42 protein-coding genes (1 of these 42 cut by a window edge) are annotated in these 57,671 nt (G+C 46.8%); 27 read left to right on the forward strand and 15 right to left on the reverse strand.

Annotated elements, in window-relative coordinates:
- The 5 genes in view from WAE59_RS17640 to WAE59_RS17660 are tightly spaced (at most 19 nt apart) and all read left to right on the forward strand, a layout consistent with a single transcriptional unit that may run on beyond the window.
- A protein-coding gene (locus tag WAE59_RS17640) for a TonB-dependent receptor (protein ID WP_337857284.1) crosses the window boundary here: on the forward strand, positions 1-2,493 show its 3' portion. Its footprint begins 975 nt before the window's first position; only the last 2,493 of its 3,468 coding nucleotides appear in the window; its start codon lies beyond the left edge, outside the window; its stop codon occupies positions 2,491-2,493.
- A 19-nt stretch (positions 2,494-2,512) separates the two neighbouring features.
- Positions 2,513-4,288, forward strand: a complete 1,776-nt coding sequence (locus tag WAE59_RS17645) for a RagB/SusD family nutrient uptake outer membrane protein (protein WP_337857285.1) — start codon at positions 2,513-2,515, stop codon at positions 4,286-4,288.
- Positions 4,289-4,296: 8 nt separating this feature from the next.
- Positions 4,297-5,172, forward strand: a complete 876-nt coding sequence (locus tag WAE59_RS17650; RefSeq protein ID WP_337857286.1) for an endonuclease/exonuclease/phosphatase family protein — start codon at positions 4,297-4,299, stop codon at positions 5,170-5,172.
- Positions 5,173-5,186: 14 nt separating this feature from the next.
- Positions 5,187-6,053 (forward strand): endonuclease/exonuclease/phosphatase family protein, encoded by an 867-nt coding sequence (locus WAE59_RS17655; protein ID WP_337857287.1) that lies wholly within the window; start codon positions 5,187-5,189, stop codon positions 6,051-6,053.
- Positions 6,053-6,955 carry a glycerophosphodiester phosphodiesterase family protein gene (locus tag WAE59_RS17660; protein ID WP_337857288.1) on the forward strand — a complete coding sequence of 301 codons (903 nt, stop codon included), beginning with the start codon at positions 6,053-6,055 and terminating at the stop codon, positions 6,953-6,955. Before WAE59_RS17655 ends, WAE59_RS17660 begins: the two co-directional genes overlap by 1 nt.
- On the opposite strand, the gene WAE59_RS17665 is transcribed toward WAE59_RS17660, so the two are convergent.
- Complete coding sequence (locus WAE59_RS17665; protein ID WP_337857289.1) at positions 6,956-8,296, reverse strand: endonuclease/exonuclease/phosphatase family protein; 1,341 nt, start codon at positions 8,294-8,296, stop codon at positions 6,956-6,958.
- 561 nt (positions 8,297-8,857) lie between these two features.
- Between WAE59_RS17665 and WAE59_RS17670 the strand changes: the two genes are divergently transcribed.
- The 6 genes from WAE59_RS17670 to WAE59_RS17695 all read left to right on the forward strand — a co-directional run bounded on the left by WAE59_RS17670 (position 8,858) and on the right by WAE59_RS17695 (position 18,248).
- Positions 8,858-9,634, forward strand: a complete 777-nt coding sequence (locus WAE59_RS17670) for an RNA polymerase sigma factor (RefSeq protein ID WP_337857290.1) — start codon at positions 8,858-8,860, stop codon at positions 9,632-9,634.
- 65 nt (positions 9,635-9,699) lie between these two features.
- On the forward strand, positions 9,700-10,812 hold the full coding sequence (locus tag WAE59_RS17675) for a FecR family protein (RefSeq protein WP_337857291.1): 1,113 nt from the start codon (positions 9,700-9,702) through the stop codon (positions 10,810-10,812).
- 193 nt (positions 10,813-11,005) lie between these two features.
- Positions 11,006-14,359, forward strand: coding sequence for a SusC/RagA family TonB-linked outer membrane protein (locus WAE59_RS17680; RefSeq protein ID WP_337857292.1), 3,354 nt, complete (start codon positions 11,006-11,008; stop codon positions 14,357-14,359).
- 3 nt (positions 14,360-14,362) lie between these two features.
- The gene (locus WAE59_RS17685; protein ID WP_337857293.1) at positions 14,363-15,805 is read left to right on the forward strand and encodes a RagB/SusD family nutrient uptake outer membrane protein; all 1,443 of its coding nucleotides are present in this window, start codon (positions 14,363-14,365) and stop codon (positions 15,803-15,805) included.
- A gap of 10 nt (positions 15,806-15,815) precedes the next feature.
- Positions 15,816-16,679, forward strand: a complete 864-nt coding sequence (locus tag WAE59_RS17690) for a DUF4843 domain-containing protein (RefSeq protein WP_337857294.1) — start codon at positions 15,816-15,818, stop codon at positions 16,677-16,679.
- A gap of 33 nt (positions 16,680-16,712) precedes the next feature.
- Positions 16,713-18,248, forward strand: coding sequence for a PKD-like family lipoprotein (locus WAE59_RS17695; RefSeq protein ID WP_337857295.1), 1,536 nt, complete (start codon positions 16,713-16,715; stop codon positions 18,246-18,248).
- 172 nt (positions 18,249-18,420) lie between these two features.
- Here WAE59_RS17695 and WAE59_RS17700 read toward each other — a convergent pair whose 3' ends face one another.
- Positions 18,421-18,618, reverse strand: a complete 198-nt coding sequence (locus tag WAE59_RS17700) for a hypothetical protein (protein ID WP_337857296.1) — start codon at positions 18,616-18,618, stop codon at positions 18,421-18,423.
- Between the two features lie 302 nt (positions 18,619-18,920).
- Here WAE59_RS17700 and WAE59_RS17705 point away from each other — a divergent pair, with 302 nt between their 5' ends.
- From WAE59_RS17705 to WAE59_RS17725, 5 genes are all read left to right on the forward strand, one after another.
- The gene (locus WAE59_RS17705) at positions 18,921-19,487 is read left to right on the forward strand and encodes an RNA polymerase sigma factor (RefSeq protein ID WP_337857297.1); all 567 of its coding nucleotides are present in this window, start codon (positions 18,921-18,923) and stop codon (positions 19,485-19,487) included.
- Positions 19,488-19,558: 71 nt separating this feature from the next.
- Entirely contained in the window at positions 19,559-20,743 is a 1,185-nt protein-coding gene (locus WAE59_RS17710) for a FecR family protein (protein ID WP_337857298.1), read from the forward strand.
- A 300-nt stretch (positions 20,744-21,043) separates the two neighbouring features.
- Positions 21,044-22,015 carry an STN domain-containing protein gene (locus WAE59_RS17715; RefSeq protein ID WP_337857299.1) on the forward strand — a complete coding sequence of 324 codons (972 nt, stop codon included), beginning with the start codon at positions 21,044-21,046 and terminating at the stop codon, positions 22,013-22,015.
- A gap of 22 nt (positions 22,016-22,037) precedes the next feature.
- Positions 22,038-22,220 carry a hypothetical protein gene (locus WAE59_RS17720; protein WP_337857300.1) on the forward strand — a complete coding sequence of 61 codons (183 nt, stop codon included), beginning with the start codon at positions 22,038-22,040 and terminating at the stop codon, positions 22,218-22,220.
- A 182-nt stretch (positions 22,221-22,402) separates the two neighbouring features.
- Entirely contained in the window at positions 22,403-23,023 is a 621-nt protein-coding gene (locus WAE59_RS17725; protein ID WP_337857301.1) for a DUF6266 family protein, read from the forward strand.
- 54 nt (positions 23,024-23,077) lie between these two features.
- Here WAE59_RS17725 and WAE59_RS17730 read toward each other — a convergent pair whose 3' ends face one another.
- A complete protein-coding gene (locus WAE59_RS17730; RefSeq protein WP_337857302.1) occupies positions 23,078-26,044 on the reverse strand; it encodes a glycoside hydrolase family 2 protein in 2,967 nt (988 codons plus the stop codon).
- A 158-nt stretch (positions 26,045-26,202) separates the two neighbouring features.
- Here WAE59_RS17730 and WAE59_RS17735 point away from each other — a divergent pair, with 158 nt between their 5' ends.
- A complete protein-coding gene (locus tag WAE59_RS17735; RefSeq protein WP_337857303.1) occupies positions 26,203-27,480 on the forward strand; it encodes a rhamnogalacturonan acetylesterase in 1,278 nt (425 codons plus the stop codon).
- 1 nt (position 27,481) lies between these two features.
- On the opposite strand, the gene WAE59_RS17740 is transcribed toward WAE59_RS17735, so the two are convergent.
- Positions 27,482-28,408 carry a glycoside hydrolase family 43 protein gene (locus WAE59_RS17740; protein ID WP_337857304.1) on the reverse strand — a complete coding sequence of 309 codons (927 nt, stop codon included), beginning with the start codon at positions 28,406-28,408 and terminating at the stop codon, positions 27,482-27,484.
- Between the two features lie 193 nt (positions 28,409-28,601).
- Here WAE59_RS17740 and WAE59_RS17745 point away from each other — a divergent pair, with 193 nt between their 5' ends.
- Positions 28,602-29,633 carry a GntR family transcriptional regulator gene (locus WAE59_RS17745; protein WP_337857305.1) on the forward strand — a complete coding sequence of 344 codons (1,032 nt, stop codon included), beginning with the start codon at positions 28,602-28,604 and terminating at the stop codon, positions 29,631-29,633.
- Between the two features lie 72 nt (positions 29,634-29,705).
- Here the strand turns inward: WAE59_RS17745 and WAE59_RS17750 are convergent, their stop codons facing one another.
- Both WAE59_RS17750 and WAE59_RS17755 read right to left on the reverse strand, forming a co-directional pair.
- Positions 29,706-31,391: an amino acid permease gene (locus tag WAE59_RS17750; protein WP_337857306.1), complete on the reverse strand. Its 1,686-nt coding sequence runs from the start codon at positions 31,389-31,391 to the stop codon at positions 29,706-29,708.
- A 134-nt stretch (positions 31,392-31,525) separates the two neighbouring features.
- Entirely contained in the window at positions 31,526-33,889 is a 2,364-nt protein-coding gene (locus WAE59_RS17755) for a sodium-translocating pyrophosphatase (RefSeq protein ID WP_337857307.1), read from the reverse strand.
- Positions 33,890-34,038: 149 nt separating this feature from the next.
- On the opposite strand from WAE59_RS17755, the gene WAE59_RS17760 reads away from it, so the two are divergent.
- Positions 34,039-35,460 (forward strand): APC family permease, encoded by a 1,422-nt coding sequence (locus WAE59_RS17760; protein ID WP_337857308.1) that lies wholly within the window; start codon positions 34,039-34,041, stop codon positions 35,458-35,460.
- 178 nt (positions 35,461-35,638) lie between these two features.
- Entirely contained in the window at positions 35,639-36,346 is a 708-nt protein-coding gene (locus WAE59_RS17765) for a gamma-glutamyl-gamma-aminobutyrate hydrolase family protein (protein WP_337857309.1), read from the forward strand.
- Here WAE59_RS17765 and WAE59_RS17770 read toward each other — a convergent pair.
- The 7 genes from WAE59_RS17770 to WAE59_RS17800 all read right to left on the reverse strand — a co-directional run bounded on the left by WAE59_RS17770 (position 36,343) and on the right by WAE59_RS17800 (position 46,878).
- The gene (locus tag WAE59_RS17770; RefSeq protein ID WP_337857310.1) at positions 36,343-37,872 is read right to left on the reverse strand and encodes a serine/threonine protein kinase; all 1,530 of its coding nucleotides are present in this window, start codon (positions 37,870-37,872) and stop codon (positions 36,343-36,345) included. The two genes, WAE59_RS17765 and WAE59_RS17770, sit on opposite strands and share 4 nt — an antisense overlap.
- 18 nt (positions 37,873-37,890) lie before the next feature.
- Positions 37,891-39,123 carry a serine/threonine protein kinase gene (locus tag WAE59_RS17775; protein WP_337857311.1) on the reverse strand — a complete coding sequence of 411 codons (1,233 nt, stop codon included), beginning with the start codon at positions 39,121-39,123 and terminating at the stop codon, positions 37,891-37,893.
- Entirely contained in the window at positions 39,123-39,914 is a 792-nt protein-coding gene (locus WAE59_RS17780; RefSeq protein ID WP_337857312.1) for an FHA domain-containing protein, read from the reverse strand. The genes WAE59_RS17775 and WAE59_RS17780 overlap by 1 nt, the downstream gene beginning before the upstream one ends.
- Before the next feature lie 2 nt (positions 39,915-39,916).
- Positions 39,917-43,915 (reverse strand): FtsW/RodA/SpoVE family cell cycle protein, encoded by a 3,999-nt coding sequence (locus WAE59_RS17785; RefSeq protein ID WP_337857313.1) that lies wholly within the window; start codon positions 43,913-43,915, stop codon positions 39,917-39,919.
- Complete coding sequence (locus WAE59_RS17790; RefSeq protein ID WP_337857314.1) at positions 43,916-45,364, reverse strand: protein phosphatase 2C domain-containing protein; 1,449 nt, start codon at positions 45,362-45,364, stop codon at positions 43,916-43,918.
- Positions 45,365-45,453: 89 nt separating this feature from the next.
- The gene (locus tag WAE59_RS17795; protein ID WP_337857315.1) at positions 45,454-46,404 is read right to left on the reverse strand and encodes a hypothetical protein; all 951 of its coding nucleotides are present in this window, start codon (positions 46,402-46,404) and stop codon (positions 45,454-45,456) included.
- 51 nt (positions 46,405-46,455) lie between these two features.
- Positions 46,456-46,878 carry a secondary thiamine-phosphate synthase enzyme YjbQ gene (locus WAE59_RS17800; protein ID WP_337857429.1) on the reverse strand — a complete coding sequence of 141 codons (423 nt, stop codon included), beginning with the start codon at positions 46,876-46,878 and terminating at the stop codon, positions 46,456-46,458.
- Between the two features lie 53 nt (positions 46,879-46,931).
- Here WAE59_RS17800 and WAE59_RS17805 point away from each other — a divergent pair, with 53 nt between their 5' ends.
- Positions 46,932-47,708, forward strand: coding sequence for an SDR family NAD(P)-dependent oxidoreductase (locus tag WAE59_RS17805; RefSeq protein ID WP_337857316.1), 777 nt, complete (start codon positions 46,932-46,934; stop codon positions 47,706-47,708).
- A gap of 272 nt (positions 47,709-47,980) precedes the next feature.
- Positions 47,981-48,787: a phytanoyl-CoA dioxygenase family protein gene (locus tag WAE59_RS17810; protein WP_337857317.1), complete on the forward strand. Its 807-nt coding sequence runs from the start codon at positions 47,981-47,983 to the stop codon at positions 48,785-48,787.
- Between the two features lie 127 nt (positions 48,788-48,914).
- Here the strand turns inward: WAE59_RS17810 and WAE59_RS17815 are convergent, their stop codons facing one another.
- Positions 48,915-49,982, reverse strand: a complete 1,068-nt coding sequence (locus WAE59_RS17815; protein ID WP_337857318.1) for a carboxypeptidase-like regulatory domain-containing protein — start codon at positions 49,980-49,982, stop codon at positions 48,915-48,917.
- Positions 49,983-50,110: 128 nt separating this feature from the next.
- Between WAE59_RS17815 and WAE59_RS17820 the strand changes: the two genes are divergently transcribed.
- Positions 50,111-50,431: a hypothetical protein gene (locus WAE59_RS17820; RefSeq protein ID WP_337857319.1), complete on the forward strand. Its 321-nt coding sequence runs from the start codon at positions 50,111-50,113 to the stop codon at positions 50,429-50,431.
- Positions 50,432-50,471: 40 nt separating this feature from the next.
- Here the strand turns inward: WAE59_RS17820 and WAE59_RS17825 are convergent, their stop codons facing one another.
- The gene (locus WAE59_RS17825) at positions 50,472-51,068 is read right to left on the reverse strand and encodes an RNA polymerase sigma factor (protein WP_337857320.1); all 597 of its coding nucleotides are present in this window, start codon (positions 51,066-51,068) and stop codon (positions 50,472-50,474) included.
- Between the two features lie 153 nt (positions 51,069-51,221).
- On the opposite strand from WAE59_RS17825, the gene WAE59_RS17830 reads away from it, so the two are divergent.
- The 4 genes from WAE59_RS17830 (at position 51,222) to WAE59_RS17845 (ending at position 57,658) form a co-directional block, all read left to right on the forward strand.
- Positions 51,222-52,409 (forward strand): FecR family protein, encoded by a 1,188-nt coding sequence (locus tag WAE59_RS17830; protein WP_337857321.1) that lies wholly within the window; start codon positions 51,222-51,224, stop codon positions 52,407-52,409.
- A 127-nt stretch (positions 52,410-52,536) separates the two neighbouring features.
- Entirely contained in the window at positions 52,537-53,367 is an 831-nt protein-coding gene (locus WAE59_RS17835; protein WP_337857322.1) for an STN domain-containing protein, read from the forward strand.
- Positions 53,368-53,381: 14 nt separating this feature from the next.
- Positions 53,382-56,135 (forward strand): SusC/RagA family TonB-linked outer membrane protein, encoded by a 2,754-nt coding sequence (locus WAE59_RS17840; RefSeq protein WP_337857323.1) that lies wholly within the window; start codon positions 53,382-53,384, stop codon positions 56,133-56,135.
- A gap of 8 nt (positions 56,136-56,143) precedes the next feature.
- A complete protein-coding gene (locus WAE59_RS17845; RefSeq protein ID WP_337857324.1) occupies positions 56,144-57,658 on the forward strand; it encodes a RagB/SusD family nutrient uptake outer membrane protein in 1,515 nt (504 codons plus the stop codon).
- Positions 57,659-57,671: the final 13 nt, after the last annotated feature.

The following is a 57,671-nucleotide window of genomic DNA, read 5'->3' on the forward strand; positions in this document are numbered from 1 at the left end:
AGCAGTTACGCGCTCAATCAGCAAACCGTAGAACCCAAAATGGTATGGGATGGTTATACCTGGACTAAAATGTTTAATGAATCTTTCCAGGCATATAACGATTATACCTCTACGCCTACAGGCATCAATAATGCCTTCCCCTTCTCACTGAGTTACCTGGATTCGCTCCGCTACCGGGCCGAAAATCCCGGCCTGGGGCTGCCGGATATAGGTATCAACCCCAGCAATGGCAGGTATGTGTATTACGGAAATACCGACTGGTTAAAAGAGTTGTACAAAAATGTCACACCAGGCTTTGAACAGAATATCAGCATTTCCAATGGAAATGAGAAAATGAGCTATTTCATTTCCGGGCGCTACTACAAGCAAAATGGCATTTATCGCTATAATCCTGACGATTTCAATAAATACAACTTCCGGGCTAAAGGCGACATCAAACTAAACAGCTGGCTGAAATTGTTCAATAACCTTGACTATTCGGCCTTTGATTACCGTGAACCCCTGAACTCAATCTATCAGAATCACATCTTGCGGAACATAGCCGATCAGGGCTTTCCCGTAGCCATGATGAACAATCCGGATGGAACACTGACACAGCATGCAGCCTTTACGCTGGGCGATTTTAAAACAGGCAACAGTAACCGCTCGGAAAACGAAAACATGCTAAGGAACACTACTAGCCTGAAGGCAAACTTGCTGGACAATAAGATCAACATCAATGCAGATTTTACTTTCATGCAACGCAATAGACAAGTGCAGAACCAGGTATACCCGGTAAGTTATAGCAATTCGCCGGGAGTGATCGAGACGGCTGGAAACAATTACCTCCGCCAGGATCTCCGAACCGAACAGTATTATGCCAACAATATTTTTGGCGATTACAAAATGGAATGGGGCAAGCACTATTTTAAAGGTATGCTGGGCTACAACCTGGAATATTCAAGGGCTCGGAACAACCGCTTTCAACGGGACGGATTGTTGAATCCGGAGCTGCCGGACTTCAGTTTGATGGATGGCTTGAATTATACCGCTACAGGCGGTGGAAATGACTGGGGAATTATGGGGGCGTTCTACCGGCTCAACTATATTTATGACAGCAAGTACCTCTTCGAATTCAATGGAAGGTATGATGGTTCATCTCGTTTTCCAAAAGATCAGCGCTTCGGCTTTTTCCCTTCGGCATCTGCAGGCTGGCGAATCTCTGAAGAATCTTTCCTCTCGGGATCGAAAAACTGGCTGGATAACTTGAAGGTCAGGGCATCTTATGGAAGTTTGCCAAATGGGGATATTGACGACTACCTGTTCATTACCACTCTGGCAGCAACAAGATCGGGCATGCTGCTGGACGGCGTATTTCCTTCACAGATCAATAAGCCGGAGGTATTGCCAAATAAACTGACCTGGGAAACCTCTACCACCTTAGATTTTGGACTTGACCTCAACTTATTCCGAAACCGCATAAGCTTTGTATTTGATTGGTACAGCAGGAAAACCACGGATATGTTTACCGCCCTTCAGCCGCTGCCCAGGACTTTCGGCGCTACGGTACCCAAAGGTAACAATGCAGACCTGGAAACTAAAGGCTGGGAACTAACACTGGGCTGGGCCGATAAGATAGAAATGGCAAAACCTCTGGCTTACAACATCCGTTTAGTACTTGCAGATCAGGATGCCTACATCACCAAGTTCAATAACCCAACTCTAAACCTGGGCAGTACCTATTACCCTGGCATGAGGTTAGGTGAGATCTGGGGATATACCACGGAGGGTTTGTTTCAAAATGTGGAAGATGTACGTAACCATGCGGATCAGAAATATATACGGACTTCTTCCGGCAACAATTACCTTCCCGGGGATATCAAGTTTGCCGACCTGAATGGAGATGGGGTAATAAATGACGGTAAGAATACGCTGACCGATCCGGGTGACCGCTCAATTATCGGTAATAGCCAATTGCGGTATACCTACGGGGTAAACCTGGGCCTTAACTGGAATAATTTTTCTTTGGACGCCTTTGTACAGGGGGTTGGGAAGCGCGACTGGTGGCCCGGCACAGAAGCAGGATATTTCTGGGGTCAGTATAACCGGCCATATGGTTTCCTGCCAGAGCACATTTTGGGCAACTATTGGACGCCGGAAAATCCCGATGCTTATTTCCCGAGATACAGGGGCTATCTGGCTCAAAATGGCACCGGTACACTGCGCGTTACACAGACCCGTTACCTGCAGGATGCCAGTTATGTGCGCTTGAAGAACCTGACGATAGGTTACAACCTTCCAAAGCCATGGCTGGAAAAGACAGGGATTTCCAGCGCAAAGATATATGTGAACGGCCAAAACCTCTGGACCTATTCACCGATGTACAAGATCACCAAAAATTTCGATCCTGAAGTGATAGAAGGTGCCGACCCGGAAATCAATTCCGGAAATGGAAACGGTTACCGTTACCCTATGCTCAGGACTTTCACATTCGGACTAGACATCAGTTTATAATCAGCATAAGACAATCACAATGAAAAAGATATTGATGCTTATATTACTACTGCCCTCATTCTGGGGCTGTAAGAAAATACTGGACCTGGAGCCGGTAGACCAAATGACCCCTGAGACGGTTTTCAACAGCGAAAAGGGCCTGGAACTCTACACGAACACCTTCTACAGTGCCACACAGATATTGCCACAGGCTGATCAGATTTTTAAAGACAACTTCAGCAGCGACAACCTATCAGATTATGGCGCGGTGAACAATGTCAGCACCTTCCTTCAAAACGGTTTCGATGCCAATCAGGCCAGCGGCTGGGACTGGGGTAACCTGAGGACGATCAACTACTTTCTGGAAAACAACACCAATTCCTCCATCCCAGCCGAGGCCAGAAACCATTATGCCGGCTTGGCCAGGTTTTTCAGGGCATGGTTTTACTACAATATGGTAAAGAAGTTTGGCGATGTACCCTGGTACAACAAAACCCTGAGCGATGCCGACCCCGATCTGTACAAGGCTCGGGATCCGCGTACTTTGGTGATGGATTCAGTATTGTCCGACCTCAACTTCGCCAGCAACAACATCCGCGCTGCGAAGAATGCCAGCTCATCGAGGATCACCAGGAACGTTGCATTGGCACTGAAATCCCGGATCTGTCTGTTTGAAGGCAGCATGCGTAAATATCATACGCAACTTGAGCTGGCTTCCACGGCTGGCGAATGGTTCAGGGAAGCAGCAGATGCAGCTGAAAAGATCATGGGTACCAATATGTACAAGATCTATAATACCAATAATCCCCAATCAGATTACCGTAACCTGTTCATCAGTGAAGACCCAGTAACGGATGAGGTAATGCTGGCTGTCGTATACAACAATAGCCTCAGGAGATGGCATTCCGCCAACTGGTGGTATACCAGCGCTACCTATGGATCACGCTGGAGCCTGACCAAAAGCTTTATCAATTCCTATTCGATGCTCAACGGATCCAGATTCACGGAACAAACTGGCTATGCTACCATGACTTTCATGCAGGAAACCCAGAACCGGGACCGCAGGCTGGAACAAACGATCAGGATGGGCAATTACGCCAGGAGCAACGGAGCGAAGGCGGCACCCGACTTTGGTTACACCTTTACCGGCTACCAGCCTATAAAGTTTACCCTGGATAATTCCGGTCTGGACGGCAAGGCCGAAAACTACAATTCTTTGCCGGTGATCCGTTATGCGGAAGTACTGCTCAACTATGCGGAAGCAAAAGCGGAGCTGGGTGTATTTACTGCTGCCGAATGGGATAAAAGCATCCGTCTGTTGCGTCAGCGGGCCGGTATCAGCAATGCTTCAATGCCCACGACCATAGACAACTACTATCGTACGGAATTCTTTCCGGGGCTGACTGACCTGAACCTGATTGAAATCCGCAAGGAGCGGGCCATTGAACTGGTTGCAGAAGGTTTTAGATACGATGACCTGATCCGCTGGAAAGCTGGCTATTTATTGGAAAAACCGTTCATGGGCATGTATGTCCCGGCAATGAATACACTCATAGACCTCAACGCAGACGGAAAGGCTGATGTATCGTTTGTTACGGCCAGGCCGGCCAGTCCTGTAGCAGGGGTCGCTTATTACATCATAAATGGGGGATCTTCGCAATTAACAGAGGGGACCAGGGGCAATTTATTGTGGCTGAGTAATGTGCCGAAGGTATTTGACGAACGGAGGTATTTCTATCCCATTCCCTTGGATCAGATCGTGTTGAGTGGTGACAAAGTAAAACAAAATCCGGGATGGCTTCCATTAACAAACTAAATATAGCGATGAAAAGCAACTTGATCAAGAGCACAATTGTACTGCTGGTGCTGAGTACGGGCATCGGTTGTAAAAAAATATATGAAAGGAAGGAAAAGCAAAGGATACAGCCCTTCGTATATGCAACTTATAACATCAGGACGGACACTCCTGCAGACAATGTAGATAACCCCTGGACAGCTAGAAGAGAGCTGATCACAGATATGGTCCGTAAACATCAGTTCGAAATTTTCGGTATTCAGGAGGGAAAAGACAGCCAAGTGGCAGATTTGGCCAGCCGCCTATCTGAATTCAAGCATTTCGGTGCAGGTAGGGATAACGGGCTTACTGGTGAGCATGTAGAGATTTTTTATAATTCTTCCCTGTTTGAGGCGCTTGCAACAGGTGATTTCTGGCTTTCCCCAAGACCAGAGAATCCTGGTCCGGGATGGGATGCTTCGCTCAACAGGATTTGTACCTGGGGAAGGTTCAGGCAGATCTCCACAGGTGCCGAATTTTACGTGTTCAATACGCATATCGACCATTTGGGTGCAGAATCCCAGCGCCAAAGCACTGCTTTGCTGCTGGCGATGATTCCGAAGATAGCTGGAAACAATCCTGCTTTACTGAGCGGCGATTTCAACTTTGACCAAAATGGCGACAACTACAGGACCTTGAACACCTCTGCCATATTGAGGGATTGCTACACGAAGGCAGAAAATCCCAATGCACCAAATGGAACTTTAAATTTGTTTGACATTAACCGCGTTACCAGGTCCAGGATAGACCATATTTTCGTAACACCACAGTTTGAGGTAACGCAGTATGATATCCTGACCGATCAATATAACGGTAAGATTCCTTCCGATCACTACCCTGTTCGGGTAAAACTAAGTATGAACTAATTAAACAGACAACCATGTTAAGAAAAACCATATTCTCCGCCCTGGTGGCATTTTTGAGCATCTCCCTGGGATGTAAAAAGATTTATCAAATTGAAGAAAGCCACACCTACGAATCTGTGACTAAAGCCCCGGAAACCGGTACTCCGACGGGGAATGCCACTGAAATACGGGTCATGTCTTATGACATCAACTACACCAACCGCGCCATTAAAGGGACGAATACCGGCGTGTTGGATATAGATGCTGTGGCCGACGTCATCAATAGCAACAAACCTGATGTGGTGTGTATGCGCCAGGTAGACCGCTACACGACACGAGGCCAGATGGACATCGACCAGGCTGCTGCATTAGGCAGTATGACCGGTTTGAAATACTACTATGCGGCTGCCAGGGTTATCGGTCAGGGTAGCAGTGGTAATGCGATATTGAGCCGTTTTCCGATTCTTTCATCTGAGAACCTCAAGCTGTTTACAGATCCTGCGGATGAGGCCAGGTGCGCTGCCATCGCAGTGCTTGATCTGGGCTCTGGCAGAAAGTTGAAGGTCATGTCCACACAATTGGAAGCTGCGAAAGAAAACAACAGACTGAAAGAATTGGAGGAAATTCAGAGCAAATTGAAATCAGACGACACGCCATTTGTGCTTGCCGGAAACATGACCGCTAACGTGGGCACCGCCACTTTCAACAAACTGAATGAATATTTTGTGTTGTACACGAAGGATACACCGCTAGCGACTTTCTCATACCCCAATCCGACTACGATAGGTGATTACATCTTTTACTCTTCCGATAGTCATTTTAAGGTAGAAAACTATTACCTGGCAGGCTATACGCCGAATAGGCATGTGCCGCTAATTGTTAACTTTCAACTGAAATATTAATGAAAAGTTATTTCAAGTTATTATGCCTGGGCTTGTTGTTGATCACAACAGCCCCGGCATTTGCTCAGGGCCTCGCCAACAAGTTGAGTGCGGTCTTCGGAAAAAAATACAAAGGTATTTTAGTTGCGGCTCATAGGGGCGATTGGAGAAATGCACCGGAAAATTCTATACAGGCCCTGGAGAATTGCATAGACAGAGGATTTGACATGATGGAGATGGATGTTCAAATGACCCGCGACAGTCAGCTCGTAGTGATGCATGATAAAACAATAGACCGTACCACCAATGGCAAAGGCTTGGTAAGTGCTTTTACCTTGGAAGAGTTGCGGAAATTCAGGCTCAAAAATGGACTGGGCCGACTGACACCCCACCAAATACCGACCATGGAGGAATTGATGCTTGCTGCAAAATCCAGGATACTGATCAATGTAGATAAGGGCAACGAACATCTTGAGCTCGTGTTCAAGGTATTGCGGGAGACCAGTACACTTGATCAGGCGATCGTGAATGTAGGGGATAATATTCCTTATCAGGCTTTGATGGCGAAACAGGTCATCCCGGTCGATGCCTACATTATGGCAGTGGTGAATATGAAACACAAGGAATGCCTGCAGATCATAGAATCGTATCAGTCGAACCCACGCTCCATGCTCCAGCCAATCTTTGACACCGATACGCTTGCCAGCCTGAAGTCCCTTGGAAAATCAGCAGGCAGGCATCTGCTGTGGCTCAATAGCCTCTGGCCTTCTTTGAACGGAGGGCATGATGATGACCGGGCGGTTGAGCAAAAGCAAACAAGAGAGAGCTGGGGCTGGCTCATCAACTATAAGCCGGTGATTTTGCAGACAGATAGGCCAGCGGAATTGCTGACCTATCTAAAAGCTAAAGGTTTACATCGGTAATTACTGGTAAGTGAATTTCTCCCAGCTTCTGACCTCAACCGATTTACAGGTCATGTCATAGTTGCCGTTTTCTGAAGAAACGTATCTCCCGTTTGAAGCCCTCAGGGAGAAGGTGCCGTCAGCATTTGGTATCCAGTCAAACCTTTCCCAGCCTCCAGCTGTGGTTCTGCTGCAGGTCATCGGATCATAGCCAAATTCGGATGACACAAACTTGTTGCCTGCCTTGAGGTAAATCTTTCCTGTACCCGCACTGCTCACCGAGAAGTTTTCCCAACTTCCGGCGGTGCTGCGGTCGCACCTCATGTTGGCAGTACCATTATTGCCAGTTACAAACTTATTGTTATTGCCTTTGAGGTTGATGAGCTGACCGTTAGGAATGCTGACTGTAGCAGGCTGATCAGGTTTACCCGCATCATTCAGCAGCACGCGGACGGGATAGTGATCTGAAGGCAGGTTTCCGTTGTAGGTATCGGCAAGTATGCCGAATTGGTCTACCTGAAAATGGCTGGACACAAATATGTGATCAATTCTCTGGTCTGAGACCCTGTTGACATCATATCCATTCCCGGTATGGCCTTTTGGATTATAAGGATAATTGTTTTGCGTGTATGCATCCCTTATCACACCCGAATTGTTTAAGGTATTGTACCTGCCACTGAATTGGTCAAAATTAAAGTCTGCCGATAGTACAACGGGATTTGTTCCGGCAATTTCGTTTATTTTGGCGAGTAGGAGGTTGACGCTTTGGGTCTGTGATTGGTAAGTCAGGTCCAGATGCGTATTGAAATAGAAAAAGGAGCTGCCTGAGGCAATGTCTTTTATCCTCGCCCAGGTGCAGATTCTGGGATAGTTGGCATCCCATCCTATGCTTCCCGGTACTGCAGGCGTTTGGGACAGCCAGAAATTTCCGCTGGACAAAATGCTGAACTTATCCTTGTTGTAAAATATGGCTGCATGCTCACCCGAGCCATCAGCATTTCTACCGGTCCCGACCTTACCAAAAGCAGGAAGTAAATTCAGGAGATCGGTCATTTGATTGTTTTTCGCTTCCTGAACACCAAAAACATCAAACTTATGGGTCAGAATGAGGTCTGTGACCATTGATTTACGATCAGACCACATGTGGTTGGGTGCATCGGCGGCGACGTCAGTTCTAATGTTGAACGTCGCAAGGACGATTGGGGGAAGTTCCGCTGTTTCTAGTTGCGCAGCTGGATTTCTGCCGATCGCAGATTTCTGTTGATCTGACGAACTGGAAGCCTTAAGAATTTCCTTTTCACAACTTTGGGTAGCTGTTAAGATGCTAAGCAGGATTATGATCCTGACCATAGGTTTTTTCATACTTGTTAAATTATCGGGTTGATTTATTCGCTGATATGAAAATAAAAGAAAATGCTGAAAAGCAATTGCTTAATCAGTTTAAGATTGTGTTATCAAGGGATTAAGCAAAAAAACCTTCCTCAATCAGCCACCATTTTTTTTCTGAAATCCCTGGCTAAGCAGGTCAGTACAGGTTGCTGATGCCATACGATTGATCTACTTTTGATAAAAACACATTTACATATTGTGTTTTAAAGGTACTTCCTGTTCATTCAGGTTTATATTTGGTTAGAAAAGGGATATCGTGGATTCGGTATCCCTTTCCTTTTGGCGTTCCTAGAAGGATTCAGGCTGTGTTAAGGATGCGTTAAGGTCTGAGTCTAAACCGGCACATGCCAGCCCCGGGGTTGAAACATTTGAACATCAGCCAAAGCCGATGCAAGCCTGACTATGGGTTGAAGCTGAGGCGTCGCATACCTTTACGCAACCTTAACCTATCCTTGTTCTTTCGCCTCGCAACTAGAAACAGCATTTTAAGCCATATTAGCCCGCTGTAGTTCGGCTCAGTGTTGAGCCCATAACTTGGCCCTGCGTTGTCCCATTTTCACCCTTATCGCCTGTGCAGAGCAGATCAAAGATAGCTATGCCTACTTCCTGGTTGTCGCCATGATGTTTTCGATTCTGTATATTGCGGAAATTTCTATAGATTTATGCAAGATGGGGATGGTTATGAACTTGTATAGTGCTTATAAAGATGAGGAACTTGTTGCGTTGTTGAACCAAGGTGACAGGGCTTCTTATACCGAAATCTATAACCGCTACTCTGCACTATTGTATATTTATGCCTTCAAGAAATTGAATGATAAGGATGATGCGAAGGATGCGGTCCAGCATGTGTTTATTTCGCTCTGGAACCTGCACAAAACCATTTCCTTTGATATTTCATTGGCGGCCTATCTTTATCGTGCAATCCGGAATTTTAGCTTAACTACTTTCGCGCACAAGCAAGTGGAGGACGAGTACCTGCGTAGCGCAGCGACTCGTGTCAGGGTATTCTATGAGGGTGCAGACCATCTGATCCGGGAAAAAGACATTGCCGACCTGATTGATCGCGAAATCGCGAAATTGCCTCCGAAAATGCGGGAAGTTTTTCTACTTAGCCGTAAGGAAGGGCTGACCTACAAAGAAATCGCAGATACGCTCCAAATCTCTGAGGAAACCGTAAATACGCAGATGAAGAGGGCGCTCAAGACGTTGAGATTGCGGTTAGGGCTGGTTTTAATGGTAGCCATAGTCCATGACACTACATCATTTGCTGTCAAACCAGATGTAGGTACAAACGTATCTATGAAAAATTAAAAAAAATTTTCGAAGCTTGTCACCGTAAGTCCTCAGTTACCAGTCTTGTATGTATATATTAAGATATGGATAACCTAAGCCAGCTTTTGGAGAAATACAAAAATGGAACCTGTTCCGATAAGGAGTTGATAGCAATTGACTATTATTTTCATCATTTTGAACTCCAGCAAGACCTGCAGTTGTCCGAAACAGAACTCGCGGCGGTCAGGTCTGAAATGTGGATGAACATCGCACCGGAACAGCCACTTGTAAAGAAACTTTGGTTTAAAGTGGCAGCTGCTGTAGCCATTGCAGCGATCATACTGAGTGTGGGTGTTTACTTTAACTCGTTAGATCAGAATCGCATAGATTCCAGACTTGCGCAGCAAGAAATCAAGCCGGGAAAAAGTGCAGCAACTTTAATTTTAGCGGACGGCCGTAAGGTCAAACTAGGCGACAAGGGGACAAAATCTGTATTTGTAGACGGTACAAATGTTGCTACTGCGAATTCAAATTTACTAAGCTACACCGTTACGGATCAGGCATCAGTTAAGAACACCTTAATTACCGCTAATGCTGAACAATTTGCGCTGAGGCTACCTGATGGGACCGAGGTATGGTTAAATGCCGCGTCCAGTTTAACTTACGAAACCAATATAAATGCCAGTGGGCAGCGTGTCGTTTATCTGGAAGGCGAAGCTTATTTTCAGGTTGCAAAGGACAAAGCGCATCCATTTTTGGTGCAAACCGCCGACCAGCTCGTTGAGGTATATGGAACACATTTTAATGTAAGCAGCTATGCCGTTGACCAGTTGACAGCTACGACCTTGCTCGAAGGCTCGGTAAGTGTTAGCGCAAATGGCCAGACCCTTATGCTGAAGCCAGGTGAACAAGCAAAACTGCAGGATAAAAAGCTCCGTTTGAAGGCCGTTGATGCTGCCTATGCGGCATCCTGGAAGGATGGCTTTTTTATGTTTGATCACGAAGAGTTGGTTTCCGTCATGAATAAACTGGCCAGATGGTACGGGATCAAAGTGGTTTACCTTGATGAATCCGTGAAACGTGAGACCTTTTTCGGAACCATTAGCAGGGCCAAAAATATCACTAATGTGCTGGAACATTTATCTAAAACCAAAACACTAAAATTCAGCGTAGATCAAAACGTGGTCTATGTCTCCAGCCCGGTAAACCGACATTGAAATAACAATAACGAATAATCACTAAACCAACCAAACCATGAAAACTTACAGCAACACGACCTGAACAAATTGAAATGAAAAAACTTCGGCCGAAGCCGAAGTCCTTACTGTCCTGAAACAAATTAGCAAATTATTTCAAATCCCGCTATGTGAGGTCGGCAAAACTGACACATAGCGATCAACAGAACTTTAAATGTATAAAAATTTTACTGATAATTTTTACAGGCCTCCTGGTGCTGTAAGTAAACTATTATTGATCGTGAAAATCACCACTTTTCTCCTCTTCCTTTCCATAATGCAGTTGAGTGCAGCCTCATTCGGTCAACGGATGACCTTGAAAAGCAACCGGATTAGCGTGGAAAAAGTGCTATGGGAAATCCGTCGGCAGACTGGCTACGATGTACTGGTTCCCACGGCTAAATTTAAGACTGACCGGACCATACAGGCTAACTTCAATAATGCACCGATTGCTGAAGCATTAGATGCTGTGGTTGCCGGTACAGATTTTAGTTTTAGCATTCAAGACAACAGCGTTTACATCGTAGAGAACTTCAGGCCTTTTGCCGATCAGATCAGGCAACTGGTACAGTACGTGACCATCAGCGGCCGTGTGCTTGGGGCTGGTAAACTTCCTCTTGTAGGTGCAGGAATAAAGGTGTCCGGTACCAGAAATGCAGTGTCAACGACAAGTGAGGGACGCTTTTCCATCAATGCCAGGCTGACAGATTCACTTGTCATTTCCTATGTGGGTTACACCACCAGGACCATTCTTGCGCGCGAAGCGAACGGTCAGGATATTGAATTGCAGGAAACTGCTGCTCAAATGAATGAGGTGGTCATCAATACGGGTATCTATCAGCGTAAAAGTGAAAGCTTTACTGGTTCCTCCGCTACATTCAGTGCTGCAGAGCTCAAAACTGTTGGTAATGTAAATGTGCTGCAGAGCTTGAGGACATTAGATCCATCCTTTGTCATCAGACAGGATAATATCCTGGGATCCAATCCAAACCGCCTGGCAAACGTTGAGGTAAGGGGAAAGACAAGTGTGATCGGACTCAATCAGGAATTTGGAACTGATCCAAACCAACCCCTATTTATATTGGATGGCTTTGAAGCCACGCTAGAGATGATCAGCGACTTGAGCATGGACAGGGTGGAGAGTATTACCATCCTGAAGGATGCGTCTGCAACGGCTATTTATGGTTCTAAAGCTGCAAACGGCGTCATCGTGGTTGAAACTAAAAAACCAATGAAGGGTAAGTTGAGATTAAGTTATAACGGTAATTTCTCCGTTGATTTTGCAGACCTGACCGATTACAACCTGATGAACTCCGAACAGAAATTACAGTTTGAGAAGCTATCAGGTCTTTATGGACCATTGGATGCTAACCAAAATATTGTTGATGAAGCCAGGTTCGCAACCTACAATTCCCGCTACGCGGAAATGAGGCGTGGTGTAAATACAGACTGGATGGATGAGGCCCTGAGATTGGGTGGTACACAACGCCATACCGTTTTTGCCGAAGGAGGGGATGAGGCCATGCGTTATGGTGCTGGCTTTACCATTGGAAATACCGCTGGTGTAATGAAAGGATCCAACAGACAAACTATAAATGGTAATTTAAGGTTGATCTATAGAGTTAAAAACCTACTTTTTACAGAATACCTGAACGTCGACTACCTAAAGTCGAATGAAGAGCTTGTGCCTTTCTCCAGTTTTTCGAGGGCCAACCCTTATTACAGGCAATATAATGCAGATGGTGAACTGAACAAAATATTGGAAACCTACTTATTGTTTGTTGGAAGTTCCAATCAATATGTGTTCAGCCCAACTTTCGACCGGCTGCAAAATAATTTAAATGCAACTTCCAAGCTGGGTTTTCGTAATAACTTTGAGATCGAATGGCGTGTACTTCCGGAACTTCGTGCAAGGGGGAGGTTTAGCATCACCAAAAGTGCTGCGGATGCACAGGTATTCAAGTCTCCGGGAATGTCAGAATTCTTCTTATTGGACAACATCAGGAAGGGTAGCTATAACCAGCGTGCGACGAAAACGTTGGATTACGACTCCGACCTGAGCTTAATTTATGGTAAACTTATTGGGGAAAAGCACATGATCAATGCAGTAGCTGGTGTCCGGGGAAGCGACAATGAGTTGTCGCTAAATGGATATGCTGCCGAAGGCTTCGCAGACGACATCCGCAGGGTCCCTTCCTTTGCCTACGGCTATTCCCTTACGCAAAATAAGCCTGTTTATTCCGAATCAATCAGGCGTGCATTGAGTTCCTTTTTCAATTTCAGTTATGCTTATGACAATAAGTACCTATTGGATGCGACTTACAGAGCAGACGGTTCCTCCGTATTTGGTGCGAAGAATAAATTTACCAACACGTGGTCAGTTGGTCTAGCCTGGAATATCAATAAGGAAGCTTTCTTTGATGTAGATTGGTTGTCGCAACTCCGTATCAGGTCGTCTATAGGAAATCCGGGTAACCAAAATTTCGACGCATATATCGCCACTAAGACCTACCTGTACAATAATGGTCAGTCTAACCCTTTCGGTCTGAGTGCCATTATCAACTCTTTCGGAAATCCAGAACTCAAATGGCAAAAGACGCTGGATAAAAACCTGGGACTTGATTTTGAAGCCCTGGACAGAAGACTGCGGATCACTGTTGAATATTTTAATAAAAACACCGATCCTTTACTGGTCTATATGAGCATTCCAAGTTCCTCTGGCGTGGCTACCCTTCCCTCCAACCTGGGTAAACAAGAAACTAAAGGATTGACAGCTGTGGTCAATGGAACACTAATCAAACGTGATGACTTCTCCTGGAACGTGAATGCCAATCTGCGTCGCCAAAGATCAGTTTACAATAACATTGGAAACTCGTTATCTGGCCTGAATTCTGCCAATATGGGCAGCAATGCCAGGCGGTACTACGATGGTGGTACGCCTACAGCCCTATGGGCAGTACCGTCTGCAGGAATAGACCCCGCTACCGGTCGGGAGATCTTCATCAAAAAAGACGGGACGCAAACCTTTATTTACGATTATGCCGACGAAGTGAAAGTGGGTGATGAAGAGCCTAAGATGGAGGGTATTATCGGAACTTCGATTCTATATAAAAACTTCTCTATGAACCTGAACCTCAGGTACAGGACCGGAGGTCAGATTTTCCTGCGTACGCTATTTGATAAGGTAGAAAACATCAGCTCCACAGCCATACATTTCAATCAGGATGCAAGGGCACTCAGTGAACGCTGGCAAAAGCCAGGCGACCTGGCAAAATTTAAAGCCATTTCCCTTACTGACCAAACCCTGATCTCTTCCCGTTTTGTAGTCAATGAGCACACCCTTGCCGGAGAATCCATTTCATTTGGCTACAATGGGCAACCAACTTGGCTGAAGAAGTTTGGTGCATCGGCCCTTAACGCGCGGCTCTATATGAACGAAATCTTCCGGATTTCAAATGTGGCAAATGAACGGGGATTAGACTATCCTTTTGCGAGGTCGGTTTCTTTCTCCATGGGTTTAACTTTTTAGAAGATGAAGAAGATGAAGAATTTTAAAAATATCGGAATGCTGCTCGTAGGCACCATGTTGTTTTTCAGCAGTTGCGAAAAGTTTTTGGATGTGCAAACTCCGGACAGGATCATGGAAGATGATTTGTTTAGCAATACCACCGGTTTTAGGTCTGCGTTGAATGGTGTATATATCGATATGACTTCCGATGTATTATACGGAAAGCACATGACTTCTGGAGTGGTTGATGTCCTTGCGCAATACTATGCAGTAAGTAATATTTATACCACCTATAAGAGCTTCAATTATACCGATGCAACGCCAAGGACATATTTCGATTCGGCCTGGCAACGGTATTACCGCCTGATTGCAAATACCAACACGATTATTGATAAATGCAATACCACAAATGTATTATCGGCAACCAACAAGAACATAATTCTTGGAGAGGGACTGGCTTTACGGGCGTTTTTTCATTTTGATGTGCTGAGGCTTTTTGGTCCAATCTACAATGAGCAAAATAAAACACTAACCAGCATTCCATATAACAATGTCGTACAGCCTCAGGCTTTGCCATTGTTGCCAGCAGAAAAAGTGATAGACAACATCATCGCAGATCTAAGCGCTTCCCTGGCACTATTGGAAGCGAGTGATCCGGTCCTCACGGAAGGAAGAAGAAATACTTCTGATCTTGTCAATGGGGATTTTCTTTCGTACAGGCAGTTTAGACTTAATTATTATGCGGTGAAAGCCTTATTGGCACGTGTATATCTCTGGAAACAAGATAAGGTGAACGCAGGCAGGTTAGCACAGGAAGTAATCCGACAGGTACAAACCGAACACAATTACTTTCCTTTTGTAAGCCGTGAAGAGGCCGTGAACCCAACAACTCCCGATCGCGTTTTTTCCAGCGAAATCTTGTTTGCAGGATATGACAATACCCGCACAGCCATGTTCAATTCTTTAATTGGCCCAAATGCGGTAAGTTTCGACAGGATAAGTATCGCATCAGGCAGGGCTTCAGAAATGTATGACGACAACAATGACTTCCGATATCTTGCATTTGCGGTACAAACCGTAGGGACAGGTTCTGTTTTCTACAGCAGAAAATACGAACCTGTAAATACCGTGCTGGATAATTATGTGCCCCTGATACGAGTCAGTGAAATGTATTATATCGCAGCGGAATGTAGCGCAAGTTTAACCGATGCAACCACCCTGATTAACAAGGTACGGGCAGCCAGATCTGCGAGAAACCTGGTCATAGCGGATCAAAATGCGCTGGAATTGGCCCTAAGAAATGAATACCGCAGGGAATTTTTGGGGGAAGGACAACTTTTTTACTACTACAAGCGAAAGAACCTGGCATCTGTGCCGGATGGCGCTACAAATACCGGTACGACAAATGTAACCAGTGGTAGCTATGTAGTACCACTGGTGGATAGTGAGATTAGTCAACGTAATTAAAAAAACGACAATGAGAAGAGCAATATTATATGTAGTGCTGTTGCTAACGATATTTACCACAGCCTGTAAAAAAACGGAAGTTGCCACCTATAAAGGCGATGAAGGCATCTATTTTTCCGTGAGGTATGAGAATCCACGTTACTTAAATTCCTCTGCCAATAATTGGCCGAACCAGCCATATACGACCACGAGTTTTCTAAATACGACAGAAAACACCATTACCGTAAACCTGCGGGTCAACATTACTGGCAATGCGGTAAGCCATGACCGAACATTTAATGTTGTAGTAGATAAAGACAGCACTACTGCAACTGAAGGCATACATTATGAACCATTAAAATCGGCTTATGTAGTGAAAGCAAACGAGTTTTATGGAGAAATACCAGTTGTACTTAAACGTGCCGCCAACCTACGTACCCAGGAAGTAAAACTTGGTCTGAGGTTAGTTGAAAATGAAAACTTCAAGCTCAGTATGCCGGTCTGGTATCCAATTCCTGCTATGCAGGAAAACGTAATGAATAACGCAAAGTTCGATGCGCGTTACCATTCCATAAGATTTTCTGACTTACTGGTTATGCCAGCTGTATGGGCCTGGTATGGCGCGAATATCTCCGGTAGGGACGATAGTTACTGGGGTGTTTTTTCTCCGGCTAAATACGATCTCATGTGCAGGCTTTGCGGACTTACCTATGCCGATTTCACCGGCGCCAAAATGGGTGTAGATCGTGCTTTAACCGTTTCTAATACCGTTTCCAGGTATCTGCGAGAACAAATGGATAAAGGGACGCCGGTTTTGGAACCCTCGGATGGAAGACTCATGTGGGTTTATGGTGTAAGCTGGAGATCGACCATAGGAGTTCCGTATCGTCCCTAACAAATGAATTAATTCACATTAACGAAGCAAATCATGAAAAAATATAATCTTATTACATTTTTCCTTCTCGCAGTGTTGTACCTGTCGGCATGTAAACAGTCGGAGATGGAACTGCATGAAATCAATGAAGGCAGTATTTCTGGTCTGGCTACAAATTACGAAGTAATTTATAAGGCAGAGGAATTGAAAATCACACCGAATATCAACTGGACTCAGGATGCAACGGCAAGTGGTAACTATAGCTATTCCTGGAAAGTGATCCCTGTTGCCACACCAACAGCTGCAGGAACAATTATCGGTACGGAACGGGATTTAAAAACATCTGTTGAGCTCAACCCAGGGGATTATAATCTTTACTACCGGGTTACCGACAACAATACCAATGTGGCGTTCAGCAAGACTGCAACGTTGCGCGTGACGACCGTAGTGAGCAGGGGTTTCCTGGTATTTGGCGACGATAACAGTGGGAATGCAGATCTGCAGATGATTGCCATGCGTGCCAACGGCCAGGAGTTCATCTTGAAAAACCTATTGTCGGGCAGTGGGCTTCCGGTTTTGAAAGGTGCGAAAGAGGTTTATTTTTCGGGTAGTCTGCCGCAGTATAACGTAGACAATCGAAAATTGTGGATCACGACGAATGATGGTGCATATTATATTGACCGTACTACTTTTCGTTCAGATCCTTCGCAAACGCTGAAGAGTTTCTCTTTCTTTTCCCAGAACCTTCCCGAACCCTATGCACCAATACTTTTTGCACCAATCTCTATCAATGGTGTTCAGGTTTCAGGTGTGAGGGCGGCAATTTGGAGCAATGGTTATCTGAATAAAAATGAAAATGTAACTTACACAACGCCTGAAAGTTATGGTGATTGGATTAATCATGTAGACAATGTTTTTTTCCGTTTATCCCCTTATATTGCCTATTCACCATTGACCACTGGTTCATCGTTGGTGTTCTTTGATAAAGACAACAAACGCTTCGTTTACAATTCCAACTATTATTACAATATGATCCCTCTGACTACGGGATCTATTTTCCCATGGGATCAGCGTTCTACGCAACGTGATCTCGTGTATATGGAAAATACGGTCAACACAGAGAACGGTGCAGTCTCGGGGAATAGTTATGCCCTTTTGAAGGATCCTAGCAATAGGTTTCACATCTACAAATTCTATCCCAGGACTAGACTTCAGGTAGCTTATTATCAGCCTACATTCAATCTGGCTACCGATTTGGATAAGGCGACAAAGTATGCATTCTATTCCAACAGGTCTTATCTGTTCTACGCCGTTGGCAGTAAGCTTTATGGCTATGAATACAGTTCAGGAAATGAAAAAGTAAAGTTAATCAGGGACTTTGGTACGGAAGAAATCAGCCTCCTGAAGTTCGATATCCAGAACACAAGTACCGGAGCTAACGACCTCTATGTGGCTACTTACAGCGCGAGTTCCGGAGGAACACTTCGAAAGCTTACAGTTCAAAATAATCCAAATGACATTGTAGCGAGCGAAACCAAAAGCTGGAGCGGTTTAAATAAAATTAGCAGTATTTACTGGAGAAACGACTAATTTACCGCCATGCCACACTTTTCTAGCCGCTCACTGAGCTCTATTTAATATTCGAATTTTATAGGTTCTGATAATGGTCAAATAAATCTACTTCAACAAACGACAAAGCCACTTCCTAAGAAGTGGCTTTGCTAATCATATTTGCTACAATGAGCATTGTGTTACCATTAAGCTAATCAACTAGCTTAATGCCAAATCTTCCACCCCAAGGGTCGCCAATAGTTAGCGCAGTCCAATGGTCCATTTCAACATTCTGTGATCCCTTGCCGGTCCACTTCATGCCGCCCATAACTTCTACCTGTTCTTCTTTACTCAAAATGGTTACACCCATTTTTTCTAACTTTTCGAATTTGTTTTCTCTGTTTTTCATAGCTGTAAAGTTTTATCAGTTCATTTCAAATGAAAAAAAACAATTTTAGTGCCAAAGCTTTCAATTCCTTCGCGTTGGATAGATAATCCTCTCTCAAGAATCTTGGTTTATGGATGTGTATCTTGAAGGATAATTAGGATATTATTTGAATTATTCCTCGCCAAAGTTTGGCGATCTGTATGGAAATTATATACTTTCGTCGAAAAGAGCATTAATTTATGACGGGTACTTTGTCGGTAAGGACAGGTGCCCGTTTTTTCGACGAGATATTTTTAGTATTTTAGTTTAGGATTGTTAACCTCATGAACGCTTACAGTGCATATACCGATCAGGAACTTGTTTTTTTACTAAAAGAAGGGGATAGATTTGCTTTTACGGAAGTCTATGACCGTTATTCAGCTTTACTGATTAAGTTTGCCGCTAACAAACTCTATGACCTTGACGATTGTAAAGATTTGATACAGGATTTGTTTGTAAACCTGTGGACTGAGCGGGAGCACAAGCAGTTTTCCGGAGAACTCAAGGCCTATCTTTATGCCGTCACGAGGCACAAGATCATCGATAAGATCCGAAAAAACGTAACCCGGGAAGAGTATAGTATGGTTGTGCAGTCGTTGAAGGAGCATGCCATTTATAATCCGGAAAAGGATATTGATGCAAAGGAGCTGGAAAAAGTCATTTCGCTGGCGATAGAGCAGCTTCCACCACGAGTAAAGGAAATTTATAAGCTGAGCCGTAATGAATATATGAGTATCAGTGAAATTGCTACACAACTGAACATTTCAGATCAGACCGTTAAAAACCAATTGAGCACAGCAATGAAGTCACTTAGGGAGACCATTTCCAGGTTAGCTATTTTATTATTGTGATTTTTTTTATTTCAGCATAGTACTTGCTGCTGTTTCATACGACTACCTCTTTAATAAGGCATAAAAGTGATATGAAAGGTAAATCAGATCTTCTGGAAAGATACATAAACGGCAATTGTACGCCGGAGGAAAAACTTTATGTGGATCTTTGGTTGGATACCCAATACGTTGAGAACAACGAATGGGATAAAATGACTGATGAGCATAAGAAAGCGTTCATGATTGCTTTATTTGGTGATATCAACAAAGAGATTGGTCTCAAAGAGAAAAGCGCTGTGGAACTTTGGCCGCGCATCCGCCTTGCTGCGGGCATAGCCGCTGCGGTAGCCACTATTGTTTTTGGTGTCTGGTTTTTTAGCCCTTCTCGTCATTCTGATAATGACCGTCATCCTGAACTTGTTTCAGGATCTGACATCGCGCCAGGCAGGAGTGGAGCGACCATCACGCTGGCCAATGGCGAGGTGATCCAACTGAGCGAAGCGAAGAAGGGGGTAATCATAGACCCTACATCATTAACCTATGATGATGGTAGTGAGATTGCTTCTGAAGCTGCGCAACCTCGCAATGACGAGCGTGGTGGCGGTCGTCATCCTGAACTTGTTTCAGGATCTCAATTAACCGCTTCTACAGCCAAAGGCCAAACCTATGAATTTACCCTTCCCGATGGCTCGCACGTATTTCTTAACGCAGATTCAAGAATCATTTTTCCTTCACAATTTTCTGGTAAAGAACGCAAAATTTTGCTTGAAGGAGAGGCGTACTTTGTTGTAAAACATAATCAAAAACAACCCTTCAGGGTAGAGAGCAAGGGGCAAATTGTAGAGGATATCGGAACAGAGTTTAATATCAATGCTTACGCTGATGAAAGCAGCGTGAAGACTACGTTGGTAGAAGGAAGTGCCCGCGTAATATCGAGCGCGGGGCGAGCCGATGCTATGAGCGTAACCCTTATGCCCAACCAACAAGCCTCACTGTTAAATGGGAAGCTCAAGGTAAAAATGGTAGATCCTGAAAGTGCTACAGCCTGGAAGTCGGGGATTTTGCTATTCAATTCAATGCCATTGGAAGAGCTGATGCGGCAGGTAGCGCGGTGGTATGATGTAGAAGTGGTCTATGAGAACGAAAGTTTAAAGCAGCACCCGATGGAGGGTTCGGTATCTAAGTATAGCAATGTATCCAGGATAATGAAGACTATAGAAAACACGGGTGCGGTGAAGTTTAAAATAACAGGCAGAAAAATAGTAGTGAGTAAGTGATAACAGTCTAACCAACTGGCCTTAGGTACTGATCATCCCTGGGGTAATTAACAGAATCAACAACTAAACCAACAACGAAAATGAAAGCATTATTACGACAGCGGAGTTAAGACTGAAAAGGGGATCAGACAAAAGAAAGCCGGAATTGCGCTAACAAGTCCGGCAAGATGGATCTGAGTAACCCTAAATTCTATTGACCAGAAATCATGTATTAACTCAAACCCAAGTAAAAGTATGGAAAAAATTACTTTTAACCATGGGCAGTCTGTGATGGGGCTGCCTGTAAAACTACTATTGATTATGAAGCTAATCATAGTCTTAATGACCACTTGCCTGTTGCAGGTGAGTGCTGCGGGCTTTGCGCAGAAAATAACATACACAAAAAAGGGCGCTACGTTGGAGCAGATCTTTACGGAGATCAGGAAACAAACCGGCTATAACGTAGCCTATTCGGGTGCTATGATAGATAAGAACACTAAAATGGATGTCAATTTCAAAGCCACCGATTTGACAGACGTCCTGGATGTAGTGAGTAAAAGTCAAGATTTGACTTATTCCTTTGACGAAAAGAACATTAGCCTTAAGCCTAAAGAGAAGTCTTATTTGGAGACGGTGATAGACCGATTTCAGGCGATTGATGTCAAAGGTAAGGTGGTAGATTCCTTAGGGAATGGTATTGGTGGGGCAACTATTAATATTAAAGGCACGAAGATCGGGACTACTACTGCAGCAAATGGAGATTTTTGCCTGAAAAATGTGGATGAAGAGGCCTTATTAGTTGTGTCTTATCTGGGTTATATGACTAAAGAAATAAAAGTCAATAAGGATTTTAATTACATCCAGCTTCAAATGAGTACTTCAAAACTTGATGAGGTACAGGTGATTGCTTATGGTAAGACATCACAGAGATTGAGTACGGGGAATGTGACCGTAGTTAAAGCAGAAGAGATTGAAAGACAACCAGTAAATAATCCCTTGTATGCACTTCAAGGACGTGTACCAGGATTGCAGATAACACCTAAAACGGGTTTGGCCGGAGGAGCCGTAAATTTACAAATTAGAGGCAAGAGTTCTTTAAACTCAGGAACCGAGCCATTGGTCGTAGTGGATGGTCTACCTGTTACGAACAATATTACAGGTCTTGGACATCCAGGTTACGATGTCAGTGGAGGAAATCAGTTATCATCCCTTAGTTTTATCAATCCAAATGATATAGAATCAATCAGTGTGCTAAAAGAGTCCATCGCTCTTTCCTGCCAAGAGGAAGGTTAAGGCAGCAGGACGAGGAATGGTGATGGGATTGTATTACCCTTCTCTTGGCCGCGTTGGGCATTGTGGGATCGTAACGGAGCTGAGGGGTGATTTTTGTGTCACCGTTGAGGGAAATACGGGAGCAACAGCGCAGCGCGAGGGGCAGGGGGTATGGCGCAAGATGCGGCATAAGCGGACGATCCACTGTTATGCGGATTGGTTGTGACTGGATGCGCAAGTCTGAAGACTTGCGCTAGTGCGTTTCGTCATCCTGAATTTATTTTGCTTCGCAGCTACTTCGTGGTCAGGATCTCTCTTAAGAAAGACCACTTTGTAGGTGCGAGATCCTGAAATAAATTCAGGATAACGAATCGCTTTAATTAAAAAAATAAATCATAAAAAGAAAATATGGCACATTACAAAAACGGAAATTTCCAGGGAAGAATCGGAAATCGGGTGTATTATCGCCTGAACGGTAAAACGGTGGTGCGTTCGGTTGGCAGGACTGAAAAGGCACCAAGCTTAAAACAATTGACCTGCAGACAAAGGCTGAAGGTACTTAACACATTTTTTAAACCGATCAAAGCTTTTTTAAATGTGGGCTTTGCGCTGCAGCAAAAAGGCACATCGAAGTCTGCGTATAGTGAAGCAATGGGGCATAATCTGGAAAGGGCTACGACAGGGGAATATCCGGATGTGGTTTTGAATTATGCAAATGTGCGGGTCAGTAGGGGCAAGCTATTGCCTCCGTTAGACTCTTCCGTAGCACAGGAAGCTGCCGGACTCAGGTTCAGCTGGTCTCAGCTGGAGGTAGATTATCAAAACCGCTACGATGCAGCAATGGTATTGATCTATTTTCCTGAAAACGGAGCGGCTTTGTGCTTGCTGAATGCGGCACAGCGACAGACAGGCGAAGTATTCGTACCACTGGATGCCGCACAATTGCTCATGGAAAAACAGATCTACCTGGCATTTGCGGCTGAGGGTAGAAATGGCCTGAGTGACAGCGTCTACCTGGGGAAACTGTAAAAAATAAATGGGCTGTACGCGGATGCGACAGCCCATCTGTTATTGTTTTATGGCTCAGGGCTGCTCAAAGATATCTGCTTCAATGATGCTCAACACGCCTTTTCCTTTCAGTCCCTTGACTTCAATTCCATCATCCAGTTTCTTGCCGTTCATCTCTGTGCCGACCGGGCCGGCCTGCTGATCTGCACTGCTGCCTGTAAGCTGAATCGTGACCGTTTTGCCTTTAATCGGTTTTACTGGGGTAGTGAAATAACCTAGTCCCGGTACGGTATTGCCTTTAAATACTTCTTCCTGATCTACGAGGATCCTGATGGGGAAGGATTTGCTCCTGAATCCGTTTAGTTTCAATGCCACTGCAGTGACGGTACTTGCTTTGGCCAGCTCGTAACGGATCCAGGCGGTAGACAACTGTCCATCATTGGACCATCCGCTGAGTTCATTGTCGTCATGGCTCATTCGCGCATTTTCTTCATTTGCCCCTGCTTTGATGCCGCTAACAGCGATACTTCTCCGAATGGGAAGATAGGTTTGCAGCATTGGTCTTCCTTCACGCCGGAAGACAGGTTGCAGTCCTTCGTCTGGCAGATGGAGCGAAAGTCCTTCCTGAACCGCAAAAGGTAGGGAAATGAAGCTGAGTTCTGCTGCCCTCAGCCCGGCTGAACTGGCCTTTAGGACAATTTTTCCAGCGGTAGTCGTTGAGCGGATGATGACCCGGTTCACACCACACTCTACCGGGATTGCCTTGGACAGGATGTAATTGTCTGGCCCCTGCGCAATCCCCCCGCGCCATTCTGCCGGACCTTCCAGATCAAAATTGACCAGGTTCAGCGCCGTAGGGCAGCGGTTTCCGTTTTTGTCTACGACTTCTACCTCTGCGATCATGGCATCTGCGCCATCGGCTTTAAAGCTTGTCGCTCTTTGAAGGGTTTGCAGTTTAAGCGCATAAGGTGCTCCAGCAGTGCTCAGGTAGGTTTCAGCGAGCTTTTTGCCTTTCTGGTCATAGGAAATGGCTTTCAATGTTCCGGCTTTCCAGCTGACTTCTTTGAAAGTAAAGATGAAGCCTGAACTGACTTTGCCAAAGCCCAGGGATTTGTTGTTCAGGAATAGTTCTACCTTATCGCCGGTTGCAACAACATAGATGTCTTTCTTTACGCCAGCTTTATAATTCCAGTGCCCGATCAGGTGAATTCCGGTTTTTTTTGGTTCTACCCAACCGTCCCAGATCACCTTGTGGGCAAAAAAGCCGTCTTTGGGGATGCGCATGGCATCGACTTCTCCGCTGCGGCGGTAGTTTTCTTCGCCCCGGTAATGGGTATTGGAGTCGGAAAAAATGATATTTACGCCACCTGAACTGACGCGATCGCCGGTACCCGGACGCTCTACATAATAATCGTTCCAGCGCGCCACGCTTTCCAGGGCATGGGAATCCTGGTTGCGGTTGTAATCGCTGGCGTCGGCACCTTTGTAAAGCGGGCCGGCTCCGTTCTTGTGGTAGGGTGGACTAAATTCGTCCCAGTATTTTCTCAGCCCCTCGTCCCGGGAGTATTCCATGGACCAGAGTGGCTTGCCTGCACTTTTGTTGACATAGAGCATTTCCCCGCCATATTCGGCACTGTCAATGTCCAGCATCTCACGGGAACCGATGGCCCGGTATCCATGCGGATCGTACTCGTCGCGGATCGCCCTCATTTCTGCCATATGCTCCGCGCTGATCGATTCGTTGCCACATTCGTAAAACAGGATGCTGGGGTTGTTCCTGTTGTAAATGATGGCATCGCGCATCACTGATTTCCGGTGCTCCCAGCGTACCCCTTGCACATCTTTTTCTGCATCGCCGGCCGGCATGGCCTGGATGAGCCCGACACGGTCGCAGGATTCAATGTCTTGTTTCCAGGGGGTAATGTGCATCCAGCGCACAAGGTTGGCATTGCTCTCTACCATAAGGCCATTGCTGTAATCGCTCATCCAGGGCGGTACAGATAAGCCCATGGCCGGCCATTCATTGCTGCTGCGCTGGGCATAACCTTTCATCATCAGCACCCGGTCGTTCAGGTAAACCATGCCTTTTTTAAATTCCCCCTTGCGGAAGCCTGTTTTGGTGCTCAGCTCATCTATCGACTGGTCGCCGATTTTCAGGCGGGTGATGACGGTATACAGGTAGCCATAACCCCAGCTCCAGAAATTCAGGTTGCCGACCCGGGCCTCGGCTTTGATGATCCCTGTAGTTCCGGCTTTCAGGGTTTGGGAAGTCCCGGAGAAGGTTTTGATGCTTTTGCCCTCCAGATCCCTGATCTCTACTTCATAGCCAATGGTCTGTTCGGTATCGCTGTCGTTGCGGACCTCTGATTCTGTATGGATCACTGCAGTACGCTGTTCGAAATTGAAGTCGGAAGCATAGATGTATACGCCCTTCGTATTTAGTGCGGTGTATAGGGGCAGGGTTTGGTAAGTTTTTCCTGTAGTATGCAGCCGCACGTTCTTGGAGAGTCCTCCGTAATTGGCATTGAAGTTCCTGTCGTTCCACTGATAACCGGAATTGGTGGATTTTTCTTTGTAGTTCCAGGCATTGTCTGTGCGTACAGCCAGTACGTTTTCCTGTCCGGCGGGCTTCAATAATGGGCTCAGGTCGAAGCCCACTGCGGTAATGCCATTCTCGTGCCTGCCGATGAAAGTCCCGTTCAGGTAGAAATCGCCTCCCTGGCGTACCCCTTCAAATTCTATAAATACCTTTTTGCCGGAATCGGCAGCATCGAGCTTGAAATGTTTGCGGTACCAGCATATGCCGGTCGACAGTGCCTCAATGGATTTTTTAAATGCCTCGTCTTCATTCCAGGCATGTGGCAGTGTTACGCTTTTCCAGGAACTGTCGTCAAAATCCGGTGCTTCTGCACCCTGGGGATCGCCTATGGAAAGTTTCCAGGCGGAATTAAAGTTATAGGTACTCCTTCCTGTTTTGGCCTGTTGCGCATAGGCACAGATGGTCAACAGTAAAAGCGCCAGAAGGCTGAATTGTGTTTTCATTTGCGTTAATGAGGTTACATTTGGTGAATGGTGTTGAAATTAGGTTTAATCGGCTGCTCCTGCAACCTGTTCCATCCTGAATTTTCTGCCATACAGGATGGAACGTGTTGGAACTTGTTGCGGGCTTCCGTATTTTTCAGCACCAAATGAAGCACGTGATGAACATTAAACAACTATTTATATTGCTGGCACTATGTAGTGTACAGGCAATCAGTTCCAAAGGACAGGACAAAACCACTTACAAATTTGATTTCGGTACGGGGAAAGCGATCCCGGGCTTTAAAAAGGTCGCTGCAGCTGACCAGTATAGCGTTGCCAAAGGTTATGGTTTCGATTTCCAGACTGCCATCAACAGCGAGGGCCGGCCATTTTATTTTTCTGTGGCCCTGCCGGAAGGCAATTATAAAGTGACTGTCAAGTTGGGTGCGTCCAGGGCATCCCTGACGACGGTTAAGGCCGAGTCGCGCCGACTGATGCTGGAGGACGTTCGTGTAGCAGCCGGGAAATCGGTGATCAGGACTTTCATCGTCAATGTAAAAGATAAAAAGATCAATGCCACGGAAGTGGTGGGCCTGAAGCCAAGGGAGCTGACCAAGCTCGACTGGGATGATAAACTGAGCCTGGAATTTGACAAGAGCGCTGCCCTGCAAACGCTGGAGATCAGCAAAGCAGAGGAGCAGCTGACGGTTTTCCTTGCCGGCAATTCGACGGTGGTGAACCAGGATGACGAGCCCTGGGGTTCATGGGGACAGATGATCCCGGTATTTTTTAAGCCTGGAGTTTCCATTGCCAACCACGCAGAATCGGGCTTGACCCTGGGCTCTTTCCTGGGGAGCAGGCGCCTGAAAAAAATATTGAGTGTCATGAAGCCCGGCGATTACCTGTTCATCGAATTTGGGCACAATGACCAGAAGGAAAAAGGCCCTGAAGCTGGAGCATATGCTTCCTATACCGAGCGGCTGAAGCTTTTCATCAGAGAAACCAGGAATAAGGGGGGCATCCCGGTGATCGTGACCTCTACGGCCAGAAGGTCTTTCCAGAATGGTAAAATGCTGCATACCCTCGGCGATTTTCCGGATGCCGCACGTAAAGTCGCTGCAGAGGAAAAGGTCGCACTCGTAGACCTGAATGAAATGACCACCAGGCTCTTTAATGCGATGGGAGAGGAGGAATCTAAAAAGGCTTTTGTGCATTATCCGGCAAATTCTTATCCTGGTCAGGATAAGCCCCTGGCAGACAATACCCACTTCAATACTTATGGAGCCTACGAGATCGCGAAATGTGTGGTAGAAGGAATCAAAAGCGCGAAGCTTGGCCTGGTCAAATACCTGGCTGAACCTTCTAAATCTTTTAGTCCGGACCAGCCAGACCCGGTATCGGACTGGCACTGGCCGGAGAGTCTCAGGAGCAGTGTGGTAAAGCCTGATGGCAACTAGCTCATTGCGCCAGTAGCTTTTTCAGTTCTTTTTTGGTGATTTCCAGAATGCTGCCATGCCTGATGCCGGAAGGCAGGGAAATCTGATCGGATATGTCTGTCCAGCTTTTCAGGTCTGTAGAACGCAATGCGCCATATTTGTGGTCCCGGTATTTATCGAAATAGAGGAGCCAGTCCTTGCCCTTTTTCAGTACAGTTGGCCCCTCAGCCCAGTAATTTCCGGTGATGGCAGGACCTGCTGCGGAATAGGGACCGCTGATCTGGTCTGCAAATGCAAGCTTGAGGTTTTTCTGTGCCGGTTCCCTGGTCTCATCTTTCAGGAACATGATGAACTTTCCCTGATGCGCAACGATCGAAGCATCGATGACATTGAATCCCGGATCGTACAATAATTTGGTTTCGGAAAAGTGCTTAAAGTCGCTCGTGCTCACACAATAGATGCGGTGGTTGTAGCCATTGTCGGCCGTTGAGGCGGTCTCGGGAAACTTACCGGAAATGGTCGTGGCCCAGTAGATCAGGTATGTTTTTGTTGCGGGATCGTAAGTGATCTCCGGCGCCCAGGTATTCCTTGCTGCCTCTTCTTTGGCCATTACCGGGATAAACTGTTGCTCCGACCAGTTGATGAGGTCTTTGGAACTGGCATAGCCAATGCCCTTGTCTTTCCAGCTCACCGTCCAGACCATATGAAAGCGTCCGTCCGCACCGCGGATGATGCAGGGGTCCCTCATGAGTTTGTCCCTGCTTACCGATGGGCGGAGAAAACTCTGGTCTTTTTTTAGCGCAGTCCAGTTGTAGGCGTCTGTGCTGTAGGCAAGGTGCAGGCCATCTTCGCCATTTCCTTTAAAATATGCAAAGAGGTAAGTCTGCTGTGCATGGGAACTGAGCGCGGTGATGGTCAGTGCGAATATCAAAACAATTATTCTTTTCATTTTTTTCTGAGTTGCGAGCGCTTGTTTGAAGCCTGCTTGATGCAGTGAAAATAAGAATAAATGTCGATGTAACATTTGTTATCTAACTGATTTTTCCGCCTTTTTCCGGCAACGATTGCATAGATAATGTTTGTTATTCTATGCTTTTCTTAATAAACTAGCTTCCGGAAATCTCCGATAACCAAATAACTGTATGAAACTGACCTATTCTTACGATCACATCCGAATTAACGAGTATTCGGCAACACCGAAGTATATTCAGCTGACCAATTCTATCCTGTCGGCCATAGAGTCTGGCTACATCAAAAAGGACGACATCCTGCCTTCCATTTGTGACATCAGCAATGTCCTGGAAATTTCCAGGGATACTGTGGAGAAGGCTTACAAGAACCTGAAACGCAAAGGGGTACTGGAGTCTATACCAGGAAGGGGCTTTTACATTATAGACAATCAGGTGCAGCAGCAACTGAAGGTCTGTGTACTGTTCAATAAGCTCAGTCACTACAAGAAAATCTTGTACGATTCCTTCTTAGCGGAGCTGGGGGATGGTGTCGCAGCCGATCTGTTCATCTATAACAATGACCTGACGATTTTTAAGAATTTCCTGGCAGATAAGAAGGACCGGTATTCCCATTTTGTGATCATCCCTCATTTTATCGAGGGTACAGAACATGCCTATGAGGTGATCAATACCATTCCTAAGCACAAACTGATCATTTTGGATAAACGCATCCCTGGTATCACGGGCGATTATGCCTGTGTATACGAAGATTTTGAGAATGACATCTACCGGGCTTTAGAAGAGGCCTGTGATTGCCTGAGTAAATACCATACCCTGAAACTGGTGTTCCCTCCAAACAGTTATTATCCGAAAGAAATACTGGACGGTTTCTACCGCTTCTGTCAGCACTATGCGTTTACTTATAAATTGGTGCACTGCATCGCCTCTGAACCCATCAGCCCGGGTGAGGCTTACATCAACCTCCAGGAAGACGATTTGGTGATCCTGATTGAGCGGATCCAATTGCTTGGGCTGGAGATCGGAAAGCAGGTCGGCATCATTTCTTATAATGAATCGCCGATCAAGCGGGTGATCCTGAGTGGCATCACCACCATTTCTACAGATTTTGTGAAAATGGGCTGTATCGCAGCGAATCTGGTTCGCCAGAATTCCCATGAACACATCGAAGTGCCCTTTCACCTGAAACTCCGGCCTTCATTATAGCCATCATTATCATCAAAAAGCCCCCTTATACTTTCGCATAAGGGGGCTTTTGATTTAAAGGTATTCGTTATTTTATTTCGGTTGTATGCTACTTGCACTGGATGCGCGGTAAGCGTACAGCAGAATGTGTGCGATGGCAAATGCCAATGAGAAGTAATACAGACCTACATCATCTCCATTGGTGATGCTGTGGTGGATTAAGGCCACACCTACCAGTAAAATAGCCAGCACCAAACCGACATAAGAAACCACTTTCGTGCTCCTGGTCAGTGTAGCCTGTTTATTGTCTGATAAAAGACTGTTTCTGATTCCGTAGAAAAGGTAAACGTTGATACCGATGATCATCCATACCAGGAGACGGATCCAGGTATCCAGTGGTAAGAATACCATCATACCTAAACAAACCAGTACACCAAGGATCGGAACCAGTGGTACCAAAGGCACTTTAAATGCTCTTGGCAGTTCCGGCATGCGCACCCTCAGGATGATGATTCCGATGCAAACCAGGATGAAGGCGAAGAGTGTACCGATACTGGTCATCTCACCAACGACCCTCGCAGGTACGAAAGCAGCAAACAAACTCACGATTACCATGAACAATAAATTGCTCTTGGCAGGTGTGTTGAATTTGGAGTGAACATCTGAAAATACTTTAGGCAACAAGCCGTCTTTACTCATGGAGAAGAACACACGGGACTGTCCGAGCAGCATCACCAGGATCACAGAAGCGTAACCGCCCAGGATCGCAAGGATGATCGCTTTGTTCAGCCATGGATAAGCCGGAGTAACCAGACCTGCAGCATCTTTAGCACCCATATTGTCAATCGCAACCGCAACCGGAGCAATTCCGTCCTGACCTTTGAACAACTCATAGTTGGCCACACCTGTCATGACGTGTGCAAAAAGGATATAGAGAATGGTACAGATAAATAAGGAAACCAGGATACCGATCGGCATATCCCTTTTTGGGTTTTTTGCTTCCTGTGCTGCCGTAGATACCGCATCAAAGCCGATGTAGGCAAAAAATACGATCCCCGCAGCCCGGATTACACCTGACATTCCATACTCACCGAAAGTCCCGGTATTATTTGGAATGTAAGGCTGGAAGTTGTCGTTATTGATGTATTGCCAGCCCAGCAAAATGAATATGATCACAATGACCACTTTCACAGCCACGATCACTCCGTTGATGAGTGCAGATTCCTTAGTGCCTTTGATCAGTACCAGCGACATGAGTACAACGATAAATACGGCAGGAAGGTTAAACATTCCGGAAACAATGGATCCGTCGGCAAGGGTAACGCTGTCGAATGGAGACATGGTGACCTCCGGCGAGAGGTGAATGTCGAAATACTGGAGGAATTTGACGAGGTACCTGCTCCAGCTGATAGATACAGTGGCGGCACCAACAGCATACTCCAGTACGAGATCCCAGCCGATGATCCAGGCTACGAATTCGCCCATGGTGGCGTAAGAATAAGTATAGGCACTGCCTGCTACAGGGATCATGGATGCAAACTCTGCATAGCACAAGCCTGCAAAGGCACAGCCTACTGCGGCAATGATAAAGGAAATGGTGATCGCCGGTCCGGCGTTATTGGCAGCAGCAGAGCCGGTGATGGAGAAGAGTCCCGCACCGATGATGGCACCAATACCCAAAGCAACGAGGTTGACGGGCCCAAGGGTCCGCTGTAGCGTGCCCTCTCCGCTTTCCGAAGCTTCCTTTGTAAGTAAGTCAATTGACTTTCTAAAATTCATAATTTAAAGTTTAGTTAAAGTGTATCTATAGTGTCGCTTAATTTTGTGATTTTAAAAGCCAAACCTAAATAAAATATATCTAAAAGTAAAAGGGATTCTTTTTCAAAAACCCCTTTTACAAGTAACAATTCTAATTAATTTTCATTTTCCACGGCCTTCATCTGCTTATCGATCTGTTTATCGAGTTCTTTTTGCAGAGAATCTACGTGTTTTTGCATTTCTGCCTGCAAAGCCGAGTTCCCTCGCTCCAGTTTCTGTCTCAATGAGTCGGTATTTACCGTCACTTCGACAGAATTGGAATCTGAAGTGGCGGTAATGTTCATTCCATTGATGCTAATGGGAGTTCTGGAGACCATTTGGTCTGAAGACACGGCGATGTAGGGTGCGATGACCAGCGAAACTATCGACATCAGTTTGATCAGGATGTTCATAGAGGGGCCTGAAGTATCTTTGAATGGATCGCCTACGGTATCTCCGGTTACAGAAGCTTTGTGTGGCTCCGATTTTTTGTAGTACATCTCGCCGTTGATCTCTACACCTTTTTCAAAGGATTTCTTGGCATTGTCCCAGGCGCCACCGGCATTGCTCTGGAATATCCCCATCAATACACCAGTTACGGTTACGCCCGCCAAAAGTCCGCCCAGTACTTCCGGACCAAAGATGAAACCAACCACCACTGGTGTGATCAGGGCGATTGCACCTGGCATCATCATCTCGCGAATGGAAGCCTTGGTAGAGATCGCTACGCATTTTTCGTATTCAGGTTTTGCCTTGTATTCCATGATGCCAGGGATTTCCCTGAACTGCCGGCGTACTTCCTGTACCATGTCCATGGCCGCTTTACCTACCGCCTGGATGCACAGTGCAGAGAATACAAAGGGAATCATTCCCCCAACGAACAGACCTGCGAGTACGGGTGCTTTGTAAATATCAATGGCAGAAATTCCGGCTATACCTACGAATGCTGCAAACAGGGCCAATGAAGTCAATGCTGCAGAAGCGATGGCAAAGCCTTTCCCTGTAGCTGCTGTGGTATTACCTACGGCATCTAGGTTATCTGTTCTTTCCCGCACTTCAGGTGGCAACTGGCTCATTTCGGCTATCCCGCCTGCATTGTCGGCAATAGGCCCAAAGGCATCTATGGCCAGTTGCATGGCTGTTGTTGCCATCATACCTGCCGCTGCGATGGCCACGCCATACAGCCCTGCAAAATAATAGGAAGCCATGATGCCCCCAGCCAGTACCAGAATCGGCACAACAGTCGATTTCATACCCACGGATAAGCCGGCGATGATGTTGGTGGCATGTCCCGTAGAGGATTGCTGGATGATGGAATTTACCGGTGCTTTGCCCATGGCCGTATAATATTCGGTGACGATACTCATGATGGTACCTACGACCAGACCGACAATGATCGCATAAAAGACATTGATGCTGGAGAACTCATAACCACGCAGGTTGAGTGTTGGCGGCAGCATCCACATCACGATAAAGTAAGAAGCGACGCCTGTGATCAGAATGGATGACCAGTTTCCCAGGTTCAGCGCATTTTGTACATTGGAGTTTTCATCTTTAATGGTCACGAACCAGGTACCTACAATGGAAAACAGGATGCCCAGTCCACAGATGACCATTGGCAGCAATATCGGCGACATGCCCCCAAATTTATCGGTGACGGTGATCTCCTGGCCCAATACCATGGTGGCCAGAATGGTGGCTACATAAGATCCGAAAAGATCGGCACCCATACCTGCCACATCTCCCACATTGTCACCAACGTTGTCGGCAATCGTGGCGGGATTTCTGACATCATCTTCCGGAATCCCTGCTTCTACTTTTCCAACCAGGTCGGCACCTACATCCGCTGCTTTGGTATAGATACCCCCGCCTACACGGGCAAAAAGTGCAATGGATTCTGCACCGAGTGAAAATCCGGTCAGCACTTCAATGGCAGTTTTCATATGAATGGGATCTGCACCGTTAGGTCCGATCACATTGAAGTGGTTCAGGAATACAATAAATAAGCCACCCAGACCGAGTACCGCAAGGCCGGCAACGCCCAGACCCATCACGGTTCCACCGGTAAAAGATACTTTCAGTGCCTGCTTCAGGCTGGTTCTTGCTGCTTGTGTGGTCCGTACATTGGCCTTAGTCGCCGATTTCATCCCGATATATCCTGCAGTAGCAGAAAACACCGCGCCGATGACAAAGGAGACTGCAATGATCCAGCTCGAATGGATCGGTTTCCCGTTGATTTCATGAATGGTACCGGAATAGGCCAGTAAAGCACCAGCGAAAAGAACAAAGATGCTCAGTACCCTCCATTCTGCTTTTAAGAAGGCCATGGCACCATCGGCAATATAGCCGGCAAGTTCCTGCATGTTTTTGTCGCCCGCATCCTGCTTGTTCACCCAGGCGCTCTTGATGGCCATAACGATCAGGCCAACTAAACCCAGGGCAGGAATAGTGTAGATCAAGTTGTTCTGTAAAAACTCCATAGAATAATTTGTCGTTTAGTGATATTTTAGTTTATACTTGGTTTGTTAACTGGATGTAATATAGTTTTTTTTTAAATATCTTAGCATGCCCGAAGCAAAACTTTATTGGGCGATAAAAACCACCAACCAAACTAAAAAGAAATCATCAGATGAAAGAAGAAATGGAAGACGGCTCATTCAAGAGGGAGTTAGGTCTGTTAGACGGAACCATGCTGGTCGTGGGATCCATGATCGGCTCCGGAATTTTTATTGTAAGTGCCGATATTGCCCGTCAGGTGGGCTCTGCAGGCTGGCTGATCCTGATCTGGGTGCTGACCGCAGTGATCACCGTCATCGCGGCAGTGAGCTATGGCGAACTCAGTGCCATGTTCCCAAAGGCCGGCGGACAATACGTATACCTCAAAGAGGCCTATAACAAGCTGATCGCATTTCTTTACGGATGGAGTTTATTTGCGGTGATCCAGACGGGGACTATCGCCGCCGTAGGGGTGGCCTTTTCAAAGTTTGCCGCTTATTTATATGAGCCTTTCAGCAACGAAAACATTTTGTATACCATCGGGAGCTTTGAACTGAATGCCGCACAGCTGGTTTCCATCGTCACCATTGTACTGCTCACTTACATCAATAGCAGGGGGGTCAAGGATAGCAAAGTACTGCAAACGATACTGACCATCATCAAGATACTCTCTTTGTTTGGTCTCATCGTCTTTGGCTTTACCCTCGCTGCGAAAGCCGAGGTCTGGGATGCCAACTGGACGAATGCCTGGGAGACCCGATCTTTCAGCCTGGACACCAAAAGCTGGAGCCCCATCAGCGGGAGCCTGCTGCTTTCCGGAATCTGCGCAGCCATGGTAGGTTCGCTGTTTTCCAGTGATGCCTGGGCCGGGGTAACCTTCATCGCTGGTGAAATCAAAAACCCACAGCGCAATGTAGGGCTGAGCTTATTCCTGGGTACGTTTATCGTGAGTGTCATCTATATCCTGGCCAACCTGATGTACGTGGCTGTACTTCCCCTGGATACAATCACCACTGCAAAATCGGACCGGGTGGCTGTAGTAGCTGCACAATATATATTTGGGGAGGCCGGTACCATCATCATCGCGGTGATGATCATGATCTCCACTTTCGCCTGCAACAATGGCCTGATCATGGCGGGCGCCAGGGTCTATTATACCATGGCCAAGGATGGACTGTTTTTCAAAAAAGCATCGGTGCTCAACGCCTCTGATGTTCCGGGCTGGGCGCTCTGGGCGCAGGGAGTCTGGGCTTCGGCATTGTGCCTGACCGGTCAATATGGTGCATTGCTGGATTTTGTGGTGATCATTGTGATGATCTTCTATATCCTGACGATTTACGGGATTTTTATCCTGAGGAAGAAAATGCCGGATGCCGAACGTCCTTACCGGGCTTTTGGCTATCCTTTTCTTCCTGCACTTTACATCATTCTGGCTACTGCGCTTTGTATCGGTCTGCTTGTTTATAAATTGGAGACCTGCGGCTGGGGCGTGCTCATTATGCTGATCGGGATACCGGTATATTACCTGACTAAGGAAAAAGAGGCGGTGGCTTAAAAAAGGAACAGGGATAGACTTAAATATAAGCTATCCCTGTTTTATAGATGGTTGATCCACCACAGATCAACCTAAACCAAACAAACCGCATATATAACGCGCCATATTGCCGAATAGTTTTAAGAAAATAAAAAAAAATGCAATTTATTGCAAACTCCATGATACAGTGGGAATTAAAATGAAAAAATATATTGGCATCAGTTACAGCGAATCGAATTTCAGCAATTATTGGGATTGGTTTGAACCAGATGAACTACAGGATGACCTGGAATTGATCAATTTATCTTACCTCAAAAACAATCAGGAAGATTTCCAGAGATGCGCAGGCTTCGTACTGACAGGGGGCGTAGATGTCCTGCCCGCCATTTCGGGTGCTGCAGATCAGTATCCCAATATGCCGGCTGAATTCCTGCCGGAGCGGGACGAGTTTGAAAGAGCGTTCTATCTGTATAGCCAGGAGCAGCGCTTGCCCTTGCTGGGGATTTGCCGTGGCATGCAGTACATCAACATCCTGGAGGGTGGAAAATTGCTGGACGATCTGGGTGTCGCCAATGCTGCACACCGGCGGTTGGTACAGGACAAGCAGCATGGAATATCCCTTGAGCCGGGTACATTGTTGCAGGAAATTACGGGACTGCGAAGCGGAAGCGTCAATAGTGCGCACCACCAGGCGGTAGATCCCGGGCTACTGGCCGACAGTCTGATGATCAGCGCCTGGTCTGAGAGTCAGGACCGCATTGCAGAAGCGATTGAATTCAAGCACAAAGCCCAGAGGGGCTTTATGCTAGGTGTGCAATGGCATCCGGAACGCATGCAGGAAAAAGCATCTAATCCTTTATCCCAGGCGATAAAAGCACGCTTTTTGGCTGAGCTGCGAAAACTTTAAGGCAATTCTTTAAGGTCTGATATTTTTAACCAGCCTTTGGTCGTTTCACCATCGTTATTGGTATGTGTCACGTAAATGAATCCGTTTTGTTCGTCTACCTGTTTGAACTTTGCATTGGTCCACAAACCCAGGATCGACCGTTTTGATGCTGAGGCGTCTGGCATTTCATAGAAATTCAGGGCACCCTTTGGAAGCTGGTATTTTTTTCCGTCGCTAAAAATGAAGGGTTCGGTCGTCTTGTTCGTGTTTGCGGGAGGAGCAGGGGGCTGGGCACTGCTTTGCATCTGGCGTTCAAATTCTTTCTGCAGGCTGTCTGTATTGGTTTCCCTTACCGCAGCGGTATCCAGCTCAACGGGCTTGATCGTTGTGGTATCGGTCACGGGTGTTTCCACTGCTGCTGTAGTATCCGGACCATTCACGATGGGGGTATCTGCATAGATGACCTGCTTTTGTTCTGAGTTGTTCATGATGGTCGCATAGGCCGCATAGAGCGTCAGTGCCAGCAGCGACAAGATCATCACATAAAACCAGGGCTTGGCTACCTGGACCACATCCGGATTTGCGGCTGGCGGGGCCGTTGGTAGCGGTGCCGCGACAGGCGCGGGGGCAGCCAGGATCTGTTCCGTGCCATGGTGCATAAATGCTTCCTGGAGCTCCTCTCCATTTGCAAAGCGTTTTTCAGGGGACTTCTCTAAACATTTGTCAATGATGCGGAGCAACCAGGCGGGTACATTCATTTCCCGGGACCTGACCAGCTCAGGCCAGGCTTCGGGTAGATGCAGCTTTCGCTGTTCCAGCAAATCTGGTACAGGTTTTTCCATATGTGCCAGCATCACATTGTTGCGGGCAGTCTCGCCCTTACTTGTCATTGGAAAAGGCACCGTTCCGGCCAGGAGTTCATAGAGGATCACGCCAAAACTGTAGACATCGGTCTGAAAGAACATCTCTCCGTCATGCTGTTCCGGGGCCATGAATTCTACTGCACCGGCATGTCTGATGCTGCTCCGGCGCTGCTCGTCCGACATGATGGCCAGTCCGAAATCCAGCAGGATATAATTGCCTGTATCGGTATTGAATTTGACATTATTGCTTTTGATGTCGCCATGCTTCACACCCACCCTGTGGCAATGTGCCAGGGCATTTGCCAGTTGCTCAGCGAGCTTTATGGTTTCCCTGAGGGTAAATATAGGGGCATGTGGCGCTTTCAGTAGTTCTTCCAGGTCGGGGCCTTCGATGTACTGCATCTCTATGAAAGGGAAGGAGCCACTTTCGGTGAGGCCCGAATTCAGGATCTTGACGACATTGGGGTTAGGGACCTCATTTACCTTTTTCAGTTTCTCTACTTCATTCGTGAAATTCCTCAGGCTGCGGTCTTCTGCATTTTCAGTATGGATTGGTGTAGGTAAAATCTTTACCGCAGTGATGATCGGGCCCATACGCTTACCTTTGTAAACAGAACCCTGTCCACCGGTTTTCAGGGCTCCCATGTTTTCCAATCCTTCTGTTATGGTAAATACTTTGCTCATAATACTGTCAATTGTGGTTTAAAAATACGGCACATCATCCACTAATCCGTCTTTTGTCTTTATATTTTTTTTCGCTGGCTTTTGCTGCGGTTTGGGCTTCGCCATTGGCTGTACTGCTGTGCTGTCTGTTTTGGTGATGCTATCTTTTAACACCGCGGCCTCATTCCTGTTTTCACTGGAACGGTTCATCACAAAAGCTGCAATAGCAGCGAGCAGCAAAAGCACTCCAAAGACCAGTACCTGCGGCTTCGCCAGGCGTTTGTAATTACTCAACTGCCTGCGCAGCGTTTCGTTTTCATTTTGCAGGGCATGGACCGCCAGTGACACTTCTTCGTTACTCAGTAAGCCTTCATTATTGCTGCACACGGCCTCATAGAGCTCCATGCCATCGGCATAACGGTCTTCCGGGTTTTTCTCCAGACATTTGGAAATGATCACCAACAGCCAGGTGGGCACTTTAAGTTCCCGGTTCCGTTGCTCATCGCTCCAGTTGACCGGCAAATGGTTCTTCCTCAGTTCCATCACATCGGGTACCTGTTTTTCGAGGTGCGACAACATGACCATATTGCGGGAAGTTTCATTTTTATTGATCAGGGGGAAGGGTACACTGCCCGCCAGCAGTTCATAGAGAATGATGCCATAGCTGTAAATGTCGGACTGAAAACTCATCTCGCCGTTGTGCTGCTCCGGAGCCATAAATTCTACGGCGCCGGCATGACGGAGGCTCGACCGGCGCTGTTCATCGGACATGACGGCCAGTCCAAAATCCAGTAGAACATAGTTGCCGGTGGCTTCGTTGTATTTGACATTATTGCTTTTGATGTCGCCATGCTTTACGCCAACCTGGTGACAATGCGAAAGCGCATGCGCCAGGTGTTCCGCCAGTTTGATGGTTTCGCGGATCGTAAATATCGCCGAATGGGGTGGCATGAGCAAAGCTTCCAGATCAGGCCCCTCAATGTACTCCATCTCGATGAAGGGGAGGGATCCGCTTTCTGTCAGCCCCGAGTTGAGAATCTTGACCACATTCGGACAAGGTTTCTCATTGACCTTTTTCAGCTTGTCGACCTCATTCTGGAAATCCCGGAAGTTCTTGTCTTCCGAATTCTCTGCATAGATGGGCGTCGGCAATAATTTTACTGCAGAAAGTACCGCACCCATGCGTTTGCCTTTGTACACCGAACCCTGGCCTCCCGTACTCAGGGCACCCATGTTCTCCAGTCCTTCTGTTATTGTAAAAACTTTAGCCATTATTTTTCTTCCTTCCTGAAACTGAATTCCAATACTGCCGATTCGCCCAGGATGATCTGATCGCCTTCCTGTAAATGGTGCCCCAGTTCGGTAAACGTCAGTTTCACGGGATTATGTTCCCCTAGCGAACGGATTTTTACCTTATTGCGCGGAGGCACCCCTCCGTCATCTGCAAAAAGGAGAAAAGAATCCGTTTCATTGTTCCATTCAATATGGGCATGTTGTCTGCTGATGTATTTATTACAGGCATTTGTGCTGTCGCTGGGGAAAGCAATGTCATTTTCCCGCATGAAGCCTTCCCCATCCTGTGCTTGCCTTTCCCGGCCGATATTGACACGGCCCGGACCAGCTTTCAGCTCGTATAAGGCTTGTTCAGCTTCGCCGTTCAGCACCCTGATGTAAGCCTTGTCCGATTTCTGTACCGGCACATGTTCTGGCGTTTTGATGGTCAGTCCTGCATCCAGCTGTGGAACTTTGATGGCATTGGCTGGAAGTTCTTCTGCAAACAGGAGTTCGAGGCTCCAATGCTCCGGCAGGTCTATGGCAAAATCATCGGCAATGCGCTGCACTTCATTTTTGAAGCGGTCTTCTTCTTCCATAAAGACGGCAGATTCGTACATATAGCGTTCTTCAGGTCTGCAGGCGAGGTACAGCTGGAAACCTTTGATGTGCTTCCCTTCGCCACCTTCCATTTTTTGCAGTTCCTGTTTGATGAACACGATCAATGCTTCCCTGATGGCTTTTACATCCTGGGGTTTTTCCGGTGTATTTTTATTAAAAAGGTTGAACATAGCTATTGAATTAATTTCTTCTCCGTTTTAAAATCTTTAATATAACCCAGTTTGAGCAGGGCCGGGATCACATGCTGTCCGGCCAGCAATACGGCCTTACTGGAACCGCGTGTTTTTTCAATCCGGATACAGACCACTACGTGTCCGGGACCTGAGGCTTTTGGTGCAAAGAACACATACCAGCCGTCGTTGATCCGTTCGTCTTTCCAGATCCGTTCCGGTGTACCGGTCTTGCCAGCTACTGTAATGCCCAGGGTATAGGCTTTTCCCGCACTTTGCTTTAGCATGTAGTCGGTCATCAAAGCCGCATATTGCGGATCATTGGCCAGCTTGATGCCCGGATTGATCTTCGTCAGGGAATCACTGACTTTCAGGACATAGCGGTTGCCGATGATCGTTCCCTTATTGGCAATACCCGCAACCATTCGGGCTACAGATGCCGGGCTGGCGATCAATTCGCCTTGTCCCCATGACATACCGGAGATACCTTTGGCCCGGGTACGCCGGATCCTTGCCGGATCGTATGCCGGTTTGGTACGGAACTCCGTCCTGCGCCAGAGTTCTTTCCATTTTTCCTCCTGCTTCGCATTGTTCTTTGGATGCTCGTAATAATAACCGCCTACACCCCTCAGGAACATGCCGCTCTTGAGGTATACGTCGGTCATCTCTTCCTGCAGGTGCTGCTGATTGGCCAGTTTGATGAAATACACGTTATTAGATTTTACTACCGCTTTTTCCAGCGTGATGATGCCGGTCTCATCGGGTTCTATCCCCTTGGTCCGGATCCGTTCGGCCATGCTTACCGGATAGGTCTGCTGTGCAGCAGCCAGTCCCAGCTTGTTGAAAGCAGCCATGGTGGTCGCGAGTTTGGCCGTAGATCCTGGTTGGGTAGCATAGGTAAAGCCCAGGTCACTGGTTGTCAGCCAGCCCGATAGTTTATTTTGCTCCGCCGTGCTCATGGTCAGTTGCTCCCAATCTTTCAGCGGGGGCAGGGGATATACCGCCGAACTCAGCACATCTCCGGTATTGTCTTCCATGATCACTACACATACACGGCTTTTCTTTAGGGAATCGTCCATGGCCATGGAATGTTGTATGCTCGACTGCAGCTGGGCATCAATCGTGAGCCTGATGTCCCGGTTACGTTTTTTAAATGCCTGTACTTCTTCGCTATTGATGCCGGCGAGCAGTAGTGGTGCCAATGCAGCATAATCTTTTCTGCTGACTGTCATCTCTTTTACACCCCTGGGCAGGAAGCGGTTTTCCTGGTAGCGGCTGGCTTTGGTGTTTAAGGCAACTGTTGGTGTCTGGAAACCCCGCAGCTCTGCAGCATGTTCGTATTCTGCAAAATATCCGTTGGTACTTCCGTTGAAGACACCTGAATTGGCATCTCCGGTCCAGAAAAAAGTCTGTTCTTCATAAGGATAATAACGGTCTACCCTTTTGTGCATAGCTGAGTCCAGGTTATATTCGGCTCCCGAGGCACGCAATAGTTTTCCCTGCTTCCGCACCAGTTCCGGGTTGCTGGTGGCCAGAATCCTGCCTTTCCGGTCGTAGAGCTGACCGGCTTCCAGTTTATTCATCAGGATCGGGATGCGGGGATTGTAGCTGAACATCCGGAGTCCGCTGCGGTCGGCCACCAATGCCGGCTGTACCACCCATTTCTTATTGTTGGCGATGTATCTGGATACCGTAATGCTCAGCAGGAGTACAGCTACACTGGCCGACAATAAGGCCGGAACCAGGTTCTTATCCTGTTGTTTGGTGATGAATTCCATTTGTAAGGGGGTGCCGCGAATCAGAGAAACAGAAAGCAGTATGCCTGCGGCCAGCATATTGGCCACCAGGGAAGAACCTCCATAACTGATGAAAGGCAGCGCCACACCGGAGAGGGGCAGGGCACCCGTAGATCCCCCGGCGATGAGCAGGAACTGTACGAACATACTGATCCCGATTCCGGAACAGAGGTAAAAAAGGAAAGGAGTACCGGTCTGCCGCCCGATGGTGATGGCCCTGTTCAGGAAGATCAGGAATAAGATGAAAATGCCAATGATGCCCGCCCAGCCGAACTCTTCGCCAATGGCAGGAAGGATCATATCGGTATGGGCCTCCGGAATGGTCTTTGCAAAACCTTCACCGACACCCTGACCGCTGATGCCACCGCTTGACATGGCCCAGATGCCATTGGCTACCTGGTCGCCGCCGTAAACTTCGTTGTTCCAGGGGTCTTGCCAGATGGATTTGCGTTCCGTCAGTCGATTCACCGGACCAGGAATGAGGCGGTCGAGGTAAGGGATCTGGTCGATGAGCAGGAAGCCTGCCATTACCAGGATCACCATGATGCCAGATTCGCTGGTTTGTTTTTTATAGATCATGGCCAGTACCACCAATACTACCGTGAGCAGGCTCGCGATCCAGATGTTGAGGAACCAAACCGTTAGGGTATAGATCAGGATGGCCAGGAGCATTAATCCAAAATCGCCCCTGGAAAAAGAAAATAGAATGATAAAGGTAAAACAGACCACCATCGCAGGACCCAGGTCGCCCAGGACGAGGTACATAAGGATGGCTGCCCCCATGGCTATCAGTGCAAAGGAGAAAAAATACCAGCGTTTTTGCCAGCTGCGGTATTCCGCGATGAAGCGTTCGTTGCTGGCAAAGAAACCCGCCAGGAAAAGAATGATCGCATATTTTACGATCTCACTGGGCTGTACCCCAAAAAGGTTGACTTTGACGCCACTGCCCTCCGGGCCGGTTCCGAATACGATGGTGAGGCCCAATAGTGCCAATGCCATTCCTGCCCATTGCCAGCCATTAGACTTACCACCGGCGCTGCGGCTCAGTATGAGCATCCTGTAGAAAGCCGAATCTACGGTCAGCTTCCGGAACTTGACGAAGAGCAGAATGATAATGCCCAGAATACCCATGCCATAGAAGATGAGGGAATCCCTGGCAAGGAAACGGTCCCTTAAGGGATCCTGCAAGCTCAGTAAAGTCAGGAAGGAGAAACCCGTCATCAGCATGATGACCGGGAGAATTAGTGGATCTGCTTGTGGGAATTTCAGGCTGATGAGGGCCTGGACCAAAAAGAAACCGGCAAAAAAGCAAGCCACAATGATCCAGTACCAGCGGTTGTATTCTTCGGGAGTTCTGACGATCAGGGATTTTTCCTTTTTCAGGATCTTGAAATCACGGGCAGAAAAGAGCCGGATCGTATGCGGGCTTTGTTTAAAATTGAACTCCGTATTGGCGGTCAGCTCCTGAATGCCCTGGGAACGGCCAAACTGAAAACCGGGCTGCAGAGGCAGCACTGAAAATGCCCTATCCTGTGGCAGGTTGATAAAGGCATAAGCCCCATCGGAGCCCGTACGTGCATAAGCCAGCAGACCTCTCTTTTTGATCAATTGATCGTCCTCGGTAAAAGCAGCTTCATTCTCCGCATAGGCGCTGTCCTGTGGCAGGATCATTTGTAATTTGAGCAATACCCCCGCAACCGGCTGTTGCTGCTGATTTACCACCTTTCCGCTGATTTGGTAGTTCCCCGAATGGAGGTCTACACTCGCCGGGAAGGCTTTGGGATTTGTCCTTTCCGCTTTAAAAAGCTCGGCATCTTCGCCGCTATAGCCAAGCAAGGCGCGGGAATCGGCAACCCGCTTTCGGAAATTCTGACCTCCGGAAGCATCAGCAAGGTCGGCCTCTGCAAAGAAATTGCGCTTGTTCAGTTCGCCGATGTTATCGATTGCGGCGGGAAAATTCCTGACCCCGGAGCTCACGATCTTTTCGATGAAGGCGATGTCGACCTTATCCTCAAAATAATAGCCCTTTTCCAGCAAGCGTTTGATGAGCTTTCCAGGATTCTTACTGTTCAGGTTCACCATTGTTCCGTTGTCCAGCCGTTCCTCCACATCAGCAAAACCCTTTTGCAGTTGATTGTACAAGGTGAAGAACAAAGCTCCCAGTACCAGCGTGATCAGGAAAATAAAAAAGCGTGTTTTTATCATTTATGGTGTAGGTATGGAATCTGTCTTAAATGTATTTCTGGATATTTTTCCGTTGATGAATTTTCCCTGTGGGAAAGGGTAGTCGCTGCTGATGGCATTTGCACAGTCCCTGAACTGCACATTTTTCAGCACCAGTTCATTGTTATGTGCCGAGATGGCCGTACTGAAATTTTCGAAGGTCAGGTTTTCCAGGAAGATGTATTTTCCTGCAGGCTTAACGACGATGGCATTTCCTTTGAAAGTGGAGTCGGCCCGGATAACAAGCTCTTTTTTCGATTTGATGAAGACCGTATCCCTGTTGAAAACCAGTTCCTCTGTCAGGAGGATGGGCGAGGTAAACAGGGAGTCGCTGATGATCAGGATATTTCCCTTTAAGTTGTTCAGGGTGTCCTGCAGCCTGATCTCTTGCGCATTGCGCGGTGTGTTATCGGCATTCAGTGGCTGCTGAGTCAGTTTGCCCTGCTGTTCTGTATTCCTCCAAAAGAGGTAAATGCAGAGCGCTAGCAAGCCGAGGCAGATCAGCACCAGGAAACGGACGATCCCTTTATTGCTTTTTTGCTCATGCCGGATCTCCTTGATGACCAGTTGCGCAGGGGCATTCTCCTGTTTTACAGCCACTGGATTTTCCCGCAGGGGTACCTTGCTGGTTTTTTTATTGTCGCTTTTCAGCTGTGGCTTCGTTGCCTCGTGCAGCAGCGGGGCATTGTTGTTCTTTACCAGTACCACAGTGATGTTGTCGAGGCCACCATTGCGGTTGGCCGCCTGGATCAATGAGGCTGATTTTTGTTCCAGGGAATCATCTTTTAGCAGTATGCTGCTGATTTCCTGCTTGTTCACCATGTCCGACAGGCCGTCGCTGCAGATCAGCAGCTGGTCAGCTGGCAAGAAGGGTGAAGATCCGAATTCGATATAATCTTCCTGGCTGGCGATCTGTGCACCGAAGCCCAGCGCCTTGTTGATTTCATTCCTTTTGGGATGTTTCATGGCCTGCTCTTCCGTGAGACGGCCACTGTCTTCCATGAAGCCTACAAAACTCTGGTCTTTAGAGATCTTTACCAGGGAATGGTCGCGCATCAGGTACAGGCGGGTGTCACCTACATGTGCGTAGTGGAACTGGTTCCTGTCCAGATCTATCACTGCAAGAGTCAGCACACAGGCCATGCTTTCATAGTCCTTTACCCGCTGCTTTTCCTGCATGATCTGTGCATCGGCAGCGATGATGGCCGTTTTCATCAACGTAAACAATTCTCCGCGGGGCCGGCTCAGGCCTTCGAGGATCGCTTTTCTGGCGATGCCGGAAGCGATTTCCCCCCCGGAATACCCACCTACGCCATCGATCACACAGGCGATGATCAGGTTTGTCCCGGCAATGGATTCAGCAATGAAGGTATCTTCATTGTTGTCCCTCACTTTGCCGGTATCGGTCAATCCAAAATAATTCTTCTCCATCTATTTAGGCGATTTTTTGATGTTTCTGAAATGTGCGATCAATAAAGCAGCGCACAGGACCAGTAATGCTATGGACAGGAGCTGTGACATCAGGATTTAAATATGTTTACACCAATGATTCCGTTCAGGATGATCCTGGAATTTACGGGTAGTTCTGTCCATTTAGGCCCCGTAATGTCGCTTCTTTCCACGAGGTTTTCGTTGACAATGGTTTTTTCCCCAAAGGATGCGAGGTAAAATTTTTCCTCCGCATCGTTGTAGCGTATTTTCAGGTGGGGGGTATTGACCCATTCAGAAGGGATCTTAAAAATATGTTTGTCTTCCCGGGTCTCTTCATTGCCCGATACGGTAATGTCTGCAGCTTTCATCAGGTATTCCAGTTTCTGTCCCACATAGGCCCGGTCGGGTATTGTCGTCTCAAAACGTGCCAGTAAGGTATCCTCTGCATGTGCTTTGGATTTTTGGTCATATTTCAGGTTGTCTACGTAAGGGATTTCATAATAGCCTTCACTATAAAAGATGAAATCCTTCAGGACATCGTTATTGATGTCGAAAGTCTGAGCCATTCCTGTTTGGCGGGGGATGAAGGTAACCCTCAGGTTCTCCTCCTTCTGGTTATTGTCGGGCAGCAGTTTACCGATGAAGCCGATATCTCCCGGTTTATAATCCGGATGAGATACGAAGCGAAACACCCATTTGTTGCTCGAAGGCTCTGCTTTCTTGCCCTGCTCCACTTTCTGGTTTAAAATTTCATAAAAGCTTTTCACCGATTCCTGTGCAATGAGTCCCAGTATTCCCTTTTTATTGTCCATGAATTCGCGGTAATCCGCGGCGTTCAGACAAATGATGTATTCATGATAAAAAACGATCCGTTCTGCAAAAGAAAGTTCAGCCATAGAGGCTTCAAATTTTTCAATGATGTATTTATAGACCACATTTGGGGTCAGGTGTTTTAAACTGGCAGATGCAGCCGTCCCATTATTGCTCAGGAACCAATCCTGAACGCCTATGCGCTGCCAAAAGGAGGGTTTTGTACTCATGTATCGGGTATTTGTGGTGATGCAGGTAAAATAACAAATTTCGAACCAATATTAAGCGCCCCAGGCTGTGATCAGGATCTGCCTTGCAGCACCGTAGTTGCGGTGTTCGCAAAGGTAGATGCCCTGCCAGGTGCCCAGCGCAAGCTTTCCGTTCCGGATGGGAATCATTACAGAACTGCCCAGCATAGCTGCCTTCAAATGTGCGGGCATGTCATCAGACCCTTCGTAGTCATGCGCATAGTCCGGGTCATTTTCCGGCACCGCCTTGTTGAAGTACATTTCAAAATCCTCACGCACTGTGGGATCGGCATTTTCATTGATGGTCAGGGAAGCTGAAGTATGCTGTATGAAGACCTGGCAGATGCCCGTTTTGAGCTCTGCAATCTGCGGGAGGGCATGTACCACTTCGGTCGTGATCAGGTGAAAGCCGCGGCTTCGGGCTTTCAGGCTCAGTGCTTGCTGGAAAATGTTCATCATTAGATAAAGTTAGAGAGAATACCTTACATTAGCCAAGCAAAAACCCTGCTATGAATGAATATGCTTTAATTACCGGTGCAAGTAAAGGAATTGGAAGGTCTGTTGCCCTGAACCTCGCTGCCCGGGGCTACCACCTCTTATTGGTGGCCCGTTCGGAGTCCGAATTGAAGGAATTAGCTGAAACCATTAAACAGGTGCATCGGCTGAATGTCGAATTTCTGGCTATAGACCTCTCCTTGTCCGGCGCAAGTCAGGAAGTTGCGGACTGGGCCGACAGTCATACGAAAGCATTGAGTATACTGGTCAATAATGCCGGTTACGGACTGTTTGGGGATTTCGACAGCCTTCCGCTGGAAGGGCAACTGAATATGATCCGGCTAAATATAGAGGCCGTCATCAGCCTTACGCACCAGCTGCTTCCCGTGCTCAAACAGCAAAGGCAAAGCTATATCCTGAATGTGGCCAGTACGGCCGCTTACCAGGCGATGCCTGGACTGGGCATTTATGCAGCCAGTAAATCCTTTATCCTTTCCTTCAGCAGAGCCTTGCATTTTGAACTGAAATCGAGTCCTGTTTCCGTCAGCTGCGTTTCTCCAGGCCCTACCGATACCGGCTTCGCCAGCAGGGCAGGGCTGGACGATTTTGCCGATCTCGCCGCAAAATTCAACATGGATCCCGATGAAGTGGCGGCCATTGCCATTAAGGGCATGTTCAGGAAGAAGAACGAGGTCATTACCGGCTTCCTCAACCGGATCAGTGCTTTCGCGGCAGGTCATCTTCCTAAAGCCCTGGTAGAACGCGTTAGTGCAGGTTTGTACAAGAAATAAAAAAATCTTTCAATTTATTTTTAAAAATATTTGGCTTATCAAATATTTTCCTACATTTGCAATGTCTACTGATTTAGTAGTCTTTATTAAAATGAAGAAACACAGAAACATATCCGCTGCATCCATGATGCGAATGCCCTTGCTCCAAGGGCCAGGATGTTGCTGTTGTTGTTGATCCCAGAATCATTTCCTGATCAATTTCCAAGCCTCACACTGTCCTGCGGAGCCTGGCATCTTATCCATTCATTTTCCCATTTCAAAATTTCAACAACATGAGCACAACTTATCGCAAATTTACCCTTGGCAACACCATAACTGAAGAACAACAAGCTTTTTTTGACCGCAACGGATTTATTCATTTCAGCGATTTCATCAATGAAGATACGGTGAATGACATCATTAAAGCTTCCCGTCAGGTAGAGCAAAAATGGCTGGCCGAACAGCGTGTGAAGGTCAATGGCATTCCCGTAAAATATGGTAAAGACCTTGATGGCAGTGCGATCGTACAACGTTTTGCCTTCATCAACCAGCACCATGACCTGTTCGCTGAACTGCCCCGTGATCCCCGTTTTGAGGTATTGCTGAACCTCATTGGTCCAGGTGCGAGGCTCGGCACCGAAGAAAAAGACGGTATGGTACTGAACCATTACGTAAATGGCGCAGCTAGTAAATTCACCCAGATGGGCTGGCATACTGATGGATTAAGGGATATTTTTCATGGACAGAAGCTGAATCCGATGCTGAATGTTGGCATCCATCTGAGTACTTTGCAGCCGGAGAATGGGGGACTGAGGGTGCTGCCGGGCACGCATAAACAGAGCATTTACCAGATGCTCTTCCGCAAAAAGTATTTCCTGGACAACAAAGCCGACCGCGATGAAATTGCCATTACGCCAAAGGCGGGAGATCTGACCATTCATGACGGACGTTTGTGGCACCGTGTGGCGCAATCTTCGGTGATCGGGGAAGAAAGCCGCCGCAGGGTCATCTACCTGCCGATCATTGCCGGTAAGTACGAACCTAAGCATGAAAATAGTCCGACTGCTTTCTACCAGCGTTTTGCCGGCCTGGTTAAATAGCACATCATGCTGATCGCCATACTCATTACTTATCTGGTCCGCACAGGAAGGTTGGACCAGATCAAACAAGCTTACCAGGGGGGCTTTGGCCTGGGCAGATTAAAGGCCAGGTTAAAGGGTTAGCCCCTCAGTTGCTGTCTGGCGTGTAGTCAAAAGGCAACTGATCGCCAATTCTTTTCTTGCCCCAGAAGCCCTGGATCAGTAACTTTTGCTGATCCGAATATTTGCCCCTGTTGTCTATCTGGGCATTGAGCATCAGGATGGAACCCATTTTTTCCAGTTCCCTTACCTCGCTGTCACGGTTGCTCAACTTAGGAGTATCCTCCGCCTTTTTTTTGTCGTAGACGACATAAAGCCGTTTTGTATAGGTAAGCGCAATGAAATTGCTGTCGACGCGCCTGACGATCTGTTGGGTGGCTACCGGGTTAGGGCTGATCATGACAGGGGGCAGGACATTCTGCATGGCATAGGTAAGGAATCCCTCTTCCCGGGTGCGGTTGACATATAGCGCCCGAAGGTAATGCATCATAGAACCCACATAGGCCTTTTTACGGTTGTTTGTCCAGCGCTGCTGTTGTTCTGCCGTACCCTTTAGGGGCTCAAAGAGGCATTCTCCTTCATAGAATGTCACATCGGTGGCATCGTTACAGGTAAACTTGCGGAGCAGATATTTCAGCTGATAACCCAGATTTACATTTTCGATCAGCAGAAAATCATCAGTAGTTGCCTCCAGTGATAATTTGTTGGTACTAAAATTCAATACTTCCGGATTCAGGATCTTACAGGCCTTTGCATTTTCAGAGTCGCCCATGAAGTATTTTCTGAAAAGTTTCAGGAATTCATCCTGATTTTTGCTTTTGCCAATGTTCACTGTAGCCAGCTGGATTGATTTTTCCTGCAGTACGGGGCTCCAGATGCCCGCCTGGTCGTTGACGATGACGTTTTCTTTTCCTGACGTATAGCCGATGATGTTGGCGGTGAGCGTATAAGTCCCTGAAGCAAGTCCGGAAAACCGGTAATTGCCCTGATCGTCGGTAGCGGTGACCAGGTTAGAGGCATCAATAAAGACGGTCACGCCCGCGATGGCTTCGCCGTTGGCACGGGTAATTTTTCCGCTAATGGTGTAGGTTGAAGTTTGTGCATTGGTGATCAGGGGGATCAGGATGCAGCAGAATAAGAAGAGCGCTCGTTTCATGATTTACATTTTTGAATAAAGATAGAATTATTCTTTGGATTTAATTTAACATCAGTATGACCCATATTTGAAAATAGTTATTGTACTTTTAATATATTTGCTAATATTTGTAGCATTATACTTGTAAGATGACCGTAACCGTAGTCCCCATCATAGAGCCGCATGCCAGTCCTGCCCCTCCTTTAACCAGGGTCATGGACGAAAGACTGATCCGTTTAGCGAAAGATTTGCAGGAAACCCATTTGAGGGACCTGGAATCTCTGGAACCTTTATTTGAAGATGTGGTGATTTACGTGAGCTACAACAGCAAGTATACCGTTCGCTGGAAGATCGTTAATGATGTGCCTGCTGCAGTAGAGCGTGTGGTGTCGGAAGCCTGTGCGCAATTGGGGTATATTGCCTGGAAATTTTCCCCTTATGTAGTTCCTGGCAGACGTGCCGACTTGTAGGATTACAGGAATTAAGGGTTGATTTCTAGCAGATTTTATTTCACAGATTCTTAAACATGGTACTCAGAAATACAATAGCAGATAGGCCTGAATTTTTATTGAAATGCGCTTTGAGAAATTTGCTGGCCTGGAACAGGTGGCTGTTGATGGTCTTGGGGTTGATCCCCATGAGCTGTTCAACTTCTTTATAAGACTTTCCTTCCAGTTTACACAAGGTAAAAACCTGCCTGCGCTGGGGAGGCATCAGCGCAACAGCTTCCCGGAGCAGGGCAGAGTTTTCTCTGATCAGCAGATCTTCTTCTATGTAGGAATAGATTTCGGTACTGGTCTGCATGATGTCGAGCTGCATTTTGGAATCGCGGGCAGCCCTCCGGTAATAATCATAGACCATATTCTCCGCAATGCGGAAAAGATAAGCACGAAAAGATTTGTCAGGGTCGATCTGTTCCCTATTCTCCCAGATTTTCAGGAATAGGTCCTGAAGTATATCGAAAGTGAGCTCTTCTGATTTTAGTAATTTAAATAAATTGGCAGTGAGGGGTTGTTTATAAAGATCATATAACTTCGCAAAAGCATTTTTATCTCCCTTCTTTAATAAAAGAGTGAGTTCTATCTCCTGGAAGTTCTGATTGATCATTTAATTCTTACCCGCTGTGATCCATTTGTTGCTAAAAAGGGGTTTAATGGATCAATTTTAATCAATTATAGGAATTATAAATTAATTTCTTCTTTTTTTTCAAATTGGACTAAGTAGTTTTTTCTTTTCACACGTATTGGCATAAAAGAGAACTTGGAAAAATCTACATACATATCGAAGCTTTATCAAAAGTATCTGGACAATGCCTGTAATTTGCAGGAATTGCAGGAACTTTTGCAGCATTTTGAGCAGACAGCGCCAGATCCTGTTTTAAGCGGGATGATCAGAAATGAACTGGAGGACCTGGATGAGCGCTATGCCGCGCTGCCACAGGTCCGCGCGATTCTGTCGAGACTGGACGAATCCATAAGTACCAATGTAATGCGTCCGGAAATCAAACGGATGCCTTTATTCAGTGGCAATGTGTTGAAATATTGGTCGGCCGCAGCTTTGTTCCTAATCTTCTCTGTTGCCTTGTATTACAGCAATGAACACCTGAATATTTTTGGCCGTTACGCTTCTGAATATAAAAATGATGTGGCTCCGGGTAAGGACCAGGCTTATCTGACCCTGGCCAACGGTAAGAAGATCCTGCTTACGGATTCCCTTGAGGGGACAGTTGCTGCAGAATCGGGCCTGCTGATCAGTAAAACTGCTAAGGGGCAGTTGCGCTACCAGATTGCTAGAGGAGCATCTGGTGATGGCTACAATACGATCAGTACCCCCAGAGGCGGGCACTATGAGGTGTTGCTGGCCGATGGTACCCTTGTTTACCTGAATGCGGCTTCTTCTTTGCGTTTCCCTGTCAATTTTGCGCAAGCTGCGGAGCGGCGTGTGACACTGGATGGAGAAGGCTATTTCGAGGTGGCGCACCGGGATGCACAGCCTTTTTATGTGCAGAGCGGCAAACAGTTGCTCCGTGTACTGGGCACACACTTCAACCTGAATGCCTATGCTGATGAAGCTGCTGTGAAGACCACGCTTTTGCAGGGCTCAGTGGGCATCAGCTATCCGGATGGTAAGCAGGCTGTGCTGAAACCCGGACAGCAGTCGCACATAGTGGAAGGACAAATCCGCGTAGATCAGGTGGATGCTGCATCGGCCATCGATTGGCAGCGGGGTGAAATGAACCTGAAGGATGAAGATTTTCAATCTACCATGCGTAAAATCGCACGCTGGTATGATGTGGAGGTGGTTTTTGATGAAACGGCACCTGCCGACCTGACGTTAGGGGGACTGGTTTCCCGTGATAAAAACCTGATCGCTGTTTTAAAAGTAATGGAATTAACCGGTAAAGTCCACTTCAAGGTGGAAGGAAGGAGGGTGACTGTAATGAGATAAATTTTACTTCATTCCAGCAGGCCTTTAAAAAAAGGCCAGAAGTGGACCAACACTCCTGGCTTAATGATTATGGCTTGCCAATTCAAATCAACTTGTCATTCATATCAACTGAACAAACCACAAACAAATGTATAAATTTTATACCAGACGAACCGGTATGCATTCCGGTTGGATCCATAAATTTCTGCTGATTATGCGCATCACCACTGTAATAATAATCACTGCAATCATGCAAGTAAGTGCTGCTACTTACGCCCAAAGGATTACGCTGAACCAAAGTAACGTACCCCTGGAACGTGTGTTTCTTGAAATACGCAAGCAGAGCGGATATGATTTCGTATTCGACATCAAACTGATGAAGAAAGCAAAGCCCGTGAACATACGCGTGAGCAATGCTTCTATAGACCAAACGTTAAGGCTTTGTTTTGAAGGCCAGCCTTTTGAGTATACGCTGGACGAAAAGACCATCATAGTAAAGGAAAAAGAAAGATCTGCAATGGAAAGGATCAGTGCTTTTTTCAATACCATTACCGTGACCGGGAAAGTGTCCGATTCCTATGGAAATGTACTGCCGGGTGTAACGGTACGTGTGAAGGGCACCGATAAGGCGACCAGCACCAACCAGGTCGGAAGTTTTATCCTGGCTGAGGTGGATGAAAATGCGACACTCGTTTTTAGCTACCTGACTAAAGAGACCTTTGAACTAAAGCTGAACGGGAAGAGCAATGTCCAGGTGGTGCTGAAAGAGAAAACAGTAGAGCTGGAGGAAGTGGTGGTGAATACTGGTTACCAGATCCTGAAAAAGACAGATATGGTGGGATCTACGGCTACCATCAATGCAAAAGAATTATACCTGAATGGGGTAAATACACTGGAACAGGCCTTGCAAGGCAAATTGGCCGGTGTGGTGGTCACGAATACCAGCGGACTGGCCGGGACACGCCAGAAGTACGGGTAAGGGGAACCTCTACCTTGTCGGGAAGTCAGGAACCGATCTGGGTAGTAGATGGGATCATCCAGGAAGACCCGCTTCCATTTAAGGCGCAGGTGCTCAATACCAATGGCGACATCACCTCGGATAACTTCGACTTCATCAGGAATTTTGTAGGTAATTCTATCCGTTGGCTGAATCCGATAGACATTGAGGATATCACTGTTTTGAAAGATGCTGCTGCCACGGCCATCTATGGAATCAGGGCGGCCAATGGTGTCATTGTGATCACCACGAAGAAAGGACAGATTGGTCCGCCGGCGATCAGCTATTCAACCAATTTTAGCGCCACTGAAAAGGTAAATTACGACAAATTGAACCTGATGAATTCTAAGGAGCGTGTAGCGGTTTCTAAAGAAATCTTTAGTCGCGGACTGACTTCGACTTTTGTCAACAGCAATCTTGGTTACGCAGGGGCCTTAAGTGATTACCTGTACAAAAAGTCCATCACCGCCGATGAGTTTAATGCGCGTGTAGCCGATCTGGAGACTGCCAACACAGACTGGTTCGACCTCCTCTTTCGTGTGCCTATGAGTACCAGTCAGAACCTGAGTGTATCAGGAGGGAATGCAAATACCAGGTATTACAGTTCCTTTGGATACAACAATACAAAAGGAACAGCAATAGGCAATGACATCACAGGTATTTCCGGTAACCTCTCTATCAATTCACAGCTTTCTAAAAAATTCAACATATCTGCGCGGTTGTCAGCCTCGCAAAGCAAAACGAACGGATTCTATACGGTAGACCCCTATAACTATTCCCGCGATGTGAACCGTGCCATCCGCGCATATAACACTGATGGTACGCTGAATTTCTACCAGAATAGAAGTGGTTACTTATACAATACCATCAATGAAATCAATAATACCGGCAACAGCAATAAAGTGTTGACCGCCAATGCGAGCGTCAATGCGAATTATGAGATCGTCAAAGGTTTGAAACTGCAGAGTATGTTCAGCTACAACGCTACAGCGGCCAATGGGGAATCATACGCAACTGAACAGACCGAGTACATTGCGAAAACATACAGGTTCTTTGAATATGGCCAGTACAAAGCTGTTGATGCCGGCTATAAGGTGAGCAAAATGCCAGTTGGTGGAGAGTATAATCTCGATCAGAACAATTCTAATGCCTGGAGTTGGAGGAACAACATTTCCTACAACCATGTATTCGGTAAAAAACATGCAATCGCTGTGATGTTTGGCCAGGAAACGAATAGCACAAGATATACAGGGTACTCCAATACTACTCTTGGATACCTGAGAGACAGAGGTAAGTCTTTTGCAGTGCTGCCGCTGTCAACGGTGGTAGGTACCATCACCACTGTAAGCGACCTGCCTACTAAATTTGTTCCGACTGTGACGGACAGGCTGACCAACACAATGGGACTGTACCTCACTTCGAGCTATAGTTATGATAGCCGGTATGTGCTGAATATGAGCGTACGTAATGACCGTTCTAACAGGTTTGGGCAGTTTACCAATGAAAAATTCAATCCGGTATGGGCTGGTGGACTGAAATGGAATGTAGCCAACGAAAAATGGTTTGAGAAGAGCTATTGGCTTTCGAATCTCAGCCTCAGTGGAACGTTTGGTTTTCAGAGAAACATCGCCAGCAATGTGAGTCCTGATCTGATCATCAAAATTCCAACCGGTGCAACGTCCAATAACGTTGATTCTTACACCGGAGAAAGCCTGTTGACGATCAGCTCCCTGCCTTATGCAGATCTGCGATGGGAAGAAAATGCCAGTATGAACCTGGGCCTGGATTTCAGTTTATTCAATAGCAAGGTATCAGGATCATTTCAGTATTACAGTAAAAGAGGCCGGGAGCTCATCAGCAGCTTAACGGTACCCCTGGAGTACGGTGTAACGAATATGCTGGTAAACGGCGCCTCTATGAAAAACTCCGGATATGAGGTGACGGCAAGCTTTGTGCCGGTACGCATTAAGGATTTTACCTGGAATGTGAGTTTGAATACTGCGAAGAACTATAACAATGTCACAAAAGTGGGGGCGCAGGTGGTCAGCTGGTCGGCCGCTACCAGTGGTGCGATCAATAAGATTGGACGTCCTGTTTCAGGTTTCTATGCTTTCCGATACACTGGAATAGATCCTTCAAATGGGTATCCGATGATCGACCTATCTGTGGCCGAGGGTGCCGATCCGAAGGATCCTACTTCTTTTATGGAATATGTTGGTAAACTGGACCCCGATTTTACCTCCGGACTGGGGATGAATTTCCGGTACAAAATGCTCAGCTTAAACTCGAGCTTCTACCTTCAGGTAGGCGGTAAAAAATTCCTTGCACCGCTGTATACGCTGACGAATAACCTGCCTACGGAATATCAGAATTTATCGAGACAGCTGCTGGACCGCTGGACGCCGGCGAATACCAATGGATCAGTTCCCGGTTTACCCGATAGTTCTGTACCCCTGATCGCATTGCCAAATGGAACCGGCATCCGTCCGAGCGCCTATGAAATGTACAATTTCAGTACCGACCGGGTAGTGAGTGCCTCTGCCCTGAGGTGCAACAACATCAATTTGAGCTACACATTATCGGAAACACTGGCGAGGCGCTTAAAATTTAAAAACATCAATATGGGTGCAGGGGTGAGTAATCCTTTTGCCATCAACAGCAGAGATTTCAGGGGCCTTGATCCCGAAGTAGCCTCAGGTGCGCAGCCCAGGACCAGAACCTATACCATCAATTTGAATCTAAGTTTATAATGAAGGATATGAAAAGACTTTTGATATATGCCCTGATAATGCTGTGTTCAGTATTAGTAGGCTGCAAAAAATTCCTTGCTGAAAATAGTCAGGATGAGATGAGACCCTCAACTACGACAGACCTGACTGCAGTGATGTATGGCGATGCCTATCCTTACAACCAGGCAATGGACAATTTTGATCTGTTGACCGACGATGTGCAGAGCAATGGACTGGCAACATCAAATAATGTGCAGGTTTCGGCTTATGTGACCCCATTGAACAACGGGACCTTGATCTTTACTTTCAATCCAACCATGTTTGATGTGAGCAATACCATACCGGGAGGCGCCAACTTATATGAAATATATTACAAGAAAATTAAAGGCTGTAATGTCATCATAGACTACCTGGACAAGGTATCCGGAACTGAACAGTCCAAAAATGCCATTCTTGGACAATGCCTGTTCCTGAGGTCCTACTATCTGCTTAAACTGGTCAGTCTGTACGCGCAACCTTATCGTGCCGAGGGGGTAAATCCTGAAACCGCATTGGGCGTGCCGCTGGTGCTTTCCAGCGAGGTGCGGGACGGTGGTTTAGCCAGGGCAAGCCTAAAACAAACCTATGACCAGATAGAGAAGGATCTGCTGGAGGCCGAAGCTTTGCTGAAAGCCAACTATGTGCCCACCTCGGCATACCGGATCGGCGCTACTGCGGCGAAAGCGCTGTTGTCACGTTTTTATTTGTACAGAGGACTGGATACTGACCTGGATAAGGTCGTTAATTACGCCAATCTCGTCATTGCCGAACGGAGCAGCTTAACGCCTCTGGTATCGTTTCTTAACGCCAATAATGTATCGAACGGAACAGGGATCTTTGATGCGGCAAATATTGAGGTGCTTTGGGTGTATGGTACCAATCCGAGATCAGATGCTACTTATTTTCCAACAACGATCACAGGCAACACGACCCCACCTTATACGGTCTCTGCAGGTCTGTCTTCTTTGTATGACCAGGGGACTGGCAATACGAATTATGGCGACTTGCGCTACCTGATGTATTTCAGTAAATATACCAACGGAGGTACGTTTTTATTCGCTTCATCGAAGGCAACAAATAACTCCATAGGAGGTACGAAAGGATTCCGCGTAGCGGAGGTTTACCTGAACAGGGCAGAAGCTTTAATTAAGCGTTTCCTCAAAAATGGTGATGCAGCCGATCGTACACAGGCGCTGGCAGATCTCAATTATCTGAGGCAAAACCGTTATGACACGCGCAATTCTCCCTATACGCCGATCTCAATTACAGATGGAGCGGCCTTATATAGCTTTTATCAGCAGGAGCGCAGAAGGGAACTGGCATTAGAAGAGGGGCACCGATGGATGGATATCAAAAGATGGGGACTTGCGGTGAACCATGTTTACATCAGTGCCGATGGTGTGAGCAGTACACATACGCTGGCGGCAAATAGCCCTTTGTATGCATTGCCAATTCCGGTTACGGCATTGGCCAATAATACTGAACTTCTGCAAAACCCAAGATAACCTATTCGTTGTA

It is taken from the genome of Pedobacter sp. GR22-6, assembly GCF_037402555.1.
In the GTDB taxonomy this organism is placed as follows: Bacteria; Bacteroidota; Bacteroidia; order Sphingobacteriales; family Sphingobacteriaceae; genus Pedobacter.

What these genes read in the sequence shown, in the direction of transcription:
- WAE59_RS17645 (WP_337857285.1), top strand. Translation starts at nt 2,513, where the DNA reads ATGAAAAAGATATTGATGCTTATATTACTACTGCCCTCATTCTGGGGC.
- WAE59_RS17650 (WP_337857286.1), top strand. Translation starts at nt 4,297, where the DNA reads ATGAAAAGCAACTTGATCAAGAGCACAATTGTACTGCTGGTGCTGAGT.
- WAE59_RS17655 (WP_337857287.1), top strand. Translation starts at nt 5,187, where the DNA reads ATGTTAAGAAAAACCATATTCTCCGCCCTGGTGGCATTTTTGAGCATC.
- WAE59_RS17660 (WP_337857288.1), top strand. Translation starts at nt 6,053, where the DNA reads ATGAAAAGTTATTTCAAGTTATTATGCCTGGGCTTGTTGTTGATCACA.
- WAE59_RS17665 (WP_337857289.1), bottom strand. Translation starts at nt 8,296, where the DNA reads ATGAAAAAACCTATGGTCAGGATCATAATCCTGCTTAGCATCTTAACA.
- WAE59_RS17675 (WP_337857291.1), top strand. Translation starts at nt 9,700, where the DNA reads ATGGATAACCTAAGCCAGCTTTTGGAGAAATACAAAAATGGAACCTGT.
- WAE59_RS17680 (WP_337857292.1), top strand. Translation starts at nt 11,006, where the DNA reads ATGTATAAAAATTTTACTGATAATTTTTACAGGCCTCCTGGTGCTGTA.
- WAE59_RS17685 (WP_337857293.1), top strand. Translation starts at nt 14,363, where the DNA reads ATGAAGAAGATGAAGAATTTTAAAAATATCGGAATGCTGCTCGTAGGC.
- WAE59_RS17690 (WP_337857294.1), top strand. Translation starts at nt 15,816, where the DNA reads ATGAGAAGAGCAATATTATATGTAGTGCTGTTGCTAACGATATTTACC.
- WAE59_RS17695 (WP_337857295.1), top strand. Translation starts at nt 16,713, where the DNA reads ATGAAAAAATATAATCTTATTACATTTTTCCTTCTCGCAGTGTTGTAC.
- WAE59_RS17700 (WP_337857296.1), bottom strand. Translation starts at nt 18,618, where the DNA reads ATGAAAAACAGAGAAAACAAATTCGAAAAGTTAGAAAAAATGGGTGTA.
- WAE59_RS17705 (WP_337857297.1), top strand. Translation starts at nt 18,921, where the DNA reads ATGAACGCTTACAGTGCATATACCGATCAGGAACTTGTTTTTTTACTA.
- WAE59_RS17710 (WP_337857298.1), top strand. Translation starts at nt 19,559, where the DNA reads ATGAAAGGTAAATCAGATCTTCTGGAAAGATACATAAACGGCAATTGT.
- WAE59_RS17715 (WP_337857299.1), top strand. Translation starts at nt 21,044, where the DNA reads ATGAAGCTAATCATAGTCTTAATGACCACTTGCCTGTTGCAGGTGAGT.
- WAE59_RS17720 (WP_337857300.1), top strand. Translation starts at nt 22,038, where the DNA reads ATGGGATTGTATTACCCTTCTCTTGGCCGCGTTGGGCATTGTGGGATC.
- WAE59_RS17725 (WP_337857301.1), top strand. Translation starts at nt 22,403, where the DNA reads ATGGCACATTACAAAAACGGAAATTTCCAGGGAAGAATCGGAAATCGG.
- WAE59_RS17730 (WP_337857302.1), bottom strand. Translation starts at nt 26,044, where the DNA reads ATGAAAACACAATTCAGCCTTCTGGCGCTTTTACTGTTGACCATCTGT.
- WAE59_RS17735 (WP_337857303.1), top strand. Translation starts at nt 26,203, where the DNA reads ATGAACATTAAACAACTATTTATATTGCTGGCACTATGTAGTGTACAG.
- WAE59_RS17740 (WP_337857304.1), bottom strand. Translation starts at nt 28,408, where the DNA reads ATGAAAAGAATAATTGTTTTGATATTCGCACTGACCATCACCGCGCTC.
- WAE59_RS17745 (WP_337857305.1), top strand. Translation starts at nt 28,602, where the DNA reads ATGAAACTGACCTATTCTTACGATCACATCCGAATTAACGAGTATTCG.
- WAE59_RS17750 (WP_337857306.1), bottom strand. Translation starts at nt 31,391, where the DNA reads ATGAATTTTAGAAAGTCAATTGACTTACTTACAAAGGAAGCTTCGGAA.
- WAE59_RS17755 (WP_337857307.1), bottom strand. Translation starts at nt 33,889, where the DNA reads ATGGAGTTTTTACAGAACAACTTGATCTACACTATTCCTGCCCTGGGT.
- WAE59_RS17760 (WP_337857308.1), top strand. Translation starts at nt 34,039, where the DNA reads ATGAAAGAAGAAATGGAAGACGGCTCATTCAAGAGGGAGTTAGGTCTG.
- WAE59_RS17765 (WP_337857309.1), top strand. Translation starts at nt 35,639, where the DNA reads ATGAAAAAATATATTGGCATCAGTTACAGCGAATCGAATTTCAGCAAT.
- WAE59_RS17770 (WP_337857310.1), bottom strand. Translation starts at nt 37,872, where the DNA reads ATGAGCAAAGTATTTACCATAACAGAAGGATTGGAAAACATGGGAGCC.
- WAE59_RS17775 (WP_337857311.1), bottom strand. Translation starts at nt 39,123, where the DNA reads ATGGCTAAAGTTTTTACAATAACAGAAGGACTGGAGAACATGGGTGCC.
- WAE59_RS17780 (WP_337857312.1), bottom strand. Translation starts at nt 39,914, where the DNA reads ATGTTCAACCTTTTTAATAAAAATACACCGGAAAAACCCCAGGATGTA.
- WAE59_RS17785 (WP_337857313.1), bottom strand. Translation starts at nt 43,915, where the DNA reads ATGATAAAAACACGCTTTTTTATTTTCCTGATCACGCTGGTACTGGGA.
- WAE59_RS17790 (WP_337857314.1), bottom strand. Translation starts at nt 45,364, where the DNA reads ATGGAGAAGAATTATTTTGGATTGACCGATACCGGCAAAGTGAGGGAC.
- WAE59_RS17795 (WP_337857315.1), bottom strand. Translation starts at nt 46,404, where the DNA reads ATGAGTACAAAACCCTCCTTTTGGCAGCGCATAGGCGTTCAGGATTGG.
- WAE59_RS17800 (WP_337857429.1), bottom strand. Translation starts at nt 46,878, where the DNA reads ATGAACATTTTCCAGCAAGCACTGAGCCTGAAAGCCCGAAGCCGCGGC.
- WAE59_RS17805 (WP_337857316.1), top strand. Translation starts at nt 46,932, where the DNA reads ATGAATGAATATGCTTTAATTACCGGTGCAAGTAAAGGAATTGGAAGG.
- WAE59_RS17810 (WP_337857317.1), top strand. Translation starts at nt 47,981, where the DNA reads ATGAGCACAACTTATCGCAAATTTACCCTTGGCAACACCATAACTGAA.
- WAE59_RS17815 (WP_337857318.1), bottom strand. Translation starts at nt 49,982, where the DNA reads ATGAAACGAGCGCTCTTCTTATTCTGCTGCATCCTGATCCCCCTGATC.
- WAE59_RS17820 (WP_337857319.1), top strand. Translation starts at nt 50,111, where the DNA reads ATGACCGTAACCGTAGTCCCCATCATAGAGCCGCATGCCAGTCCTGCC.
- WAE59_RS17825 (WP_337857320.1), bottom strand. Translation starts at nt 51,068, where the DNA reads ATGATCAATCAGAACTTCCAGGAGATAGAACTCACTCTTTTATTAAAG.
- WAE59_RS17835 (WP_337857322.1), top strand. Translation starts at nt 52,537, where the DNA reads ATGTATAAATTTTATACCAGACGAACCGGTATGCATTCCGGTTGGATC.
- WAE59_RS17845 (WP_337857324.1), top strand. Translation starts at nt 56,144, where the DNA reads ATGAAAAGACTTTTGATATATGCCCTGATAATGCTGTGTTCAGTATTA.